This is a genomic window from Actinomycetospora sp. CA-084318, assembly GCF_050955885.1.
In the GTDB taxonomy this organism is placed as follows: Bacteria; Actinomycetota; Actinomycetes; order Mycobacteriales; family Pseudonocardiaceae; genus Actinomycetospora.
Genome location: NZ_CP192098.1, coordinates 1,572,911 through 1,630,581, shown reverse-complemented (window position 1 = coordinate 1,630,581; position 57,671 = coordinate 1,572,911). Strand labels below are relative to the sequence as shown.

The 57,671-nt window shown below is 71.7% G+C and carries 38 protein-coding genes and 6 rRNA genes (2 of these 44 running past the window's edge); 13 read left to right on the top strand and 31 right to left on the bottom strand.

From position 1 onward, the window contains the following. The 3 genes from ACQPYX_RS07995 to ACQPYX_RS07985 form a co-directional block, all read right to left on the bottom strand. On the bottom strand, nucleotides 1–366 hold the 5' portion of the coding sequence (locus ACQPYX_RS07995; RefSeq protein WP_433802362.1) for a TetR/AcrR family transcriptional regulator. 291 nt of this gene lie to the left of the window's left edge; only the first 366 of its 657 coding nucleotides appear in the window; its start codon is at nucleotides 364–366; the stop codon falls past the left edge of the window. 104 nt (nucleotides 367–470) lie between these two features. Further along, nucleotides 471–665, bottom strand: coding sequence for a ferredoxin (locus tag ACQPYX_RS07990; RefSeq protein ID WP_179791960.1), 195 nt, complete (start codon nucleotides 663–665; stop codon nucleotides 471–473). Nucleotides 666–702: 37 nt separating this feature from the next. Continuing rightward, on the bottom strand, nucleotides 703–1,869 hold the full coding sequence (locus ACQPYX_RS07985; RefSeq protein WP_433802361.1) for a cytochrome P450: 1,167 nt from the start codon (nucleotides 1,867–1,869) through the stop codon (nucleotides 703–705). A 72-nt stretch (nucleotides 1,870–1,941) separates the two neighbouring features. On the opposite strand from ACQPYX_RS07985, the gene ACQPYX_RS07980 reads away from it, so the two are divergent. Continuing rightward, the gene (locus tag ACQPYX_RS07980; RefSeq protein WP_433802360.1) at nucleotides 1,942–2,616 is read left to right on the top strand and encodes an SDR family NAD(P)-dependent oxidoreductase; all 675 of its coding nucleotides are present in this window, start codon (nucleotides 1,942–1,944) and stop codon (nucleotides 2,614–2,616) included. A 1-nt stretch (nucleotide 2,617) separates the two neighbouring features. Here ACQPYX_RS07980 and ACQPYX_RS07975 read toward each other — a convergent pair whose 3' ends face one another. Further along, nucleotides 2,618–3,511, bottom strand: coding sequence for a LysR substrate-binding domain-containing protein (locus tag ACQPYX_RS07975; RefSeq protein ID WP_433802359.1), 894 nt, complete (start codon nucleotides 3,509–3,511; stop codon nucleotides 2,618–2,620). A gap of 177 nt (nucleotides 3,512–3,688) precedes the next feature. Between ACQPYX_RS07975 and ACQPYX_RS07970 the strand changes: the two genes are divergently transcribed. Then, nucleotides 3,689–4,843 (top strand): FAD-dependent oxidoreductase, encoded by a 1,155-nt coding sequence (locus tag ACQPYX_RS07970; protein ID WP_433802358.1) that lies wholly within the window; start codon nucleotides 3,689–3,691, stop codon nucleotides 4,841–4,843. Here ACQPYX_RS07970 and ACQPYX_RS07965 read toward each other — a convergent pair. Further along, on the bottom strand, nucleotides 4,840–5,529 hold the full coding sequence (locus ACQPYX_RS07965; protein WP_433802357.1) for a PIG-L deacetylase family protein: 690 nt from the start codon (nucleotides 5,527–5,529) through the stop codon (nucleotides 4,840–4,842). The two genes, ACQPYX_RS07970 and ACQPYX_RS07965, sit on opposite strands and share 4 nt — an antisense overlap. A 98-nt stretch (nucleotides 5,530–5,627) precedes the next feature. On the opposite strand from ACQPYX_RS07965, the gene ACQPYX_RS07960 reads away from it, so the two are divergent. Beyond that, the gene (locus ACQPYX_RS07960) at nucleotides 5,628–7,265 is read left to right on the top strand and encodes an APC family permease (RefSeq protein WP_433802356.1); all 1,638 of its coding nucleotides are present in this window, start codon (nucleotides 5,628–5,630) and stop codon (nucleotides 7,263–7,265) included. A 50-nt stretch (nucleotides 7,266–7,315) separates the two neighbouring features. Here the strand turns inward: ACQPYX_RS07960 and ACQPYX_RS07955 are convergent, their stop codons facing one another. The 5 genes from ACQPYX_RS07955 to ACQPYX_RS07935 form a co-directional block, all read right to left on the bottom strand. Further along, nucleotides 7,316–7,681, bottom strand: coding sequence for an MmcQ/YjbR family DNA-binding protein (locus tag ACQPYX_RS07955; RefSeq protein WP_433802355.1), 366 nt, complete (start codon nucleotides 7,679–7,681; stop codon nucleotides 7,316–7,318). 5 nt (nucleotides 7,682–7,686) lie between these two features. Further along, nucleotides 7,687–7,809 (bottom strand): hypothetical protein, encoded by a 123-nt coding sequence (locus ACQPYX_RS07950; protein ID WP_433802354.1) that lies wholly within the window; start codon nucleotides 7,807–7,809, stop codon nucleotides 7,687–7,689. Between the two features lie 68 nt (nucleotides 7,810–7,877). Then, nucleotides 7,878–9,341: a hypothetical protein gene (locus tag ACQPYX_RS07945; RefSeq protein ID WP_433802353.1), complete on the bottom strand. Its 1,464-nt coding sequence runs from the start codon at nucleotides 9,339–9,341 to the stop codon at nucleotides 7,878–7,880. A 99-nt stretch (nucleotides 9,342–9,440) separates the two neighbouring features. Next, nucleotides 9,441–10,235 carry an Fpg/Nei family DNA glycosylase gene (locus ACQPYX_RS07940; protein WP_433802352.1) on the bottom strand — a complete coding sequence of 265 codons (795 nt, stop codon included), beginning with the start codon at nucleotides 10,233–10,235 and terminating at the stop codon, nucleotides 9,441–9,443. Next, nucleotides 10,228–10,689, bottom strand: coding sequence for a ribose-5-phosphate isomerase (locus ACQPYX_RS07935; RefSeq protein ID WP_433802351.1), 462 nt, complete (start codon nucleotides 10,687–10,689; stop codon nucleotides 10,228–10,230). Before ACQPYX_RS07935 ends, ACQPYX_RS07940 begins: the two co-directional genes overlap by 8 nt. Before the next feature lie 119 nt (nucleotides 10,690–10,808). Between ACQPYX_RS07935 and ACQPYX_RS07930 the strand changes: the two genes are divergently transcribed. From ACQPYX_RS07930 to ACQPYX_RS07920, 3 genes are all read left to right on the top strand, one after another. Continuing rightward, entirely contained in the window at nucleotides 10,809–13,379 is a 2,571-nt protein-coding gene (locus ACQPYX_RS07930; RefSeq protein ID WP_433802350.1) for a glutamate--cysteine ligase, read from the top strand. Between the two features lie 42 nt (nucleotides 13,380–13,421). After that, on the top strand, nucleotides 13,422–15,200 hold the full coding sequence (locus ACQPYX_RS07925; protein ID WP_433802349.1) for an N-acetylglutaminylglutamine amidotransferase: 1,779 nt from the start codon (nucleotides 13,422–13,424) through the stop codon (nucleotides 15,198–15,200). Between the two features lie 114 nt (nucleotides 15,201–15,314). Then, nucleotides 15,315–17,165 carry a prolyl oligopeptidase family serine peptidase gene (locus tag ACQPYX_RS07920; RefSeq protein WP_433802348.1) on the top strand — a complete coding sequence of 617 codons (1,851 nt, stop codon included), beginning with the start codon at nucleotides 15,315–15,317 and terminating at the stop codon, nucleotides 17,163–17,165. 45 nt (nucleotides 17,166–17,210) lie between these two features. Here the strand turns inward: ACQPYX_RS07920 and ACQPYX_RS07915 are convergent, their stop codons facing one another. After that, nucleotides 17,211–18,251: a hypothetical protein gene (locus ACQPYX_RS07915; RefSeq protein ID WP_433802347.1), complete on the bottom strand. Its 1,041-nt coding sequence runs from the start codon at nucleotides 18,249–18,251 to the stop codon at nucleotides 17,211–17,213. Then, entirely contained in the window at nucleotides 18,248–19,684 is a 1,437-nt protein-coding gene (locus ACQPYX_RS07910) for a DUF1996 domain-containing protein (protein ID WP_433802346.1), read from the bottom strand. Before ACQPYX_RS07910 ends, ACQPYX_RS07915 begins: the two co-directional genes overlap by 4 nt. A 355-nt stretch (nucleotides 19,685–20,039) precedes the next feature. Between ACQPYX_RS07910 and ACQPYX_RS07905 the strand changes: the two genes are divergently transcribed. Continuing rightward, entirely contained in the window at nucleotides 20,040–21,683 is a 1,644-nt protein-coding gene (locus ACQPYX_RS07905) for a M20/M25/M40 family metallo-hydrolase (RefSeq protein WP_433802345.1), read from the top strand. Here the strand turns inward: ACQPYX_RS07905 and ACQPYX_RS07900 are convergent. Next, nucleotides 21,680–23,107, bottom strand: coding sequence for an aldehyde dehydrogenase family protein (locus ACQPYX_RS07900; protein WP_433802344.1), 1,428 nt, complete (start codon nucleotides 23,105–23,107; stop codon nucleotides 21,680–21,682). The two genes, ACQPYX_RS07905 and ACQPYX_RS07900, sit on opposite strands and share 4 nt — an antisense overlap. 116 nt (nucleotides 23,108–23,223) lie before the next feature. Here ACQPYX_RS07900 and ACQPYX_RS07895 point away from each other — a divergent pair, with 116 nt between their 5' ends. Both ACQPYX_RS07895 and ACQPYX_RS07890 read left to right on the top strand, forming a co-directional pair. Next, nucleotides 23,224–24,351, top strand: coding sequence for a nitronate monooxygenase (locus tag ACQPYX_RS07895; protein WP_433802343.1), 1,128 nt, complete (start codon nucleotides 23,224–23,226; stop codon nucleotides 24,349–24,351). Beyond that, nucleotides 24,348–25,904: an acetyl-CoA acetyltransferase gene (locus ACQPYX_RS07890; RefSeq protein ID WP_433802342.1), complete on the top strand. Its 1,557-nt coding sequence runs from the start codon at nucleotides 24,348–24,350 to the stop codon at nucleotides 25,902–25,904. Before ACQPYX_RS07895 ends, ACQPYX_RS07890 begins: the two co-directional genes overlap by 4 nt. A 34-nt stretch (nucleotides 25,905–25,938) precedes the next feature. On the opposite strand, the gene ACQPYX_RS07885 is transcribed toward ACQPYX_RS07890, so the two are convergent. After that, a complete protein-coding gene (locus tag ACQPYX_RS07885) occupies nucleotides 25,939–26,547 on the bottom strand; it encodes a mycothiol-dependent nitroreductase Rv2466c family protein (RefSeq protein ID WP_433802341.1) in 609 nt (202 codons plus the stop codon). Nucleotides 26,548–26,649: 102 nt separating this feature from the next. On the opposite strand from ACQPYX_RS07885, the gene pepN reads away from it, so the two are divergent. After that, entirely contained in the window at nucleotides 26,650–29,214 is a 2,565-nt protein-coding gene (gene pepN, locus ACQPYX_RS07880) for an aminopeptidase N (protein WP_433802340.1), read from the top strand. Between the two features lie 32 nt (nucleotides 29,215–29,246). Here pepN and ACQPYX_RS07875 read toward each other — a convergent pair whose 3' ends face one another. The 5 genes from ACQPYX_RS07875 to ACQPYX_RS07855 form a co-directional block, all read right to left on the bottom strand. Then, on the bottom strand, nucleotides 29,247–30,323 hold the full coding sequence (locus ACQPYX_RS07875) for an IS110 family transposase (RefSeq protein ID WP_433799434.1): 1,077 nt from the start codon (nucleotides 30,321–30,323) through the stop codon (nucleotides 29,247–29,249). Between the two features lie 299 nt (nucleotides 30,324–30,622). Continuing rightward, the gene (locus tag ACQPYX_RS07870) at nucleotides 30,623–31,144 is read right to left on the bottom strand and encodes a DUF5130 family protein (RefSeq protein WP_433802339.1); all 522 of its coding nucleotides are present in this window, start codon (nucleotides 31,142–31,144) and stop codon (nucleotides 30,623–30,625) included. Further along, entirely contained in the window at nucleotides 31,131–31,379 is a 249-nt protein-coding gene (ctaJ, locus tag ACQPYX_RS07865; RefSeq protein WP_433802338.1) for an aa3-type cytochrome oxidase subunit CtaJ, read from the bottom strand. The genes ACQPYX_RS07870 and ctaJ overlap by 14 nt, the downstream gene beginning before the upstream one ends. Nucleotides 31,380–31,428: 49 nt before the next feature. Continuing rightward, nucleotides 31,429–32,886, bottom strand: a complete 1,458-nt coding sequence (locus ACQPYX_RS07860) for an amidase (protein WP_433802337.1) — start codon at nucleotides 32,884–32,886, stop codon at nucleotides 31,429–31,431. A 26-nt stretch (nucleotides 32,887–32,912) separates the two neighbouring features. Beyond that, the gene (locus ACQPYX_RS07855) at nucleotides 32,913–33,557 is read right to left on the bottom strand and encodes an HNH endonuclease (protein WP_433802335.1); all 645 of its coding nucleotides are present in this window, start codon (nucleotides 33,555–33,557) and stop codon (nucleotides 32,913–32,915) included. A gap of 156 nt (nucleotides 33,558–33,713) precedes the next feature. Between ACQPYX_RS07855 and ACQPYX_RS07850 the strand changes: the two genes are divergently transcribed. Genes ACQPYX_RS07850 through ACQPYX_RS07840 form a run of 3 tightly spaced genes read left to right on the top strand, consistent with a single transcriptional unit; the run spans nucleotide 33,714 to nucleotide 35,916 of the window. Beyond that, nucleotides 33,714–34,787: a mechanosensitive ion channel family protein gene (locus ACQPYX_RS07850; protein ID WP_433802333.1), complete on the top strand. Its 1,074-nt coding sequence runs from the start codon at nucleotides 33,714–33,716 to the stop codon at nucleotides 34,785–34,787. A 25-nt stretch (nucleotides 34,788–34,812) separates the two neighbouring features. Next, nucleotides 34,813–35,196 (top strand): globin, encoded by a 384-nt coding sequence (locus ACQPYX_RS07845; protein ID WP_433802332.1) that lies wholly within the window; start codon nucleotides 34,813–34,815, stop codon nucleotides 35,194–35,196. A 15-nt stretch (nucleotides 35,197–35,211) separates the two neighbouring features. After that, nucleotides 35,212–35,916: a dienelactone hydrolase family protein gene (locus ACQPYX_RS07840; RefSeq protein ID WP_433802331.1), complete on the top strand. Its 705-nt coding sequence runs from the start codon at nucleotides 35,212–35,214 to the stop codon at nucleotides 35,914–35,916. Here the strand turns inward: ACQPYX_RS07840 and ACQPYX_RS07835 are convergent. From ACQPYX_RS07835 to ACQPYX_RS07780, 12 genes are all read right to left on the bottom strand, one after another. Then, nucleotides 35,913–36,578, bottom strand: a complete 666-nt coding sequence (locus ACQPYX_RS07835; protein ID WP_433802330.1) for a hypothetical protein — start codon at nucleotides 36,576–36,578, stop codon at nucleotides 35,913–35,915. The two genes, ACQPYX_RS07840 and ACQPYX_RS07835, sit on opposite strands and share 4 nt — an antisense overlap. Further along, nucleotides 36,575–37,015, bottom strand: coding sequence for an acyl-CoA thioesterase (locus ACQPYX_RS07830; protein ID WP_433802329.1), 441 nt, complete (start codon nucleotides 37,013–37,015; stop codon nucleotides 36,575–36,577). The genes ACQPYX_RS07835 and ACQPYX_RS07830 overlap by 4 nt, the downstream gene beginning before the upstream one ends. Then, nucleotides 37,012–41,889 carry an NAD-glutamate dehydrogenase gene (locus ACQPYX_RS07825; RefSeq protein WP_433802328.1) on the bottom strand — a complete coding sequence of 1,626 codons (4,878 nt, stop codon included), beginning with the start codon at nucleotides 41,887–41,889 and terminating at the stop codon, nucleotides 37,012–37,014. Before ACQPYX_RS07825 ends, ACQPYX_RS07830 begins: the two co-directional genes overlap by 4 nt. A 305-nt stretch (nucleotides 41,890–42,194) precedes the next feature. Beyond that, a 5S ribosomal RNA gene (gene rrf, locus ACQPYX_RS07820) occupies nucleotides 42,195–42,311 on the bottom strand. A 130-nt stretch (nucleotides 42,312–42,441) separates the two neighbouring features. Then, nucleotides 42,442–45,530, bottom strand: a 23S ribosomal RNA gene (locus tag ACQPYX_RS07815). Between the two features lie 524 nt (nucleotides 45,531–46,054). Beyond that, a 16S ribosomal RNA gene (locus ACQPYX_RS07810) occupies nucleotides 46,055–47,583 on the bottom strand. The 16S, 23S and 5S rRNA genes sit together here, the layout of an rRNA operon. 320 nt (nucleotides 47,584–47,903) lie before the next feature. Then, a complete protein-coding gene (locus ACQPYX_RS07805; protein WP_433802327.1) occupies nucleotides 47,904–50,837 on the bottom strand; it encodes a hypothetical protein in 2,934 nt (977 codons plus the stop codon). Between the two features lie 52 nt (nucleotides 50,838–50,889). Then, a complete protein-coding gene (gene ettA, locus ACQPYX_RS07800; protein WP_230761137.1) occupies nucleotides 50,890–52,566 on the bottom strand; it encodes an energy-dependent translational throttle protein EttA in 1,677 nt (558 codons plus the stop codon). 51 nt (nucleotides 52,567–52,617) lie between these two features. Further along, the gene (locus ACQPYX_RS07795; protein ID WP_433802326.1) at nucleotides 52,618–53,139 is read right to left on the bottom strand and encodes a single-stranded DNA-binding protein; all 522 of its coding nucleotides are present in this window, start codon (nucleotides 53,137–53,139) and stop codon (nucleotides 52,618–52,620) included. 475 nt (nucleotides 53,140–53,614) lie between these two features. Further along, nucleotides 53,615–53,731, bottom strand: a 5S ribosomal RNA gene (rrf, locus tag ACQPYX_RS07790). A gap of 134 nt (nucleotides 53,732–53,865) precedes the next feature. Next, nucleotides 53,866–56,954 (bottom strand): 23S ribosomal RNA (locus ACQPYX_RS07785). Between the two features lie 524 nt (nucleotides 56,955–57,478). Continuing rightward, nucleotides 57,479–57,671: ribosomal RNA gene (locus tag ACQPYX_RS07780) — 16S ribosomal RNA — on the bottom strand (it continues 1,336 nt past the right edge of the window).

The window sequence follows — 57,671 nt, the reverse complement described above, 5'->3', positions numbered from 1 at the left end:
GATCTCCGGGGTGAACGCGCCCGCGTCCTTGGCCGCCCGCAGGATCCCGCGGCGGTGCACGAACGCGCGGGCGATGCCCTCGACGAGCAGGGCGATCGCCTGCGCCGGGTCGGTCTCGGCCTCCACCCGGGCGAACAGCGGCTCGACGGCCTCGGTGAAGTACTCCGCGAACACCGCGGTGACCAGCTCGTCGCGGCCGCCGAAGCGCCGGTAGAGCGTCGAGGGACCGACCCCCGCGCGCCGCGCGACCTCCTCGAGCGGGACGTCCGGGCCGACCTCCTCGAACGCCTCCCGCGCCGCGGCCACGATGGCGCGGTGGTTGCGGGCGGCGTCCGCGCGCAACGGTCGGGAGGACAGCTCGGTCACGGGCGGGACGCTAGCAGCGGGACGCCGCGATCCGGACGTGTCGCACGCGACCGGACCGCAGGCGACCCACGGTCATTCCTCACCGATGGTCGAGCTCCGCTGCGCTACGTCTCCTCGATCGACAACGCCCCCGACGGGCACGACCCCACCGCGTTGCGCGCGGCCTCGGCGTCGGCGCCCTCCGGGGTCTCCTGCAGCACGACGACGATCGCGTCGTCGTCCTGGTCGAACACGTTCTCGGCGGCGAGCACGCAGTTGCCCGCCCCGATGCAGACGTCGCGGTCGGCTCGGATCTTCATGGTTCCCCTCCGGTGGTGGACGAAAGGACGGTTGATCTCACCAGGAGACCGGCAGGTGCCGCAGCCCGTAGACCACGGCGGCCGACCGGAACTCCGGCTCCCCGGCCACGGCCAGCGACGGGAACCGCCGCAGCAGGGCCGGGAAGGCGGTGGCCATCTCCATGCGGGCGAGCGGCGCCCCGAGGCAGTGGTGCACCCCGTGCCCGAACGCCACGTGCGGCGCGGCGGCGCGCCCGACGTCGAGGCGCTCGGGGTCCTCCACGAGCGCCCGGTCCCGGTCCGCCGCCGGCAGCGAGACGACGACGAAGTCGCCCTCGGCCAGCGCGGTCCCGCCGACCTCGGTGTCCCGCGTCACCCGTCGTGGCATGCCCGAGTGCACCACCGACAGGTAGCGCATCAGCTCCTCGACGGCGGGCGCGGTGACCGCCGGGTCCTCGCGGATCGCGGCGGCCTGCCCGGGGTGCTCGAGCAGGGCGAGGGCGCCGAGGGCGAGCATGTTCGCCGTGGTCTCGTGGCCTGCGATGAGCAGCAGGGACGCGACGCCGACCAGTTCCGCGCGGCTGAACTCCGTGCCGTGCTCGCGCACGAGCATGCCGAGCATGTCCTCGCCCGGGTCGGCCGTCGCCCGGTCGACCAGCGTGCCCATGTAGGCCCGCGACTCGGCCGCCACCGCACCGCGCTCGGCGAGCGGGCGGGTGAGGTCGAGCTGGATCGCGGCACGGCGGTGGAACTCGCCGCGGTCGGCGTAGGGCACGCCCAGCAGCTCGCAGATCACCAGGCTCGGGATCGGGAGCGCGAACGCGTCGACGAGGTCGACGAGCGGCCCGGCCTGCTCCATCGCGTCCAGGTGCTCGGCGACGATCTGCTCGATCCGCGGCTGCAGCCGGCGGATGCGCCGCACCGTGAACTCGCCGGTGAGCATCCGGCGCAGGCGGGTGTGGTCCGGCGGGTCGAGGGCGAGCAGGTTGCCCGCGCGCTGGTCCTCGTCGGAGCCCGGCAGGGCCGGCATCCCGGCGCTGGAGAACCGCGTCGCGTCGCCGAGGACCTCCCGGACGTCCTCGTAGCGCGTCACGAGCCAGGCCTGCAGACCCAGCGGCGTGGTGATGTGCTCGAGCCCGGGCTGCTCCCGCAGCTCCGCCATGCGGGCCGGTGGGTCGTACCGGTCGCGCTGCATGTGGAGCGGGAGGGTGATCGCACCGGCCATGTGACCGACGTTAGCACCGGAAACGGTAGCCGCCTGTCAGATAGGAGGCGGCCCGGACGGGCACCCCGACGTATGAGCCGCACCGTCCTCGTCACCGGCGCCTCCCGGGGCCTCGGCACCGAGATCGTCCGCCAGCTGGCCGCCGCCGGCTGCACCGTCGTCGCCGGGACCCGCGACCCCGCCGACGGCGACCGGGTCGCCACCGAGCTCGGGGTGCGCTCCGTGCCGCTCGACGTCACCGACCCGACCTCGGTGACCGCCGCCGTCGACTGGATCCGCGAGCACCTCGGCCGGCTCGACGCCCTCGTGAACAACGCCGCCGTCAACTTCGACTCCGGCGCCGACCCGCTCACCGAGGACCTCGACGTCGTCGACGAGGCGTGGCGGACCAACGTGCTCGCCGTCTGGCGGCTGATCCGGACGGCGGCGCCGCTGCTGCGGGAGGGGATCGAACCCGTCGTCGTGAACGTGACGAGCGAGCTGGGGTCGCTGGCCCGGATGCGGGCGCACTCGCCCGCGTACTCGGTGTCCAAGGCGGCGCTGAACGCGACGACGCGGGTGTTCGCGGACGCGCTCGCGCCCGTCGTCGTGCAGTCGGTCTCCCCCGGCTGGACGGCGACCGACATGGGCGGCCGCGGCGGTCGCCCGGTCGCGGACGGCGCGGCCGGGATCGTCTCCGCCGTGCTCCGCCCGACCGTGCACCCGAGCGGCTCGTTCCTCGCCGACGGGCGGACCGTGCCCTGGTGAGTCACCCGGCGACGGCGCACTCCTTCGCGGCCGTGACGAAGTGCGCGACGGCGGGTGAGTGGTCGCTGCGGCGGTAGGCCACCTGCAGCGCGACCTGCGGGACCTCGCCGTCGAGCGGCAGGAACACCACCCCCGGCGGGCGCAGGTTCGCGTAGTACGAGGGCTGCAGCGACACCCCGAGGCCCGCGGCGACGAGCCCGAGCTGGGTCTCGATGTCGGCGCCCTCGGCGACGATGCGCGGGCTGAAGCCGTGCCCCAGGCAGTAGCTGACGATGATGTCGAAGAACGCCCGGCCCAGCGGGCGCGGCCAGAGCACGAAGTCCTCGTCGGCGAGCTGGGCGGGGTCGACGGTCGGACCGCCCGCGAGCCGGTGGTCCGAGGGCACCGCGCAGAGCAGCGGCTCGGAGACCAGGTGCTCCACCGCCACCGCCTCGGTCGGTTGCGCGGCCCGCACGAGGCCGACGTCGATGCGGCCGTCGGCGATCGCCACGAGCTGCGGGGAGGTGTCGTACTGGCTGACCTCGAGCTGCAGGTCGGGGAACCGCGCCCGCACCGACCGCAGGATCCGCGGCGCGATCGACGCGAGCGCCGTGCCCACCGATCCCACCGTCAGCAGGCCCACCGCCCCCTGCGCCGCCTGCGTCACCAGCGCCTGTGCCCGCTCGGCCTCGTAGAGCACCCGGGGCGCCGCCTCGAACAGCACCCGCCCGGCCGCGGTCAGCTCGGTGGCGCGGCTGGACCGGTCGAACAGCGCCGCCCCGAGGCTCTTCTCCAGCGCGCGGATCTGCTGCGACAACGCGGGCTGACTCACGTGCAGTCGCCGCGCCGCCCGGCTGAAGTGCAGCTCCGAGGCCACCGCGAGGAAGGCCCGCAGCTGTCGGAGCTCGAGGTCCATGGGTTCGATGGTGCACGAGGAGGTGACGACACACCGGCGACGACGCGGCCGGGCGGAACTCATAAGTCGCGCCTTCTGACACCAGTCGGGTTGCCGATCGGACGAGGCCACCACGACCTCCGGCGGGCTTGCAGGGTGGAGGCCGACCCGTTGCACCCGACCCCGGGAGCGCCCGCCATGAGCTCCGAGTACCGCGTGATCGTCGTCGGGTGCGGCGGACCGGGCAGCGCCGCGCTCTACTGGGCGGCCCGCGCCACGGGCGGCCGCGCCGGGGCGGTGCTCGGGCTGGAGGCCGGTCGCGCCGGCGGACCCGACCGCAGCCTCGTCCTCGGCCGCACCCAGGCGCTCGACGTGCACGCCGCGCTCGCGCCCGCGGCCCTCGACACCTGGCACGACGTGGAACGGGTGTCCGGCCAGCAGCTCGTGGCCGGCACCGGCGAGCTCGTCGTGGCCGATCCCGGCACCCGCTCGGACGCCACGGACGTGCTCGACGGCTACCGCTCCGTCGCCGCCCGGAACGGCACCGTGCTCGAGGAGCTCGACGCGCGCGCCGTGCACGCCCGGTGGCCGCAGATCCGGCTCGCCGACGGCGGACGCGCGATCCACCACCGCGACGCCGGTGTGCTCGACGCCCGCCGCGCCGCCGCGGTACACCTGGCGCTCGCGCGCGGCCAGGGCGCGGTCTACAGGGAAGACACCCCGGTGCGGGCGATCCGGCCCGCCGGCGACCACGTCGAGGTCGTCACCGACGACGCGGTCCACCGCGCCGAGCAGGTCGTCGTCACTCCCGACGCCCTCGCGGCCGAGCTGCTCGCGGAGTTCGGCCGTCCGCTCCCGCTCGTCACCCGCCACGAACAGGTCACCCGCTACGCCACGGCCGACCTGCTCGACCACTCCCCCGGCCCGTTCCCGGTGGTGCGCTGGCACGGCGCCGAGGACCTCGTCGCGTACCCCGTGCACGGTGCGATCGCGACGACGCTCGACCAGGAGCTGGACGGGGCGCCCTCGTTCGAGGCCGACGCGCTGCACCGCAAGCACCGCGAGGAGTTCCTCGCCGAGCACCTGCCGCGCTTCGGCGGTCCGGAGCTCTCCAGCACCCCCGGCGCCACCACGCTCGCGCCGGACGGGCACCTCGTCGTCGACACCGTGCCCGAGGCCCCCGCCGTGCACGTGGCGGTGGGCACGGGGAACGCCGGGGCCTACGCCTCGCTGCTCGGGCGGGTCCTGGCCGAGTTCGCGACGGCTGGCCGCTCCCGGTACCCGGTCGACGCCTTCACCCTCGACCGGCCGGCCCTGCTCGACGCCGACTTCGAGCGCCGCTTCGGCTTCTAGGACAGCAGCTCGAACCGCACCCGCGGCGCGGCCGGGTCGCCCACCATCGCCTGCACCACCGCCCGCGCCTGCTCCTCGACCGGCGCGTCGGAGAGCGCCTCCAGGTAGCGCCGGTGGCACACCAGCGACGCCACCGCGGTCTCCACCTGCCCGGTCACGTCGACCTCGTGGCTCGGATACGGCGACGACGCGACCGCGACGTGCCGCGGCGCGTGCGCCGGGCCGTCGTCGGGAAAGATCCACCGGGTCCCGGCGTCGGAGACCGCGTCGATCGCCGCCCGCCCGACGGCCCGGTGGTCGGCGGAGTTCCAGCCGACGCCCCCGGGCCAGCGCTCGTGGTGGTTCATCGTGACGACGAGGTCGGGCCGCACCTCCCGGATCACGCGGGCGATGTCGCGACGCAGCGCGACCGACTCCACGACCGTGCCGTCGGCGTGGTCGAGGAACCGCACGTCCTGCACGCCGACCACCGCCGCCGACGCCCGCTCCTCGGCCTCCCGGGCGGGGCCGGACTCGGCGGGCGGCAGGGTCGCGATGCCCGCCTCCCCGCGCGTCACGAGCAGGTAGCTGACAGTGCGCCCGGCCGCGGTCCAGGCGGCGACCGCGGCGGAGACGCCGTACTCGAGGTCGTCGGGGTGGGCGGCGACGGCGAGGGCGTGCGACCAGTCGTCGGGGAAGCTCTCCATACCCGGGAGCCTGCACCCCGAACCCCGGTCGAGGTCCAGGACCGGACGTATCGGACACGCTGCGTAACGATCTCCTGTGCCCGGGTAGTGGCTCCTCCATGACCGGGACACGCGAGTCGACCCGCGCGGACACGGGCCTGCGCAAGGACCTCGGGTTCTGGTCGCTGCTCGCAGCCGGCCTCGGGAGCGTCATCGGGTCCGGCTGGCTGTTCTCCTCGCTGTACGCGGCCCAGGACGCGGGGCCCGCGGCGATGCTCGCGTGGGTCATCGGTGGCGCGCTGATGCTCTGCGTGGCGCTCGTGTTCGCCGAACTGGGGATGGCCAAGCCGGAGTCCGGCGGGCTGGTGCGCTACCCGATGTACAGCCACGGCGGACTCGCCGCGGGCATCGTCGGGTGGGCGAACTGGATCAGCTACGTCGGCAACCCGCCCACCGAGGCGGCGGGTGTCGTGCAGTACGCCGCCGCGTACCTGCCCGGGGTCTACGAGGGCGACCAGCTGACCGGCCCCGGGATCGCGCTGGCCGTGGTGCTCATGGCGGGGTTCGTGGCCCTCAACTGGTTCGGCGTGCGGCTCTTCGCCCGCTCCAACACCGCCATCACCGCGATCAAGATCCTGATCCCCGTCACGACGGTCGTCCTGCTCGTCGCGAGCGGGTTCGACTCCTCGAACCTCACCGACCACGGCGGCCTCGCGCCCTACGGCTGGTCCGCGGCACTGGGCTCCATCGCGACGGCGGGCATGGTGTTCGCGTACACCGGCTTCCGCAACGTCGTCGAGCTCTCCGGCGAGGCCCGCGACCCGCGTCGTACCGTCCCCCGCGCGCTCATCACGACGATCCTCGTGACGATCGTGCTCTACCTCGGCCTCCAGCTCGCCTTCCTCGGCGCGGTCCCCTCGTCGGCACTGCTCGGGGGCTGGCAGGGCGTCAACTTCGACTCGCCCTTCGCCGACCTCGCGATGGTGCTCGGTCTGACCTGGCTGTCGTGGACGCTCATCGCCGACTCGATGCTCTCGCCGTCCGGGTCCGGGATCGTGTTCACCGCCGCGAACGCCCGCAACGTCTTCGGCCTGGCGAAGAACGGGTTCTTCCCGTCCGCGCTGACCGGGCTGAACGCGCGCGGCGTGCCCGCCCGGGCGCTCGCGCTGAACTTCGTCATCGGCCTGGCCTACCTGCTGCCGCTGCCGAGCTGGCACTCGATCATCTCGGTGACCGGGTCGATCGCGGCGTTCACCTTCCAGATCGGGTCGGTGTCGCTGATCGCCTTCCGACGCTCGGGGCTGACGCGGCGGGACACGCGGCTGCGCGGCATGACCGTCGTCGCCCCGATCGCCTTCGTCGTCTCCTCGCTGGTGATCTTCTGGGTGGCCTGGCCCAAGCTGCGCATCGCCATGGCCATCACGGTGATCGGCGTGATCGTCTACGTCGTGGTGTGGTTGCGCTCGGGCCGACCCGCCGGCCAGCTCGCGGGCGGGTGGTGGCTGGTGGTCTACCTGGCCGGGATCTCGGTGCTCTCCGCGCTGGGGAGCTTCGACGGCGCCGAGCTGGTCCCGGCGCCGTGGGACAGCGTGGTGGTCGCGGTGTTCGCGCTCGGGATCTACGCGTGGGGCGTGCGCAGCGGGGTGGCGCACATGCTCGCCCGGCCCGAGATGGTGCGGGAGCTGCGCGCGGAGGCCGACGCCGACCGCGGCGACGCCCCGGAGGAGGAGGCCGGCGACCGGGTGCCTGCCCGCTAGACAGATGATCATGCCGAGCGCGACACGTCGCGCTCGGCATGATCATCTGCCTAGCCCAGGAGCTTCACCAGCGTCGCCGGCGCCACGTGCCGGTAGGCGTCGGTGACCAGCCCGCGCAGCTCGTCGTCGTCCAGCGCGTCGTCGCCGGTCAGGTCGAGGCGCAGGCCGACCCAGCCGCGATGCCCGACGTAGGGCGGCCGGAAGAAACGGGTCGGCTCGTCGTCGATCAGCTGCTGGGCGACCCCGGGCGGAGCGGCGGCCCAGAGCGCGACGTGCGGGTCGCCGTGGTGGTGGTCGGCGAACATCACGAACGTCTTCTTCCCGCGCACGAACCAGCAGGGCGTGCCGTGGCTGACCCGCTCCACCACCTCCGGCAGCGCGAGGCAGGCGGCTCGGACACGCTCCAGCAGCTCCATGCCCGCTAGAACAGCAGAGCCCCCACCAGGAGCGACAGGATGAAGACGCCGAGCACCACCATGGTGACGATCTTCGTCCACGGCGCGTGCGTCGTGGTGGTGGCGCCCTCGCGCTCGTCGTCCTGCACGGCCCGCTCCTCGCCTCGCCCGTTTCGTCCGGTTCCGAGGCTACCGGGCGATCGTTCCGGCGCGGGGTCTAGCTCGCTCGGCGGCGTCCCGGCTCGGCCACGGCGTGCCGCGCCGCCGCCCCGCGCGGCACCTCCACCGCCGGTCCGCCGGCCACCGCCGCGTGCCGGCCCGACACGGGGTCCCGGGGAGCGGGCGCCCAGGCCTCGGGCGCGGAGTCGACCGCGGAGCCGGCCGCGGGGGCGCGGCCGCCGCCGAAGGTCAGGCCGCCCCCGAACGGGGCGGTCGTCTCGGTCGCCCCGGGCTCACCGTCCCGACGACGGGTCGGTGCGGGTGCGGCCGGCCGGCCACGTTCGGAGTCCGACCGGGCGCGCCTCCCGTGCGCGGCCCGCTCGCCGTCGGCGACCGGGCGAGGGCCTTCCTCCCGGACCTCCGCCGCCGTCCGCCGGGCGTGCGCGGACCGACCGGGGGCAGTGGCGCCCGGGGACGCGGTGCGCCGTGCCGGGGTGGGGCGCGGGGCGCTCGTGGCACGTTCGGCCGACTGCGGACGCTCCTCGCGGGGCACGGGCCGCGGTGCGGGCACCGCGTCGACAGGCGCGGCGGGACCCGGGGCAGCAGCAGCCGCCGGAGCAGCAGCAGCCGCGGGAGCAGCGGCACCCGGAGCAGCCGCACCCGGGGCAGCGGTCCGGGGCGGGGCGACCGCCCGGGACTCGTCCGCGAGCCGGCGGCGCCCGCCGGTGCGGCGCCCCGCGGGCGAGGCGGTCGTGGACGGTGACGGCGAGGACCCGGCCGCGGTGCGGTCGCGCGGCGCGGACCGGGGGCCGGGGTCGGCACTCGGGCGGGGACGGACCCGCCCGTCGCGGGTCGCGACGGTCTCCGCGGTCAGCGCTGCGGCGCGGCGCCCGGCTGCGCCCGCGGACACGGCCGTGGGCCGGGAGGCGGAGTCGGCCAGGGCCACCGCGCGGACGGCGTGGCGGGCGGTGACGGCGACCGTCGTGGTGCGCTCCTCGGCGGCGCGCGACGGGCGCCAGGCCGACGCCGGCCGCGGGGCGGAGGCGATGCGCTCGCGCGCGACGGTGGTCGTCCGCTCCTCGCCGGGCGCGGGCGCGCGACGCGGGGAGGGGACGGGACGGGCGACCGTCGAGGTCCGCTCCCCCGCGATGCGCGGGGCGGGCGTCGGTCGGGCCGGGGCGGCGGTCGGGGTGGCCACGGGATCGGTCGGCTCGCCCACCTCGATACCGGCGTCGGGCGCGTCGCGACGGCGCGGGCGGGCGGGCCGCACGGGCACCGGCACGAACGGCATCGGGTCGACCGGGGGACGTGCGGCCGCGGCCGCCGCCTGGCGGCGGGCCCGCGAGCGGGCCCCGACCGCGGAGGCCGCGAAGGCGAGGCCGACGACGGTCCAGAACGCGACGACCGCGACCTGGTACCAGGGCGTCGGGGAGGAGAACAGCGCGACCTGCACGCCGGCGGCGGCCAGCGAGACGAGCGCGAGGACCGCCGCGGTCGAGGGACGGGTCGTCAGCTGCCACACGGGCCGTCCAGGACGGGTCCGCAGACGAACTACGGAACGCACAGGGCGACCTCCTCGGATGTCACCCGGTCGAGTGACCCCGCCGTTATAGCACCTCGATCAGCCCGTGTTCTGACAGGACGGGCACCAGAACAGGTTCCGGGCGACGTGCGTACTCCGGACGATCTCGGTCCCGCAGAGCAGGCAGGGCCGTCCGTCCCGCCGGTAGACGTAGACGGGTCGGTCCTGCGCGAGGTCCGCGTGCTCCGGACGGAGGGTGCGGATGGAGCCGCGCTTCACCCCGTCGCGCAGGAGTTCCCCCAGGTCGTCCCACACGGCGAGGAAGCGGTGGCGGCCCAGCGCGCGCCCCTCGAGGAACGGGTCGAGCCCGTGCCGGAACAGCACCTCGGCGCGGTAGACGTTGCCCACACCGGCGATCACGGCCTGGTCCATGAGCAGCGTGGCGATCGGCGACCGACTCTTCGAGACCCGCGCCCAGGCCCGCTCGGGGTCGGCGTCGGCCCGTAGCGGGTCCGCACCGAGGCGCGCGTGCAGCGCGTCGACCTCACTCTCGGTGAGCACCTCGCAGGCCGTGGCGCCCCGGAGGTCGGCGAAGTGGGTCGGCCCGACCATCCGCATCCGGACCTGCCCGCGCGGCTCGGGCACCCCGTCGTCGGGAACGGGGCTCATCGAGAACTTCCCGTACAGCCCGAGGTGCACGTGGACGACGAGGTCGGCCTCGTAGACGTGGAAGAGGTGCTTGCCGTGCGCGTCGACGTCGCGCAGCACCCGCCCGTCGACCAGCTCGGCACCGGCGGTGAACCGGCCCTGGGGGGACCGGATCTCCAGCGGCTTCCCGCGGAAGCGGCGGCGGTGGACGTTCGCCAGCCGCCGGATCGTGTGGCCCTCAGGCACCCGTGATGTGCCCGGTCTTCTCGTACTCGGCGAGCATGTCGATGCGGCGCTGGTGCCGGCCGCCCTCGAACTCCGTCGCCAGGAAGGTCGACACGATCGTCGTCGCCTCCTCGGGCGTGTGCATGCGCGCGCCGACCGCGACCACCTGGGCGTCGTTGTGCCGCCGGGCCAGCGCCGCGGTCTCCGTGTCGTACGCCAGCGCCGCGCGGATCCCGGTGACCTTGTTCGCGGCGATCTGCTCGCCGTTGCCGGAGCCGCCGATGACGATGCCCAGCGAGCCCGGGTCGGCGAGCACGCGCTCACCGGTGGCGGTGCAGTAGGGCGGGTAGTCGTCCGCGGCGTCGTACTCGGCCGGCCCGACGTCGACCACCTCGTGCCCGGCGTCGGTCAACGCCGACCGCAGGTGGGCCTTGAGCTCGAAGCCGGCGTGGTCGGACCCGATGTAGACGCGCACGCCGGAAGTCTCGCAGCCCCCTACCCGTTCCCGACGACGGGTGCGCTCCGTCCGGGGGAACGTCACGACCGCGCCCCGTGAAACATCCCCGTGACACGGCCGATCTAGCGTGCTCACCCATGGCGGACGAGCGGGCGGGCGCGAGCGGCGTCGTTCTCGGTGTCGAGGAGGAGTTCCACCTCGTCGACCTCGACTCGCGCCACGCGGTCCCGCGGGTGCCCGAGATGCTCGACGAGCTCGCGGCGCTCGACGCGGACGCGTTCGCGGCCGAGCTGAAGCCGTCGATCATCGAGACCAACTCGGACCCGACGTCGAGCCTGACCGACCTGCGGGCCGACCTGGTGCGCCTGCGCCGGATGCTGTCGTCGCTGGCCGAGACCCGCGGGCTGGGCGTCGTCGGGGCCGGCAGCGTGCCGCTGGTGGGCGGCTCGCCCGCGGAGATCACCCCGAACCCGCGCTACGAGCGGATGCGCGACGAGTACCAGATGCTGGTCTTCGAGCAGCAGATCTGCGGCACGCAGGTGCACGTCGACGTGCCCGACCGCGACGCGGCCGTCGCCGTCATGCAGCACTCCGCGCCGTGGCTGCCGGTCCTGCTCGCGCTGTCCGCCTCGAGCCCGTTCTGGGACGGCGAGGACACTGGCTACGCCAGCTCGCGCACCCTCGCCTGGCACCGCTGGCCGACGGCGGGCCCGCCCGCCCCGCTGCGCGACGCCGCGGAGTACGACGCCCTGATCGACGACCTCGTGCGCTCCGGGACGATGTCCGACCCCGGCATGGTCTATTTCGACATGCGCCCCTCGGCGCACCAGAAGACCGTCGAGCTGCGCATCTGCGACGCCTCCCCGACCGTCGACGGCGTCGTCCTGATCGCCGGGCTGGCCCGGGCGCTGACCACCCACGGCGTGCGTGCGCACCTGGAGGGACGCCCGCAGCCGCGCTACCGCCCCGAGCTGCTGCGGGCCGCGTCGTGGCGCGCGGCCCGGTCCGGCGTCGAGGGCGACCTCGTCGACGTGACCGGCCGCGAGCTCGTTCCGCCGTCGCGGGCGGTGCGGCTGCTGCTCGACCACCTGCGCGACGACCTCGAGGACGCGGGCGACTGGGACGTCGTCTCGGAGCTCGCGCTCGAGGCCCTCGCCCGCGGGTCGAGCGCGGCCCGGCAGCGCCAGCGCTTCGCCCGGACCGGGACCTTCGAGGGCGTCGTCGACATGCTCGTCGGCGAGACCAGGGGCGTGCCGCAGGTCGAGATCGAGCTGCCCGTCCCGGAGGCGGCGGCGCCGGTGCTGCTCGGCGCTTACCACCCGCCCTCGTACGACGAGGCCGTGGACACCGACGGGCACGTCCGCCCGACCTACGCGTGGATGGTCTCCGCGCTGGAGCGGATCGGGCCCGGCGGCCTGCTCGCCCACGAGAAGAGCCGGGACGCCGAGCAGCGGGCGCGGTCGATGTTCTTCCCGCAGCCCGACGACCCCGAGCGGCTCTTCCCGCTCGACCTCATCCCGCGGTTGATCACCCGCCCGGACTGGGAGTCACTTTCCGCGGGGCTCGTGCAGCGGGCGCGCACCCTGGAGGCACTGCTGCAGGACCTGCACGGCGAGCGTGCTGCGCTGGCCGACGGGGTCCTGCCGCGTGCGGCGCTGCGCTGGCTGCCCGAGCCCGGCGACGCGTCGTCGCTGATCCCCGCGGGCGCCACGCGCGCGCTGATCAGCGGGCTCGACGTGGTCTGCGACGGCGAGGGCCGGTGGAAGGTCCTCGAGGACAACCTGCGCATCCCGTCGGGGATCGCCTACGCGATGGCCGACCGGCGCGTGGTGCGCTCCGTGCTGCCCGAGCTGCAGGCCCCCGAGGGCGTGGTGGACTCCGACGCGGGGCCCGCGATGCTGCGGGAGGCGCTGCTGTCCTGCGCGCCGGCGGCCGCGGGCGACGACCCGGCGCTCGTGGTGCTCACCGAGGGCCCGCACGACTCGGCGTACTTCGAGCACGCGATGCTCGCCGAGGAGATGGGCGTGCCGCTGCTCGAGCCGTCCGGGATCCGGGTGACCGACGACGGGACGCTCACCGTCGCGGTGACGGGCCGGCGGATCGACGTGGCGTACCGCCGGATCGACGAGGAGAAGCTGTACGCCGCGTCCGACGCGGACGGGCGCACGCTGCGCGACCCGCTCCAGGCCGCCGTGCACGAGAACCGGTTCGCGCTGCTCAACACCCCTGGCAACGGGCTGGTGGACGACAAGGCCGTCTACCCGTACGTCCGCGCGCTGACCGAGTTCTACCTCGGCGAGAAGGCGCTGCTCGACGACGTGACGACGTACTCCTGCGCGGAGCCCGACCAGCTCGAGCACGTGCTCGCCCACCTCGACACGCTGGTGCTCAAGCCCGTCGACGGCTACGGCGGGGCGGGCATCGTCATCGGGCGGGACGCCTCCGAGCGGGAGCTCGCCGAGGCCGCGGCGGACCTGCGGGCGAACCCGGCCAGCTACGTCGCGCAGGAGACGATCGAGATCTCCACGCACCCGACGTTCACCGGGGTCGACCTCGCGCCCCGCGTGGTCGACCTGCGCGCCTTCGTCGTGCTCGGCGCGTCCCCGGCAGTGCTCCCGACCCCCCTGACACGAGTCGCGCCGGCCGGGAGCCTCGTGGTCAACTCGTCGCGCGGCGGCGGGTCGAAGGACACCTGGATCCTGCGCTGATCCTCCCGTGGTCCGGGGTCGGTACGCGATTGGAGTCGACGCATGTGCGGCATCGCCGGTGAGTTCCGGTTCGACGGGAGCGCGGCGCAGGTCGGGGCCGTGCTGGCGATGGCGCAGGTCCTCGAGCCGCGCGGACCCGACGGCTGGGGCGTCGTCGGCCACGGCCCGCTCGCGCTGGCGCACCAGCGGCTGAAGATCATCGACCTGACCGAGACCGGCGCCCAGCCGATGGTCGACGCCGAGCTCGGGCTGACCGCCGTCTTCAACGGCTGCATCTACAACTACCCGCAGCTGCGCGAGGAGCTCGGCCGCGAGGGGTACCGGTTCTTCTCCACCTCGGACACCGAGGTGATCATCAAGGCGTTCCACCGCTGGGGGCAGCGGTGCGTCGAGCACTTCAAGGGCATGTTCGCGTTCGCGATCGCCGACCGCGCCACGGGACGCCTGACCCTGGGCCGCGACCGGCTCGGGATCAAGCCGCTCTACGTCGCCCCGGTGTCGGGGGCACTGCGTTTCGCGTCGTCGCTGCCGGCCCTGCTCGCGCCCGGAGGCGTCGACACGTCGATCGACACCGTGGCGCTGCACCACTACATGAGCTTCCACGCCGTGGTGCCCGCCCCGCGGACGATCCTCTCCGGGGTCCGCAAGCTCCCACCCGCCGTCGTGCGGACCGTGGAGCCCGACGGCTCGTCGAGCGACTGGACGTACTGGGAGCCCGAGTTCGTGCGCGGCACCACGGAGCACTCGGAGGCCGAGTGGGCCGAGGTCGCGCTGGAGTCGCTGCGCACCGCCGTGCGGCGGCGGATGGTCGCCGACGTCCCGGTCGGCGTCCTGCTCTCCGGCGGCATCGACTCCTCGATCGTCGTCGCGCTCCTGGCCGAGGAGGGCCAGAAGGACCTCAAGACCTACTCCATCGGCTTCGAGTCCGAGGGCGGCCAGAGCGGGGACGAGTTCGACTACTCGGACCTCGTCGCGAAGACCTACGGCACCGACCACACCCGGATCGAGGTCCCGAAGGTCGAGACCGACGAGGCGCTGCCCGGCGCGGTCGCTGCGATGTCCGAGCCGATGACGAGCCACGACGTCGTCGCGTTCTACCTGCTCTCCCGCGAGGTCTCGCGCTCGATCAAGGTGGTGCAGTCCGGGCAGGGCGCCGACGAGGTGCTCGGCGGCTACGACTGGTACCCCCCGATCGCCCGCGTCGGCCGCGACGGCGCCGTCGACGCCTACCACCGGGCCTTCTTCGACCGCCCCTCCGCCGAGATCGCCGACCTCGTCGCCCCGGAGTTCCTCACGACGGGTGACCCGTCGCTGGACCTCGTCCGGGACCACTTCGCGCGCCGCGGCGCCGACGAGGCCGTGGACGCCGCGCTGCGGCTGGACACCACGGTGATGCTCGTCGACGACCCGGTGAAGCGCGTCGACAACATGACGATGGCGTGGGGACTCGAGGCGCGCGTGCCGTTCCTCGACCACGACTTCGTCGACACCATGGGCGCCTGCCCGCCGGCGTACAAGATGGCCGACGGCGGGAAGGGCGTGCTCAAGGCCGCCGCCCGCGGGGTGCTGCCCGACGAGATCATCGACCGGAAGAAGGGCTACTTCCCGGTCCCCGCGATCCGGCAGCTCTCCGGTCCGGTGCTCGAGCGGGTCACGGCGGCCCTCACCGACCCGGCGGCGAAGCGTCGTGGCCTCTTCCGGTCCGACGCGGTGGCCACGATGCTCGACGACCCGAACTCCGGGCGCACCAACCTCGGCGCGAACGCACTGTGGCAGGTCGCACTCCTGGAGATGTGGCTGCAGGCCCACGAGATCGACTGACGTAGGTTCGTCTCCCAGCCCAGGTGCACCTGCCGTGCAAGCAATGCGTCACTGCTTGCACCCAGTGCCAGGAAAGGCCACATCGTCGAGGACGGATCCGGGAGGTCGGCAGCGGTGGAGGAGTGGATCGGCGCCACCCGATGCTGGTCGCCCAGCCCGTCGCCCGACGGCACGACGATCGCGTTCGTGTGGGACGGGGACGGGCGGCCCGCCGTCCGGATGCACGAGCGCCGCACCGGCCGGGAGTGGTCGCTGGACACCGGCGACGACCTGGTCTCGACGGTGCGCTGGTCCCCCGACGGGCAGTGGCTCGGGGTCGAGGCGGCCGCCGACGGCGGCGAGCGCACCAACGTCTTCGTCGTGCGTCCCGACGGCAGCGGGATGCGCGCCGTCCGCGGGGTCGGCGACGACGACCGCGGCGCGGTCTCGCTCGACCGCTGGACCCACACCGGCGCGGTCCTCGCGATCACCGAGTCCGACTACGACACGACGACCGCGTGGCTCGTCGACGTCGACACCGACCTGCGGCAGCGCCTCGGCTCCGGCCACGCCCTGCAGATCCTCGACGTCTCCCGCGACCGCCGCCGGGTCCTGCTGCGCCGGGGGCGGCGCGGGTCGCGCCACGTCGGGATCGTCGACCTCGACGGCACCGAGGGCTGGCACGAGATCGACAGCGGGCGCGGCCCCGGTGGCCCGCCCGGCGCCGTGGAGCACCCCGTCGCGATCACCCGCGACTCGTCGGTCGTGGCGGCGCGCTTCACCCCCGACGGCACGCGCATGCTCATCCTCACCGACGGCGGTCGCGAGCGGGCCGCGCTGGTGAGCGTGGACGTCGCCACCGACGCCCGGCCGATGTTCCCCGAGGTCCTCGCCGAGCGGGAGGACGCCGAGCTCGAGCGGTTCGCGCTCACCGAGGACGCCGGCACCGCCGCCCTGGTGTGGAACGTGACGGGGCGCAGCGAGGTCGACCTGCTCGACCTCACGACCGGCAAGCCCGCGCACTACGCCCCGCCCGGCGACGTCGTCACCTCCGCGGTCTTCAGCCACGACGACGACTCGCTCGTGCTCGGCATCCAGTCGCCCTCGGTCCCGGCCGCGGTGTGGTGCCACGAGCTGTCGTCGCAGACCACCGCGCTGATCTGTCCGCCGGAGGAACCGCGCGCGGCCGTCGTCCACCCGACCCTGGAGACCGTGACGACGCCGGACGGCCTCGCCCTGCCCGGCTGGCTCTACCGCCCGCCCGGCACGGTCGGCCCGATGCCGACGTTGATCTACCTGCACGGCGGGCCGGAGGCCCAGGAACGGCCGGTGTTCACCCCGCTCTACCAGGTGCTGCTGCAGCACGGGATCGCCGTGTACGCCGCGAACGTCCGCGGCTCGTCCGGCTTCGGCCGGTCGTTCGTCAACGCCGACAACGGCGCCGGCCGGTTCGCCGCGATCCGCGACGTCGCGTCGTGCGTCGAGCACCTCGTCGGCGCCGGCGTCGCCGACCCGGCCCGCGTCGGGGTGATGGGCCGCTCCTACGGCGGCTACCTGACCCTCGCGGCGCTGGTGAACCACCCGGAGCTCTTCGCGGTCGGCGTGGACGTGTGCGGGATGGCCGACTTCGAGACCTTCTTCGCCCGCACCGAGCCCTGGATCGCCGACGCCGCCGTCGGCGAGTACGGGCACCCGATCCACGACCGCAACCTGCTCCGCGAGCTCTCCCCCGTGCACCGCATGTCCCGGCTCGCCGCGCCGTTGCTCGTGGTCCACGGTCGTTACGACACCAACGTCCCCGTCCACGAGGCCGAGCTCGCCGTTCACGGCGCGAAGGCGGCGGGCGTGGACGTGCGCTACCTGCTCTTCGAGGACGAGGGCCACGAGATCCAGCGCCTCGACAACCGGCGCACCTTCGTGCACGCGGTCACCGACTGGCTGACCAGCCACTTCGGCCTCACCACCCCCGCCACTCCCACCCCCTGAGCGTGAGGGGAACCCTCACATCGTTAGAGCGCTCGGACCCTCCCCTCACGCCCCGCGGCGGCTGCCCAGACCGAACACGTCCGGTGTTCTTCCCGACGACGACTCGCTCCCCCAGGGCCGCGGGGTCACCTCGCCCGTCGGGGTCGGGTCCTCGAACGGCTCGGGCAGCCACGGCTCGAGCGGCAACGGGTCGGCGGCGTAGGGGTCCCACGACCGGTCCGGCACGGAGCGCAGGGGTCGCACGGGAGCGAACGGCGGGAACGGGGCGTGCCCACCCGCGGGCACCGGCGCCGCACCCCGCGGGACCCCTCCCCGTGGCGCCTCTCCCCATGGCAGCGAAGCGTCGTTGCTGTCATCGGATGACAGCGACGACGCTTCGCTGCCACGGCGGGTGCGCCGGTCGACGAGCCCGGCGAGGTCCACGAGGAGCGGCCCGGACCAATGCTCCTCGAGTGCGCGGAGCCGCCACGTGCCCAGGCCGAGGACGAGACCGAACACGACGTGGCCGAGGAACGAGAGCGTCACCGTCACCGGAGTCAGCGGGAACATCAGCTGCTGTCCGCGCGGGAGGAGCACGGTGGCCATGAGTCCGCCCCAGGTCGGGCCGATGGCGTACAGCACCGCGGCGCCGACCGTCCAGCGTGGCCCGAGGCGGCGCAGTCCGGTGGCGGCGGCGAGGGTCACGAAGACCACGCCGAGCCCGCCGCCGTCGCCCGCGTACCGCCAGACGTAACCGGCGACGCCGCCGAGGACCTGCCGGGAGCGGTCGACGTCGAGCAGCCAGGTGCCCATGGTCGGGATGAAGTCGTCCCACCAGCCGAGCAGCGCGACCGTGTCGAGCCGGAACACGTCGTACACGAACGTCGCGACGAGCCCCCACCGCAGCCCGTCGAGCACGAGGCGGTCCTCCGGCGCGGGACGGAACACCGCGAGGAGCACCAGCACCGCGGCCGCCGGGACGATGACGATCCCCGCCGACACGTGCATCGGCACCAGTCCGCCGACGTGGGCGGTGATCGCCAGCAGCGGCAGCGCGGCGAGCACGAGGTGGACGGCGACGCGGGGCGGGAGGGCGCGCAGGTTCACCGGTGGCCTCCCCCGTGCGCGACCCCGGCGTTCTTGTGCCCGGCCATCGCGGTCGCGAAGTTCTTCGTGACGGCGAGCTCGTCGCTGCGGCCGCGGGGTCCGGAGCTCGCGGTGTCGTCGTCGGCGCCCTGCTCGCAGCGCTGGGCGTCGTTGATGCAGTCGGCCCCCGCCTGGGCGCGCGCCTCGGTCGACAGGTACTCGAGCAGGGCGTGGTCGGTCACCGGGTCGTGCTGCTGCTCGGGGAAGCTGTCGATCGCGAACGACCGCCCCGGCGGCTGGTCGTAGGACACCGTGATCCGCAGGGCCGGGACCGGGATCAGGTCCTGGTCGCACTCCCCGCTCTCGTCGGGGTACTGCAGATGGCTCACGAAGTCCGCCGACGACAGGTCCTCGCCGTTCCAGCAGCTCGGGAAGTCGTACACCCGCTGCAGCTGCGAGCCCGACGGACAGATCGGGTAGAGCTCGGTGAGGCGGTCGGCGAACCCGGAGCACGTGAACTTCGAGTTCGACCCCTCGCCCGTGCTGCCCGCCTTCGCCGACCCGGTGATCAGCTGCATGTTCAGCGGCATCGGCTCGGTGCGCTGCGTGCCGTGCCCGTGGAACGTGTAGTCCACCGACGCCGGCACCACGAACGACCCGATGTTCCCGTCGAGGCTCCCGCCGTCCATCCCGACGTCGGGTCCGACCCCCTCCAGGTCGCGCAGCACCGGCCAGAAGATCGGCGACCGGTCACCGTTCGTGCACGTCGTCTCCGCCTGCTCGAGCGCGTCCTGGTTCTCCGAGGAGGCCGCGTTCGTGGACTCGTTGCCCGCGTAGTCGTGCGTGTGCTGGGCGCCGTTGCGCTTCCCGGGAGCGACGATGAAGTTGTCCGAATTGTGGTGGTCGGAGAGCGGGCAGGAGAACGAGTAGCTGCCGCCCGAGAAGTCGCCGCCGCTCTTGATGTTGCCGTTCGGCTCGACGTCCTCGATCGACACGTACTCCTGCGCCGACGCACGCCCGATCTGGTCGCGGCCCTCGAACGCGCCGTCGCCGGCCGCAGCGCCGGACTCCTTCTCGGCACCGGACTCCTCGCCGCCGGAGCCCTCGTCGCTCGACTTCCCGTCCCCGCCGGACCCCCCGTCACCGGACTTCTCGCCGTCGGACCCCTTGTCGCCGGACTTCTCGTCGTCGGACTCCTTGCCGCCGGACTTCTCGTCGTCGGAGCCCTCGTCGCCGGACTTCTCGTCGCCAGAGCCCTCGTCGCCGGACTCCTCGTCGCCGTTGTCGGAGTCCGCCACCAGCACGACCCCGACCGCGGCCGCCGCCTGCCGGGCCGCCGACCCGATGGCGCCCGCCAGCCCCAGGGGCACCCCGACCCCGAGGATCAGTACGAGCGCGACGAACACGACGACGAGCTCCGCACGCCGCCGGGTCCCGGGCGTCATCCGACGCATCAGCCACCTCCGCGAGCGGACGCTAGAGAAGCGCGTCCACCCGTGGGTGCGCTTTGGAGAAACTCGCGGCCCCGAGATGCACACCACGCAGGCCGGGCGGCCCCGGAACCTGCCCCACGTCACCCTCGCGAACGGACCACCGCCCCGCCCCGCGCATCCGCGAAGGGCACACCACGCAGGTCGGGCGGCCTCAGAACCTGCCCCACGTCACCCTCGCGAACGGACCACACCTCAGAACCGGTGCCGTCGGCACCGGTTCCACGCCACGTCCTGCCAACCCGAGTCACCATCCGTGACCACTGCTCCGTCAGTGAGCCCGCTCGCGCGGAGACCCCGCCCTCACCACACTGACCCGGTGCGATCCGGAGTCACGGCCCGCCTCGTCGCCCTCGTCGTCCTCTCGGCCACCGCGGCGATCACCCTCATCAGCCAGCGCCCACCCGCACCGGTCCCGGCCGACGCCCCACCCACCGCGTTCAGCGCCGAGCGGGCCCTCCCCGTCGTCGCCGACATCGCGCGCGAACCCCGCCCGCTCGGCAGCGCCGCGAACGCACGGGTCCGCGACGACCTCGCCGCCCGGCTCACCGCGCTGGGCCTGACGACCACCGTGCGCGACGGCACCGTCGTCGCCACCCTCCCCGGCGCCGCGCCGACCGGGCAGGTCGTCCTCTCCGCCCACCACGACTCCGTCCCCACCGGACCCGGTGCCGCCGACGACGCCGCCGGGGTGGCCGCGATCGTCGAGACGGTCCGCGCGCTGCGGGCCGGACCGCCGCTGCGCAACGACCTCACCGTCCTGCTCACCGACGGCGAGGAGGTCGGCCTGCTCGGCATGCGGCAGTGGGTGCGCACCGACCTGCCGCGCACGCCGATCGTCGTGCTCAACCAGGAGGCCCGCGGGGTCTCGGGCCCGGCTCTGCTGTTCCGCACCTCCCCCGGCAACGCCGGGCTCGTCCAGGCAATGCGGACGGTGCCGCACCCGGCGGGTGACTCCAGCCTCGTGGCGATCTTCCGCCTGCTGCCCAACGACACCGACCTGTCCGTGGTCATCGCCGCCGGTCGCCCGGGCATCGACTCGGCGTTCGTCGAGGAGCCGGAGAAGTACCACACGGCCGCCGACACCCCCGCGAACCTCGACCCGCGCAGCGTCCAGAGCCAGGGCGGCACGCTGCTGGCCCTGGCCCGCGAGCTGGGCGGCACCGACCTCGCCCCGCTGGACCCGACGGCGAGCGGCCTGCCCCCGCAGCCGGACGCCGTGTACTTCCCCCTCCGCGACCTCCTCGTCACCTACCCGGTCGCGTGGGAGTGGCCGCTCGCGCTGCTGGCCGTCGCCGGCCTCGTCGTCGTGACGTCCGCCGCCCGAGGCCGCGACCTCACGACCGCCCGCGGCGCGCTCCTCGCCGTCGTGACGAGCCCGCTGCCGCTCGTCGTCGCGGGTGCACTCGCGGTCGGCCTCTGGCAGGTCCTGCTCACGCTCCGGCCCGCCTACGCCGACACCCCGTTCCTCGACCGCCCCGGCCCCTACCAGGTGGCGACCGGCGCCCTCGCCGTGCTCGCGGTCCTCGCCTGGTACCTCCCGGTCCGCCGGCGGGTCGGGCGGACGGCCACGACGATCGGCGTCGCCGGGCTGCTCGCCGCCCTCGGCGTGCTCGGCGCCGCGGCCGTGCCGGGCGCCTCGTTCCTGGTCACGTGGCCCGCGCTCGGGCTCGTCGCCGGCCTCGCCGTCGCGGCCGCGGTCCGCGGCCGGGCGTTCCCGACGACAACAGCGGCTGCGGTCGCCGCCGTCCCCGCGGTCGTGTTCCTCGCCCCGTTCGCGATCGCCTCGTTCGGCATCGGCGGAGTCGCGACGCCGGTCCCGGCCGTCGCGTTCGCCCTGCTCGGCCTGCCGGTCGCGGCGGTCCTGGACCCGTCGACCCGGGACCGTCGCGACGCCGTCCTGCCGACAGCAGCGCTCGTGACAGCGCTGGTGGCGGCGGCGACCGGACTGCTGACCGGCTAGAGCTGGATCGACTTCACCTCGAGGAACTCCTCGAGCCCGTAGCGCCCGAGCTCCCGACCGGTGCCCGACTGCTTGTAGCCGCCGAACGGCGCGAGCGGGTTGAACGCCCCGCCGTTGACGTCGACCTGGCCGGTCCGCATGCGCCGCGCCACCTCGACGCCCCGCTCCTGCGTGCCGGCGAACACCGCACCGGCCAGCCCGTAGATCGTGTTGTTCGCGATGGACACGGCCTCGTCGACGTCGGAGTAGGGCAGCACCGAGAGCACCGGGCCGAAGATCTCCTCCTGCGCGATCGTCATGTCCGGACGCACCCCGGAGAAGATCGTCGGGCGGACGTAGGCGCCCGTCTCCAGGCCGTCGGGACGACCCGTGCCGCCCACGGCGAGCTCCGCGCCCTCCTCGACACCGCGGGCGATGTACCGCTCGACCCGCGCGCGCTGCGTCTCCGAGGACATCGGTCCGATCCGGGTCGCCTCGTCGGTCGGGTCGCCCACCGTGTACTTCGCCGAGGCCGCGACCAACTGCTCGACGACCTCGTCGTGCAACGACGCGGGCACCAGGAGCCGCGTCCACGCCGTGCAGGTCTGGCCGCCGTTGATGAAGCAGTTGCCGAGCCCGACCTTCACCGCCTTCGTCAGGTCGGCGTCGTCGAGCACGATGTTGGCCGACTTCCCGCCGAGCTCGAGCGCGACCCGCTTGATCGTCCCGGCGGCGACCTCCTGCACGCGGCGCCCGGCCCCGACCGACCCGGTGAACGACACCATGTCCACGCCCGGGTGCGCCGCCAGCGCCTCGCCGGCCTCGGGCCCGGTGCCGTGCACGACGTTGAACACGCCGGCCGGGAGCCCGGCCTCGGCGGTGATCTCGGCGAGCACCCCCGCCGTCAGGGGCGCGACCTCCGAGGGCTTGAGCACCACCGTGCAGCCGGCGACCAGCGCCGGCGCCACCTTCGCGACGACCTGGTGCAGCGGGTAGTTCCACGGCGTGATCGCGCCGACCACGCCGGCCGGCTCGCGCACCACGAGCGAGTTGCCGATCTCCTCGGTCCACGCGAAGTCCTCGGCGAGCGCCGCGACGCCCTTCGAGGTCGCCATCGGCATCCCGAGCTGCACGGAGCGAGCGAACGAGATCGGCGACCCCATCTCGGCCGTGATCGAGCGGGCCAGCTCCTCGTGCCGGTTCTTGATGCCCTCGCGGATGCGCAGCACCATCGCGGCTCGGTCGGCCGCCGGCACGCGCGACCAGGACACGAAGGCCTGCCGCGCCGCGAGCACCGCCGCGTCGATCTCGGCCGCCCCGCCGCGCGGCACCTCGGCCAGCACGGACCCGTCGGCCGGGTTCACCACCTCGATGCTCCCGGCGCCGCCGCCGGTCCGCGCCCCGTCGATCCAGTGGTCGGTCAGCGTCCCGATGCTCGCGCTCATGGCACCGATTCTTCCCGACGACGGTCGGCGCTGCCGGTCACGACTGACGGTTTCCGTCGGCGGTATGTGATACACCCAGTCCGGCACACCGTCGCCGACCTCCGAGGAACCGCCGCATGCGCACCGCCCTGACCGAGCTCCTGGGCGTCGAGCACCCGCTCGTCGGCTTCAACCGCTCCCCCGGGGTGGTCGCCGCGGTCACCAACGCCGGCGGCTTCGGCGTGCTGGCCGCCAGCATGTACACCCCGGCCGAGCTGGACGCACAGCTGCGGTGGATCGAGGAGCAGGTCGACGGCCGCCCCTACGGCGTCGACCTCCTCGTCCCCGAGAAGTTCGCGGTCGGTGACCCGGACCAGCTGGTCGCGAGCCTGCGCGCCCAGATCCCGGACGCCCACCGCGCCTTCGTCGACGCGCTGCTCGAGGAGCACGGCGTGCCGGCCGCCGCGCACGACCCGCTCGACGACACGAGCGACGAGATCGCGGCCGCGATCAACCCGGCGGGCGCCGAGGCGCTGCTCGACGTCGCGTTCGCGCACCGCATCGGGATGGTGGCCAACGCGCTCGGCCCGCCCCCGGCCGACCTCGTCGAGCGCGCGCACGCCGCGGGGGTCGTGGTCGCCTCGCTGGTCGGGCAGCGCAAGCACGCCGAGCGGCAGCTCGCGGCGGGCGTCGACGTCCTGGTCGCCCAGGGCACCGAGGCCGGCGGCCACACCGGGACCGTCGCGACGACGGTGCTCACGCCCGAGGTCGTCGAGGTCGCGGGCGGGCGCCCGGTGCTCGCGGCGGGCGGCATCGCCTCCGGCGACCAGATGGCCGCGGCCCTCGCGCTCGGCGCCTCCGGCGTGTGGTGCGGGTCGGTGTGGCTCGGCAGCCACGAGGACATCACGCCGCTCCCGGTGAAGGAGAAGTTCCTCGCCGCGGGCAGCAGCGACACGCTGCGTTCCCGGACGATCACCGGCAAGCCCGCCCGCCAGCTGCGCTCGGCCTGGCACGACGCGTGGGACCGGCCCGACGCCCCCGAGCCGCTCCCGCTGCCCCTGCAGCCGATGCTCGTCGGCCGCGTGTGGGACCGGGTGCACGACGCGGCCGCGGCGGGCCACCCCGGCGCGATCGCGCTGGACACCTACTTCATCGGGCAGGTCGTCGGCGGGTTCACCGAGCTCCGCGGCGCCGGCGAGATCACCCGCGAGATGGTCGAGGGCTGCCGGGCCCGGCTCCGTGCCCTCGGCGAGCTGGCCCGATGAGCGACCGGACCCCCGTCGTCGTCGGGACCGGGCAGTCCTCGGAGCGCCTGGACGAGCCGGGCTACCGCGGACTCTCCCCCGTCGAGCTGGGCGCCGAGGCCGCCCACCGGGCCCTCGCCGACACCGGTGCCGACCCCGCCGCCGTCGCGGCCCGCGTCGACCTCGTCGCCGCCGTGCGCCAGTTCGAGGCCTCCGCGCCCGGCGCCGTGGCCCCGCTCGGCGCCTCCGACAACGTCCCGCGCTCCGTGGCCGCCCGGGTGGGCGCCGACCCGCGGGTCGCGGTCCTCGGCGTCGTCGGCGGCCAGACCCCGCAGTCGCTGGTCACGGAGGCGGCCGGCCGGATCGCCGCCGGGGAGGTCGACGTCGCCCTGGTCGTCGGGGCCGAGGCGATGTCGACGGCGAAGCGCCTGCTGACCTCGGTCGCCGAGGAGGACCGCCCGGACTGGACCGAGCACGTCGGCGGGCAGCTCGACGACCGCGGGCTCGGCCTGGAGTCGTTCATCGTCCCGGAGCAGGTCGAGCACGAGATCCTGGCGCCGGTGGTGCAGTACGCGCTGTTCGAGCACGCCCGCCGCGGCCGGCTGGGGCTCGACCGCGAGGCCTACCGGCGTGACATGGCCGAGCTGTTCAGCCCGTTCTCGGCGGTCGCGGCGACGAACCCGCACGCGGCCGCCCCGACGGCACGGTCCGTCGACGACCTCGCCGCCGCGACCGACGAGAACCGCCCGATCACCGACCCGTACCTGCGCTACCTGGTGTCCCGCGACGCGGTCAACCAGGGGGCGGCGGTGCTCCTCGCCGCCGCGGACACGGCGCGCGAGCTGGGCGTCGCCGAGGACCGGTGGGTGTACCTGCACGGGCACGCGGACCTCGTCGAGCCGCCGCTGCTCGAGCGCGCCGACCTCGGGGCGAGCCCGGCGGCCGCGACGGCCGTGCGACGCGCGCTGGAGCGCACCGGCATCACGGTCGACGACCTCGCGACGATCGACCTCTACAGCTGCTTCCCGATCGCCGTCCGGGTCGTCACCGACGTTCTCGGCCTCGCTCCGGACGACCCGCGCGGTCTCACCGTCACCGGCGGCCTGCCGTTCTTCGGCGGCCCGGGCAACGACTACTCGCTGCACGCGATCGCCGACACGGTCACGGCGCTGCGGGCGCGGCCGGGGGCGTACGGGCTGGTCGGCGCGAACGGCGGGGCGATCCACAAGTACTCGGCCGGCATCTACTCGACCCGGCCCGCCGCGTGGCAGCCCGCCGACGACGCGGCCGCCCAGGCCGACGTCGACGCGATCCACACCCGGGACGCACCGGGGAAGGTCGCCCGGGCCGACGGTGCGGCCACCGTGGAGACCTACACCGTCGAGTACCACCGCGACGGCCGACCGCGCGGCGCCGCGGTGGTGGGGCGTCGGCACGACGACGGCCGCCGGTTCCTCGCCCGCGTCGCCCCGGACGACACGGCCGCCCTCGAGGCGTTCGCGACGACGGACCCGCTCGGCCGGAGCGTGCAGGTCGCCTCGTCCGAGGGCGGCAACCGCGTGACCCTCACCTGACGGCGGGTGGCGCGCCACCCGCCGTCGTGCAGGATCAGTCGAAGGAGAGCTCGGTGTCGCGGGTGCGCTTGAGCTCGTAGAAGTACTCGTAGCCCGCGAGGAGCTTCGCGCCGTCCCAGACCTGACCGGCCCGCTCGCCCTTGGGGATGCGGGTCAGGACCGGGCCGAAGAAGGCCGAGCCCTCGACGTGGATGACGGGCGTGCCGACGTCCATGCCGACGGGGTCCATGCCCTCGTGGTGGGACGTCTTGAGGGCCTCGTCGTACTGGTCGGTGTGGGCGGCCTCGGCGAGCTCCGCCTCGAGACCGACCTCGGCCAGGGACTTCGCGATGACGTCGTCGAAGTCCTTGTTGCCCTCGTTGTGGATCTTGGTGCCCATCGCCGTGTACAGCGGGGCGAGGATCTCGTCGCCGTGCTTCTGGGCGGCCGCGATGGCCACGCGCACCGGGCCCCAGGCCTTCTTCATCATCTCCTGGTACTCCTCGGGCAGGTCCCGACCCTCGTTGAGCACCGCCAGGCTCATCACGTGCCAGGCGATCTCGATGTCGCGGACCTTCTCGACCTCGAGCACCCAGCGCGAGGTGATCCACGCGAAGGGGCAGAGCGGGTCGAACCAGAAATCGACGCGTGCCTTCTCACTCATGACAGCAGGCTTCCCTCGATCGACGGCAGGTATCCAGGCGCAACGGTCGAAGCATCAAGTGTGTTCCGCGCCTCGCCCGACGACCGCGGATAGGGTGCGGGGGTGGCTGCTCCGAACCTGACCAGGGACGACGCGCGGGCCCGCGCCGAGGCCCTCGAGGTCGACTCGTACTCGATCGCCCTCGACCTGACCGACGGCACCGACGAGCCCGGGGAGTCGACGTTCCGCTCGACGACCACGGTGCGGTTCTCCTCGACGAGGCCGGGCGTGGCGAGCTGGATCGACATCGTCGCGGCGGGCGTGCGCAGCGCCACGCTGAACGGGGTCGCCCTCGACGTCTCCGGCTACGACGAGGAGAAGGGCATCGAGCTGCCCGACCTCGCGGCCGACAACGAGCTCGTCGTCGACGCCGACTGCCGCTACATGAACACCGGCGAGGGCCTGCACCGCTTCGTCGACCCGGTGGACGGCGCGGTCTACCTCTACAGCCAGTTCGAGACGGCGGACGCGAAGCGGATGTTCGCCTGCTTCGACCAGCCCGACCTCAAGGCGACGATCACGCTCACCGCGCTCGTCGCGCCGGACTGGCACGTGATCTCCAACGGCGCGCTCTCCACGACGACGACGCTGGACACCGGCGCCGTCCACCACGCCTTTGACACCACCGCGCGGATCTCGACCTACCTGGTCGCCCTGATCGCCGGGCCGTACGCCCGCTGGACCGACACCTACGCCGACGAGCACGGTGAGATCCCGCTGGGCATCTACTGCCGCGCCTCGCTCGCCGAGCACATGGACGCCGACCGGCTGTTCACCGAGACCAAGCAGGGCTTCGGCTTCTACCACCGCAACTTCGGGGTGCCCTACCCCTTCGCGAAGTACGACCAGCTGTTCGTGCCCGAGTTCAACGCGGGCGCCATGGAGAACGTCGGCGCCGTGACGTTCCTCGAGGACTACGTCTTCCGCAGCCGCGTCACCCGCTACCTCTACGAGCGCCGCGCCGAGACCGTGCTGCACGAGATGGCGCACATGTGGTTCGGCGACCTCGTCACCATGCGCTGGTGGGACGACCTGTGGCTCAACGAGTCCTTCGCGACCTGGGCGTCCGTGGTCAGCCAGGCCGAGGCCACCGAGTACCGCAACGCGTGGACCACGTTCGCCAACGTCGAGAAGTCGTGGGCCTACCGGCAGGACCAGCTGCCCTCGACCCACCCGATCGCCGCCGACATCCCCGACCTGCAGGCCGTCGAGGTCAACTTCGACGGCATCACCTACGCCAAGGGCGCGTCGGTGCTCAAGCAGCTCGTGGCCTACGTCGGGCAGGACGAGTTCCTCGCCGGGCTGCGGCTCTACTTCTCGCGCCACGCCTACGGCAACGCCACGTTCGACGACCTGCTCGGCGCCCTGACCGAGTCCAGCGGCCGCGACCTCTCGGGCTGGTCCGCGGAGTGGCTCCGGACGACGGGCCTCAACTCGCTCTCGCCCTCGTTCACCGTGGGGGCCGACGGCGCGTACTCCGCGTTCGCGGTGCTCCAGGGCGGCGCGAAGCCCGGCGCCGGCGAGACCCGCACGCACCGCATCGCGGTCGGGATCTACTCTCCCGACGACGCCGGCCGGCTCGTCCGGGTGCACCGCACCGAACTCGACGTCACCGGCGAGCGCACCGAGGTGCCGGAGCTGGTCGGCGTGCCGGCGGGCGCGCTCGTGCTGGTCAACGACGACGACCTGACCTACTGCACGATGCGCCTCGACGAGCGCTCGCTGACCACGCTGATCTCGAGCATCGGCGACGTCGCCGAGCCGCTGCCCCGCACGCTGTGCTGGTCGGCGGCGTGGGAGATGACCCGCGAGGCCGAGCTCCGCGCCCGCGACTTCGTCGCGCTCGTGGTCGGCGGGATCGCCGCCGAGACCGAGGTGGGCGTCGTCCAGCGGCTCCTGCTGCAGGCCCAGACCGCGCTGGCGTCCTACGCCGACCCGCAGTGGGCGGTGGAGGAGGGCTGGCCGTCGTTCGTGGCGACGCTGCTCGACCTCGCGCGCACCGCCGAGGCCGGCTCGGACCACCAGCTCGCGATCGTCAACGCGCTCTCCGGCTCCGTGCTCACCCCGGAGGCGCTGACGGCCCTGGCCGGGTGGCGCGACGGGTCGGCGCCGCTCGAGGGGCTCACGGTCGACACCGACCTGCGCTGGCGGCTGCTGCACGCCCTGGTGGCGCACGGGACGGCGGGTGAGGCCGAGATCGAGGCGGAGCTGGCGCGGGACAACACCGCGACCGGGCTGCGGATGGCCGAGCGGGCCCGCGCGCTGGTGCCGACGCCCGAGGCCAAGGCCCGGGCGTGGGAGCGCGCGGTCTACGACGACACGCTGCCCAACGCCATCAACATGGCGATCATCATGGGCTTCTCGCACCCGGCGCAGGGCGCCCTGCTCACCGACTACCGCGAGAAGTACTTCGCGTCCGTCGACGAGGTGTGGGGGCGGCGCTCGAGCGAGCAGGCGCAGCCGATGGTGCAGGGCCTGTTCCCGTCCTGGGCCGTGGAGCAGGCGACCGTCGAGGCGGCCGACCGCTGGCTCGCCGACGAGCACCCGGCGGCGCTGCGGCGCCTCGTCACCGAGGGGCGGGCCGGGATCGTTCGGGCGCTCGCGGCCCGGCAGGCCGACGCCGGGTAGACGCCCCGGAACGAGCGAACGTTGCTCCTATGTCAAGCGGCGGCTCGTTCGTGATCGTGGACTGTGGGTTGTAGGAGGTTGTAGACGACTCGGGCAAGGCGCCGTTTGAGGGCTCGGATGGCGTCCTTGTCCTGGTCGGAGCCGGCGATGCGTCGTTGGTAGTAGGCATGGCCGAGGCTGTCGGGCATGCGGGCTTGGGTGCGGGCGATGCGGTGGAGTGCGGCGTTGAGTTGCCGGTTCCCGCCGCGGGCCAGGCGGTGACGGTCGCTGCGACCGGACGAGGCCGGGACGGGGGCGACGCCGGCGTGCATGGCGTAGCAGGCCTCGGAGCGGAACCGGGTGATGTTCGCGGTCTCCCCGAGAATCTTCGCGGCGGTCAGCGCGGCGCAGCCGTCGAGGTCGAGCAGCTGCGGCGCCAGCGCCTGCGTGCGCGCGGTGATCTCGCGTTCCAGGGCCCGGATCCGGACGGTGACCCGGCGGATGTCGCCGATCAGTTCGGCGGCGAGCTCGGCGGCCAGCCCGGTGTGGGCCTCGGCGAGGTGAGCGGTGAGCCAGTCCAGCCGGCGCAGGCTGCCCAAGCCGCGGGCGGGCAGGTGCAGTTCGGGGTCGAGTCCGTGCAGGTGCCAGCGCAGCCGGTTGACCTTGGCGGTGCGCTCACCGAGCAGGCTCTCCCGATGGTCGACCAGCAGCTTGAGCTCCCGGGACTCCGGGTCGTGCTCGGCGACGGGCAGGTCGGGCTCGCGGAGCGCCGCGCGGGCCACCGCCAGCGCGTCGATCGGGTCGGACTTGCCGCGGGTGCGCGCCGAGGCCCGGGTGCCGGCCATCAACTTCGGGGGCACCCGCACCACCCGCGCCCCGGTCGCGAGCAGCGCCCGCTCCAGGCGGGTGGAGACATGCCGACAGTCCTCCACCGCCCAACACACCCCGCCGGTCTCGCCGGGCTTGCTGCCGGTGAGCTGGGTGGCCTGGGCGCGAGCCCAGACGGTCAGCTCGAGATGACCGGCGTCGGTGGCCTTGACGGTCTTGCTGGCCTGCCGGGCGCCGACCTGGTCGACCATGACCGCGGTGTGCGACCCCTTGTGGACATCGACTCCGACTGTGAGGACCATCGAACGGTCTCCCTTTCGCCTGGGTGACAAACAGGCTGGGGCCGGTCGGCGGACACACCTCAGTGGGGGCGATGCCACGCTCCTATCAAGTCACGCCGGCCGGTCCTGGCCGCTGGTGCTCGGCACAACGTTCGAGTTGCCACCACGAAGGGGGCAGGCACTCTCCGAGCCAGAACACCAGCGACCAGGATCCCAGCACCGCCATCAGCGGCACCACCGACACTGACACTGAGGCACTCTCGCGCACATAGATGCTGCGAGAGTGCCGTTCGTTCGAGACGGGGGCTGGGCCGACCGGGCTAGTGCTTGCTGCCCGCGTGGTCGCCCAGCACGCGCAGACCTTCGACGATGCCGCCGGTCAGGTCGGACTCGGTGAACGACGAGACCATCGCCATCACGCCGAGCTTCGCGCCACGGTCGTCGACGCGGCGGACGGACTCCTCGCCGGTCACGACCTCGACGACCCGCTCACCGGGCGACACGCAGATCAGCACGGCCTCGTCGGCCTGCTCGCCCAGGGCGGCGTGCAGTTCCTCGGCCCGCTCGCGGGAACGGGGGCCGAGCTCGCCGACCCACACGCTGAACAGCAGGCCGGTCTCGGCCGAGGTGCGGGTGAGCGCCTCGTCGATCCGGGAGAGCTGCGAGGACGAGAACGGGACGCGCTGGTCGTCCGCGAGGATCTCGGTGGCCTCGGAGATGCGGCCGGAGGCGGTCGGCACGCGGGCGTGCCCGTAGACCGGGTCCTCGATCAGCCCGGTCTCGTTGATCATCGGGGTCTCGCCGGGGCGCGCCTGCGGGCGCGCGACTTCACCAGGTGCCACGTGCGCCTCCTCGGGCGGTGCGGGTCGCGGTGGCGCCGACGGCCTCCACGGTCGGCTCCGGCAGGCCGGTCCCCTTCGGGTTGCCGATCCACCACAGCGGCTCGTGCGGCCAGTCCTCGCCCGAGCGGTACGACGACGCCTGGCCCTTCCGGCGGATCATCGTCACGGCGAAGATCAACAGCAGCGCGACGACCGGGATCACCGCATAGATCAGGATCGTCTCGATCGGTCTCACGCGCCGAACCGTAGTGGAAAGCCGCTCCGACGTCGTGTCGTAGGTGCCCTCACCACACCGGGGGCCGACGGTGCGCCCACGGTGTCGCCGCCTCGAGCTCCGCCCCGAGGGCCAGCAGCACGTCCTCCCCGCCGCGACGTCCGCGCAGCGTCACGCCCACGGGCAGCGTCGTGCCGTCGACCTCCGGCCAGCCCAGCGGGAGGCCGAGCGCGGGCTCACCGGTCATGTTGGCGATCGCGGTCCACGGCGTGAATGCCACCTGCCGGGCGAAGTCGACCTCCGGCCCGTCGGCGCGGAACCACCCGACCGGGCGGGGCGGGAGTGCCACCGAGGGCGTGAGGACGGCGTCGAACCCGGCGCGTGCGGCGACGATCCGTCGCGTCGCCACCTGCACCGTCTGCAGCGCACCGAGCGCGACGATCCCGGGCACCTCCCGGCCCCGCGCCCGCAGCAACCGCGTCAGCGGCTCCAGCCGCGGCTCGTCCGCCGGGTCGACGGGGTCGCCGAGCGCGAGCGTCGCCCACAGCGTGAGGAAGGCACCGACGACCTCGTCGGGCAGCCGCACGTCGACCGGCTCGACGACGTGTCCGAGCGACTCCAGCGTCCGCGCCGTGTCCTCGGCCGCCGCCGCGCAGACGGGATCGACCGTCGCGCCCGCCCACCCCGGGACGAGCGGACCGAGGTCTCCGTAGGGCACCGTCGTGCACAGCCCGATCCGCCGCCGCGGACCGGGACCCCGGCGCACCGCCGCCAGGTACCCGCCGTCGGGACGGTTCCCGGGGACGAACGGCTCCCCCGGCCACGCCCGCCCCCCGCACAGCACGTCGAGCAGCGCCGCGGCGTCCGCGACCGTCCGTGCGAGCGGGCCCGCCACCGACAGCCCCGCCGGGTCGCCGCCGGCCGGGCCGGCCGGGACCCGGCCGCGGGTCGTCTTCAGGCCCACCAGCCCGCACACCGACGCCGGGATGCGGATCGACCCGCCCCCGTCGGAGCCCTGCGCGACCGGCACGATCCCGGCCGCGACCGCCGCGGCCGCCCCACCGGACGAGCCGCCCGCCGAGCGCGTCACGTCCCAGGGGGTCACGGCGGGCGCCGCGTCCGCCGGCTCGGTGTAGCAGGGCAGCCCGAACTCGGGCACCGCGGTCTTGCCGAGGCTGACGGTGCCGGCGGCGCGCAGCAGCCCGACGGGGTCGTCGTCGACCTCCGGAATCCAGTCCCGGTAGATCACCGACCCGCGTCCGGTGCGCACGCCCGCCGTCGCCGTGAGGTCCTTGATCGCGGTCGGCACGCCGTGCAGCGGACCTCCCGACGCCGGGTCGGTGCCGGTGTCCAGGGCCCGCGCGGCCTCCCGGGCCCGCTCCGGCGTGAGGAGCGCGAACGCGCCCAGGCGCGCGCCGAGGGTCTCGGCGCGCGCGAGGGCGTGGTCGACGACGTCGAGGACGGAGACCTCCCCGCGCCGGACGGCGTCCGCGGTCTCCAGTGCGCCCAGCTCGTGCAGATCGCTCACGTCACCCGATCATGCACGGTCCGGGCCTACGCCGCGCTCTCCCCCAGGTAGGGCAGCCACTGCGGGTCCGCGTCGACCAGGCCCGCGAGGAGCCGCCAGTGGCGGCCGCGTGGGGCGGTCGGCATCGTGCGCAGCGGCCAGCCGAGCTCGGCGAGCAGCTTGTCGGCCTTCTTGTGGTTGCACCGGGCGCAGCAGGCTACGCAGTTCTCCCACGTGTGCGTACCGCCGCGACTGCGGGGCACCACGTGGTCGATGGTCTCCGCCTTGCCCGAGCAGTAGGCGCAGCGGAACCGGTCGCGGTGCATGAGCGCCGCCCGCGTCAGCGGGACCCGTGCCCGGTAGGGCACCCGCACGAACACCCGGAGCCGGATCACCGAGGGGACCTCGACGGCGCCCGTCGCGGAGTGCAGGACGAGCCCGGAGGAGTCGCCGTGCACGACGTCCGCCTTGCCGCACACCAGCAGGACGATCGCGCGGCGCAGCGGGAGGGCCGTCAGCGGTTCGTAGGTGGCGTTGAGGAGCAGGACCCGGCGGCGACCCAGGAAGGGAGCGGGGGCGACCGGGACCGGGGCGAGGGCCGTGACGGGGGAGACCGGGGCCCCGGGGGGCTCGGCGTCGGGAGGGTCGGTCCGCAGGCTCGGTCCGCCGACCCCGCTGACCAGCGGCGTCACGGTCCTGGGTTGTCGTTCGGCCACACGACCACCTCCCACCGGGATGTGGGCACAGTCGACCACATCCGACCGCGTCGTGCACGTGTGATAACGGGACGTTCACCTCCGCCGAGGCGTCGCGATCGAGATCCACTGCGGTCCGTATCGTGCCGGGGCGTGCTGTTCTCCTCCGGCATGGTCGACCAGACACCCACCCCGACGCCGTCGCCCGGCTCCACCACCTCGGTGGTCCCCGACGTCCCGATCGACGCACCGTCGTGCGCCGCCGACGCCGGCTCGCTGTGCGCGCGGGTGTTCCAGTACACGCACGCGTCCTGGCTCTCCCGGTCCGCCGACGCGATCGTCTCCCACGCGGTGACGACGATCGTGATCATCGTGGTGGCCGTGGTCCTGCGGTCGGTCCTGCACCGCGCCATCCGCCGGATCGTCGACGGCGCCAGCACCGGACGCGTGCCGCGGCTGCTGCGCCCGCTGCGCGACCGGGCGGCGGCGAGCCTGCGCGAGTCCGCGCCGCAGATGATCGAGCGGCGCTCGCAGCGCGCACAGGCGATCGGCTCGGTGCTGCGCTCGTTCGTGACGCTGCTGATCTACGGCGTCGCCTTCACGCTGATCCTGGGCGAGTTCGGCGTCAACCTCGCGCCGATCATCGCCTCCGCCGGCATCCTCGGCGTCGCGATCGGGTTCGGCGCCCAGAACCTCGTCCGGGACTTCCTCTCCGGGATCTTCATGATGTTGGAGGACCAGTACGGCGTCGGCGACGTCGTCGACCTCGGCGAGGCCACCGGCACGGTCGAGGCGGTGGGCCTGCGGGTCACGACGCTGCGCGACATCGCGGGGACCGTCTGGTACGTCCGCAACGGCGAGGTGCTGCGCGTCGGCAACTCCAGCCAGGGCTACTCGGTGGCCGTCGTGGACATCCCGGTCGGGCACTCCGCCGACGTCGACGACACCTCCGAGCTCGCCCAGCGCGCCGCCACCGAGGAGTGCACCGAGCCCGCGATCGCCTCGAAGGTGCTCGCGCCGCCGGAGATGCTCGGGGTGCAGTCGGTGACCGCCGAGGGCATCCTCCTGCGGCTCACCGTCCGGACCCGGCCGGGCGAGCAGTGGGCCGTGCAGCGCGCGGTGGCCGGCGCGGTCAAGTCCGCCTTCGACGACGCCGGGGTCCCGGCCCCGACCCCCTTCGGCGCCGGCCGGACGGCGGCGACGCCCCACGGGTCCGCCCGCCCGTGACCGGCGCTCGTGAGACGGTGGGACCGTGAGCAGTCCCCAGACCTTCTACGACGCGGTCGGCGGCCACGAGACCTTCCGCCGGATCGTGCACCGCTTCTACGAGCAGGTGGCCGACGACCCGGTGCTGCGCCCGTTGTACCCCGAGGAGGACCTCGGCCCCGCCGAGGACCGGCTCCGCCTCTTCCTCGAGCAGTACTGGGGCGGCCCGCAGACCTACTCCCAGCAGCGCGGCCACCCGCGACTGCGGATGCGCCACGCCCCGTTCCCGATCGGCCCGCTGGAGCGCGACGCCTGGTTGCGCTGCATGAAGGTGGCCGTCGACGAGGAGAACCTCGAGCCCGAGCGGCACCGCCAGATCTGGGAGTACATGGAGATGGCGGCGATGAGCATGATGAACAAGGCCTTTTAGGGGAACACCGCCCTCGTGGCTGACAACCCCCTCCAGAACGTCTCCTTCCCCTCCAACGGCGGCACGGCGCACGGATACCTCGCGCTCCCGGAGTCCGGGAGCGGGCCCGGCGTCGTCGTGATCCAGGAGTGGTGGGGGCTCACCTCCCACATCGCGGACGTGACCAACCGCCTCGCGGCGGAGGGCTTCGTCGCGCTCGCCCCGGACCTCTACGGCGGCACCACCACCCACGACTCCGACGAGGCCGGGAAGCTCATGCAGGAGCTCCCCGTGCAGCAGGCCGCCACCGACCTCGCGGGCGCCGTGGACTTCCTGCTCGAGCACGAGGCGGTCGTCGGCGACACGGTCGGCGCCGTCGGGTTCTGCATGGGCGGCGGCTTCGTGCTCGTCCTGGCCGCACAGCAGGGTGACAAGATCGGTGCGGCGGTGCCGTTCTACGGCGTGCTCGGGGAGGACTACCCGAGCTTCACCAAACTCTCCGCGCCGCTGCTCGGCCACTTCGGCGAGCAGGACCAGATGGCGGACCCCGACGCGGTGAAGGCCCTCGCCGACCGGATCGAGGCCGAGTCGGGCCGCCGCCCCGACTTCCGGATCTACCCGGCCGGGCACGCCTTCTTCAACGACGAGAACCACATGGGGACCTACGACCCCACGCAGGCCGCCATCGCCTGGGACGCGACCCTGGGCTTCCTGCGCGCCAACCTCGCCACGACCGACTAGAGCAGCGGCAGCTGCGCGCGGCGGCGTCGGACCACGGCGCCGCCGTGCGCGTCGAGCCGCAGCCACCCGCCGTCGGTCGACACGCGCACCACGTCGTCCCCGCCGGCCCCCGGCCCGACGAAGCCCATGCCCGACAGCGCGAACACGCACCGCATCGGCACCCGCACCTCGAGTCCCGACGCGTCGTCGGTCACCGTGAGCACGACCTGGTCGAGCAGCGCCGCCGACGGCCGCCCGGACGGGTCCGCGGCCCGCGCCGCGGCGACGCCCTTCTCCGCGAGCCCGTCCACCACCTCCGACGGCACCTCGCCCACCACCTGCCACCGCGCGTCCGGCCGCAGCGGCGGCAGCGGGCCGCGCCACCGCTCGTCCACCGCCGTCCCCGGCTCCACCGACGGCCCACCCGCGACGGCGAGGGCCGCCAGCAGGTCCGAGCCCACGACGGTCACGTCGGCCGGCTCCAGCGTCCCCGGGGCACTGCGCGTGACGAGCGCGTCGAACGGCGTCGGCGCGTAGGCCTCGACCGCGGCGCGCTCCCCCGGCCGCGCCCGCAGCCGGACCACCACGGCCGCGTCCAGCCGCACCGCGCGCCCGACGAAACCGGCGAGGTCCTCGCGCTGCGCGGCGTCCGGGACCGACAGCTCCGCCCTGGTCCCGATCACGCGACGTACCGCTCGAGGAAGGCGCGCTCGTCCCCGGTGAGCCGACGGGGCCGGGCGGCGGCGAGGTCGTAGGGGACGAGCTGGGTGTCCGCGGTGACCGCGGGCTTCGGGTCCCACTCGACGTCGCCGGCTGCGTCGTTGCTGGGAAGGAGCAGCTCGTAGCCGACGGTGAACGACGCGGCCCGCACCGAGTGCGCCCACATCCGCGCCCGCACCCCGCGCCGCGTCCACGGGATCGGACGCCGGTAGCGGACGTCGACGTGGGCCACCAGCAGCCCGGCCTCGAACGCGGCGACGCCCTCCCGGGCGGCGGCGTCGAAGAGCAGCGCGGTCCGCGCGTCCTCGAGCAACGTGACGACCTTGGCGTGGTTGACGTGCTGGTACGGGTCCTGGTCGGACCAGCGCAGGGGGACGTCGACGTCGTAGGTCGAGTTCATCGCACCATGCTCCGGATCTGGCGGGCGGCCACGGACACCGTGGTCAGGTCGGTTCGTCCGGAGCGGGCGATCTCGGCCAGGGACGTGCGCGCGCGCATCAGCCGCGAGGCGTTCGCCTGCTCCCAGTGGGCGATCTTCTCATCCGCCGACTCGGTGTTGTCGGTGTCGGCCAGCACGTCCAGGGTCACCGCGCGCAGCGACGAGTACAGCTCGTCGCGCAGCGAGAGCCGCGCCAGGGCGTCCCAGCGGTCGCGGCGCGACAGGGACGCCACCACCGTGAGGAGCCGGTCGATGCCGAGGTGGTCGGAGATCGCGTAGTAGAGCTCCGCGACGGCCCGCAGGTCGTCCGGGTCGTCGTCGTGGTCGGCCTCGGCGATCTCGGTGATCTCGGTGACGTCGAGCAGCCCGAACCCGTAGAGCCCGCCCACCACGCGCGCGGCCAGCTCCGCCGGCGCCCCCAGCGCGACGACCGCGTCCACGCGCTCGGTGAGCCCCTTGGCCTCGGTGCCGCGCAGCAGCGACGCGACCTGCGGGCCCAGGCTCCCGACGACGGGTGAGAACCGGTGGATCTCCGCGCCCATCGCCAGCGGCTGCGGCCGGTGCGTGAGCAGCCACCGCGACGCCCGGTCCAGGATGCGCCGGGAGGCGAGGGTCAGCCGGTCGGCCGCCGCCGTCGGCAGCCCCGCCGCGGTCGCGTCCGCGACGTCCGCGGCGAGGGTGTCGAGCCCGAACACGCGCGTCGCGATCTGGTAGGCGCGCACCGCGTCCGCCGGCGTCGCCGACACCTCGGCGACCAGCCGGTGGACGTAGGACAGCCCGCCGCCGTCGACGACCTCGTTGGCCACCATGGTCGTCACGATGCGCCGCCGCAGCGGGTGCGCGGCGATCGCGGCCGGGTAGGTCGACGCCAGCACCGGCGGGAAGTAGGACGGCAGACGCCGCGTGAAGATCTCCGCGTCCGGCAGGTCGTCCTCGGCGAGCGCCTCGGTCAGGTCGAGCTTGACGTGCGCCATGAGCTGCGCGAGCTCGGGGCCCGTGAGCCCCTCCCCCGCCTGCCGTCGGGCCTCGAAGCCGTCGGCGTCGGGCAGCACGTCGAGCTCGCGGTCGATCCGGCCCCGCGCCTCCAGGTCGGTCACCTGGGCCTCGTGGACGTTGATCATGTCCGGCGCGTGGGCACGGGCGACGCCGAGCACGTCGTTCTGCGCCACGTTGTCGGCGAGGACGAGAGCGGCGACGTCGTCGGTCGTCGCGGCGATCTGCTCGTCGCGGCGTTCCTCGGCCAGGTCCCCGCGCTCGACGAGCGAGTCGAGCAGGATCTTGATGTTGACCTCGTGGTCGGAGCAGTCGACGCCCGCGGAGTTGTCGATGGCGTCGGTGTTGACCCGGCCGCCGGCGCGGGCGTACTCGATGCGCCCGCGCTGGGTCAGCCCGAGGTTGCCGCCCTCGCCGACGACCTTCACGCGCAGCTCGGCGCCGTTCACCCGGACCGCGTCGTTGCCCTTGTCGCCGGCGTCGGCGTGGGTCTCCTCGGTGGCCTTGACGTAGGTGCCGATGCCGCCGTTCCACAGCAGGTCGACCGGGGCGCGCAGGATGGCCCGCATCAACGACGGCGGGTCGAGCGGCTCGGTGCTCTCCAGCCCGAGCGCGGCGGCGACCTGCTCGGAGACCGGGATCCGCTTCTGGGTGCGCGGGTACACGCCACCGCCGGCACTGATCAGCGAGGGGTCGTAGTCCGCCCAGGACGACCGCGGCAGCTCGAAGAGCCGGCGGCGCTCGGCGAACGACGCCGCCGGGTCGGGATCGGGGTCGAGGAAGACGTGGCGGTGGTCGAACGCCGCGACGATGCGCAGGTGCGGCGAGAGCAGCATGCCGTTGCCGAACACGTCGCCGGACATGTCGCCGACCCCGACGACGGTGACCTCGTCGGTCGCGATGTCGCGGCCGAGTTCGCGGAAGTGGCGGCGGACCGACTCCCAGGCGCCGCGCGCGGTGATGCCCATGGCCTTGTGGTCGTAGCCCACCGAGCCGCCGGAGGCGAACGCGTCGCCCAGCCAGAAGCCGCGCGAGGTCGCGACCTCGTTGGCGATGTCGGAGAACGTCGCCGTGCCCTTGTCCGCCGCGACGACGAGGTAGGTGTCGTCCCCGTCGTAGCGCACCATCCGGTCACGGACGACGACCGCGGCGTCGGCGCCGTGGCCGGCGCGGTCGTCGACGAGGTCGAGGAGGGCACCGATGAACAGCTGGTAGCAGGCCACGCCCTCGCCGCGCTGCGCGTCACGGTCGGCCGCGGCGTCGCCGGTCGGCGCCGGTGGACGCTTGACGACGAACCCGCCCTTGGCCCCGACCGGGACGATGACGGCGTTCTTCACCGCCTGCGCCTTGACCAGCCCGAGGATCTCGGTGCGGTAGTCCTGCAGGCGGTCCGACCAGCGCAGGCCGCCGCGCGCGATGGGCCCGAAGCGCAGGTGGACACCCTCGAGCCGGTTGGAGTGCACGAAGGTCTCGATCGCGGGGCGCGGCTCGGGCACACCGGGCACGCGGGCCGGGTCGAGCTTGAACGCCAGGACCTCGCGCGGGGCACCGTCGGCGTCGCGGAGGAAGTAGTTGGAGCGCAGCGTGCCGCGGACCAGGCCGAGCAGGGCGCGCAGGATGCGGTCGGCGTCGAGGCTCGTGACGGCGTCGATCGCGCTCTCGACCTGCGCGTCGAGCTCGGCGACCCGGGCCTCGCGGTCGGTCGCCTGCTCGGGGTCGAACCTCGCCTCGAACAGCCGGACGAGGCCGACCGCCACGTCGGTGTGCGTGGCGACGACGTCGGTGATGTAGCTCTGCCCGTAGGTGCTCGCGATCTGTCGCTGGTACCGGGCGAGGGCGCGCAGCAGTCCGGCCTGCCGCCAGCTCAGCCCGGCGGTGAGCACGAGGGCGTTGAACCCGTCGGTGCCGACGCGGCCACGCCAGATCTCGGTGAACGCCTCGGCCGCGCGCCGGGTGAGGTCCTCGTCCTGCGCGGCTGCGGCGTCGAGCCCCATGCGCAGGCCGAAGTCGTTGATCCACGCGGGGCGCCCGTCGCTGCGGCGGACCTCGTAGGGACGTTCGTCGACGACCTCCACGCCCAGCGACTGCAGCACCGGCAGCACGGTCGAGAGCGTGATCCGGCGGTCGACGAGGTACAGCTTCAGCCGCCGGTCGCCGCTCTCCGGGTCGGTCCCGTCCACCCCGTGGTCGCTGGGCCGGTAGAGCCGGACCGCGAGGTCGTCGGGACCGCGCAGGCCGTCGAGCACCAGGAGGTCCGCCACGCCGCGCTCGGGCGGGAAGTCCTCCTGGTAGGCCTGGCTGAACGGCTCGCCCACGGAGGCGATCGCGGCCCGCTCGCGGGGGCCGGCGGCGGCTCGGAGGCGGTCGTCCCAGGTGCGGGCGGCCTCGGCGAGCTCGTCGGTGAGGGCGGCGACGTCGGGCCGGACGGGCTCGCGCTGCCCGGTGTGGACGGTGACGTGCAGCAGCGCGAGCTGGTCCTCGGTGACCCGCGCGGTGTACTCGATGTCGGCGCCCTCGAGGCGGTCCAGGAGCAGCTGCTGCATCCGCAGTCGCGCGTCGGTCGTGTAGCGGTCCCGCGGCAGGTACACCATCGCCGAGAAGTAGCGGCCCCAGCGGTCGCGGCGCAGGAAGAGCCGCACCCGTCGTCGTTCGGCGAGGGCGAGCACGCCGGTGACCGTCTCGTGCAGCGACGCCCGGTCGGTGCACAGCAGCTCCGCGCGCGGGTAGGTCTGGAGCACCTCGAGCATCTGCCGGCCCGACCACGACTCGACGGGCAGCTCGCTGCGGCTGAGGACGTCGGTGACGCGGCGGGAGACGACCGGGATGCGCGTGACGTCGGCACTGCGCGCGGCGACCGAGAGCACACCGAGGAACCGGTGTTCGCCGACCACCCGCCCGTCCGCGTAGACCTTCAGCCCGACGTAGAGCGGGTGCACGGGCGCGTGGACCGTGGAACGCGCGCCGGCGCGGGTGAGGACGAGCAGGACGCCCTCGTCGCTCTCCTCCCCCTCGGCGAGGTCGGGACCGGCGGTGAGGGTGCGCGTGTACTCGGTGTCGCGGCGCAGGATCCCGAGCCCGTCGGTGTCCGGCCCACCGCCCGCGGGGCGGTAGCGGTGGCCGAGGAAGGTGAGGTTGCCGTCCGCGAGCCACCGCAGCAGCGCCACCGTCTCCGAGACGCGGTACTCCGCGACGGGCGGCCGGGACTTCTCGAGATCGTCGGCCAGCCGGAGCGCGCGCTCGACCATCCGGTCGCCGTCCTCGACGACGTCGCGGACGTCGCCGAGCACGGCGGAGAGACGTTCGTGCAGGTCGCGGGCCAGCTCACGGACGGACTCCGAACTCGCGTCCGCCTCGAGCTCGAGGTTCATCCACGACTCGGCGACGGTGCCGGCCGGCGGGTGGCTCGGGTCCGCCTCCGGGCAGACCTCGACGAGGCTGCCGTCGGCGTCGCGGCGGACGACCACGACGGGGTGCACCACGCGGTGCACCGTCGCGCCGGTGCGCGACAGCTCGGCGACGACGGAGTCGATCAGGAACGGCATGTCCTCGGTGACGACGAGGACGGACACCCGGTCGGGGTCCGGTGCCGGCAGACCCGGTGTCGCCTCGGCACCGGCGCCGAGCACCGCGGTGACCGGGCGGCCGGGGATGCGCAGGCGCGCGAGGCTGCGGTGCGCACGGACGACCCCGAGCGCCTCCTGCGCGTCCTCCCCGAGCTCACCGGGCCCGACGCGGGCGAAGTAGAGGGCAGCGAGGTCCCCGAGAGGGGCGTCGTCGAGGGCTCGCGCGGCAGCGCGGAGACCGTCCGGGTCGAGCGCCGGCGGCGTCGTCGTGTCAGTCATCGTCGGGTCACCGCCGACGCCGGAGGAACGGGTCCACACCACGGCGTGAGCACGTCGGCCACTGTAACGGCGACGTGACGGCGTAGGGCCATCCGCCGAGTGGCGGGCGGCGGCGTCCGTCCGTGGGTGGAGCCGCCCGGAGCGGGGTCGTCGCGGTGTTCGGGTGCCGCGAGTGGTGCATGAGGCAGGAATGGGGGCGTCGATTCCTGCGCAGTGCGCCACCTGCGCAACGCATGGCGGCAGACACACGAAAGCCCCCCGGGCGGGGTGCCTGGGGGGCTTGGGTGTGTGGGGGTGGTTGGGTGTTCCGGCGGTGTCCTACTCTCCCACGACCTGGCGGTCGCAGTACCATCGGCGCTGGAGGGCTTAGCTTCCGGGTTCGGGATGGGACCGGGCGTTTCCCCTCCGCTGTGGCCACCGGAACACCGAACCACCCCCACGTGGGGGGTTGGGGTGTGAAGTGGTGTGGACGCGAGCAGCAGTTCTGCTTGTGGTGTGTGTGCCCGTGCGGTGTCACCGGCTGGTCACCCGGGTGTGGGTGTTGGTGGTGTGTCGGGCAAGTCCTCGGCCTATTAGTACCAGTCCACTGCATACCTTGCGGTACTTCCATGTCTGGCCTATCAACCCACTGGTCTGGTGGGGGCCTTAACCCTCTTAGGGGTGGGAGACCTCATCTTGGAACGGGCTTCCCGCTTAGATGCCTTCAGCGGTTATCCCTTCCGAACGTAGCCAACCAGCCGTGCCCCTGGCGGGACAACTGGCACACCAGAGGTTCGTCCGTCCCGGTCCTCTCGTACTAGGGACAGCCTTCCTCAAGTCTCCTGCGCGCGCGGCGGATAGGGACCGAACTGTCTCACGACGTTCTAAACCCAGCTCGCGTACCGCTTTAATGGGCGAACAGCCCAACCCTTGGGACCTACTCCAGCCCCAGGATGCGACGAGCCGACATCGAGGTGCCAAACCATGCCGTCGATATGGACTCTTGGGCAAGATCAGCCTGTTATCCCCGGGGTACCTTTTATCCGTTGAGCGACACCCCTTCCACCAGGAGGTGCCGGATCACTAGTCCCGACTTTCGTCCCTGCTCGACCCGTCGGTCTCACAGTCAAGCTCCCTTGTGCACTTGCACTCAACACCTGGTTGCCGACCAGGCTGAGGGAACCTTTGGGCGCCTCCGTTACCCTTTGGGAGGCAACCGCCCCAGTTAAACTACCCACCAGGCACTGTCCCTGGACCAGATCATGGCCCGAAGTTAGATGCCCAATTCGACCAGAGTGGTATTTCAACGGCGACTCCACCGCCACTGGCGTGGCCGCTTCACAGTCTCCCACCTATCCTACACAAGCCGAACCGAGCACCAATACCAAGCTGTAGTGAAGGTCCCGGGGTCTTTCCGTCCTGCCGCGCGTAACGAGCATCTTTACTCGTAGTGCAATTTCGCCGAGTCTGTGGTCGAGACAGCGGGGAAGTCGTTACTCCATTCGTGCAGGTCGGAACTTACCCGACAAGGAATTTCGCTACCTTAGGATGGTTATAGTTACCACCGCCGTTTACTGGCGCTTAAGTTCTCAGCTTCGGCCGTGAGGCCTAACCGGTCCCCTTAACGTTCCAGCACCGGGCAGGAGTCAGTCCGTATACATCGTCTTGCGACTTCGCACGGACCTGTGTTTTTAGTAAACAGTCGCTTCCCCCTGGTCTCTGCGACCCCACCGCCCTAGCCCGCAAGAGGCTTCAGGCACCAGGGTCCCCCTTCTCCCGAAGTTACGGGGGGATTTTGCCGAATTCCTTGACCACAGTTCGCTCGAACGCCTCGGTATTCTCTACCTGACCACCTGTGTTGGTTTGGGGTACGGGTCGCGTAGGAACTCGCTAGAGGCTTTTCTCGGCAGCATGGGATCACTCTGCTTCGCCTCAACGGCTATGCGTCACGTCTCAACCCTCATGGTGTACGGATTTGCCTATACACCGGCCTACACGCTTGCACCAGTACAACCACTCACTGGCGGAGCTGCCCTCCTGCGTCACCCCATCGCTTGGCTACTACCAGGCAGGATCCCGCGCTCCCCCGTTCGACTCCCGAAGGAGTCTTAGGGTTCGGGCGGTTAGCACACCTGGGCTCGCCATGGACGCGCCTACACGAGCACGGGAATATCAACCCGTTGTCCATCGACTACGCCTGTCGGCCTCGCCTTAGGTCCCGGCTCACCCTGGGCGGAAAAACCTGGCCCAGGAACCCTTGGTCATCCGGCGGCAGAGTTTCTCACTCTGCTGTCGCTACTCATGCCTGCATTCTCACTCACACGGGTTCCACAGCTGGATCACTCCGCCGCTTCACCACCCGCATGACGCTCCCCTACCCAGCACCACCACCGTTAGGTGTCCGTGGCGCTGCCGCGGCTTCGGCGGTGCGCTTGAGCCCCGCTACATTGTCGGCGCAGGACCACTTGACCAGTGAGCTATTACGCACTCTTTCAAGGGTGGCTGCTTCTAAGCCAACCTCCTGGTTGTCTGGGCGATCCCACATCCTTTCCCACTTAGCGCACGCTTAGGGGCCTTAGCCGGCGATCTGGGCTGTTTCCCTCTCGACTACGAAGCTTATCCCCCGCAGTCTCACTGCCGCGCTCGAGCTCACCGGCATTCGGAGTTTGGCTGACTTCAGTAAGCTTGTAGGCCCCCTAGGCCAACCAGTGCTCTACCTCCGGTGAGTAACACGCGACGCTGCACCTAAATGCATTTCGGGGAGAACCAGCTATCACGGAGTTTGATTGGCCTTTCACCCCTACCCACAGCTCATCCCCCAGGTTTTCAACCCTGGTGGGTTCGGGCCTCCACACCGTCTTACCGGCGCTTCACCCTGGCCATGGGTAGATCACCCCGCTTCGGGTCTAGAGCACGCGACTACAACGCCCTGTTCGGACTCGCTTTCGCTACGGCTTCCCCACACGGGTTAACCTCGCCACGTACCGCTAACTCGCAGGCTCATTCTTCAAAAGGCACGCCATCACCGGACGAATCCAGGCTCTGACGGCTTGTAGGCACACGGTTTCAGGTACTATTTCACTCCCCTCCCGGGGTACTTTTCACCTTTCCCTCACGGTACTTGTCCGCTATCGGTCATCAGGAAGTATTTAGGCTTACCGGGTGGTCCCGGCAGATTCACAGCGAATTCCACGGGCTCGCTGCTACTCGGGCACGCCACCACGCGATGATGAACAGTTTTCGTCTACGGGGGTCTCACCCTCTACGCCGACGCGTCCCAACGCCTTCGACTAACCATCCACCACCACGCCCAGGGTCAGCAGCCCCCGGACATGACGCCCCACAACACCCCACCAGCAACACCTGCCAGCTATCACACAAGCGGGGTTTAGCCTCTTCCGCTTTCGCTCGCCACTACTCACGGAATCACTTTTGTTTTCTCTTCCTGCGGGTACTGAGATGTTTCACTTCCCCGCGTTCCCTCCACCCGCCCTATACATTCAGGCGGGGGTGACAGCCCATGACGGCTGCCGGGTTACCCCATTCGGACACCCTCGGATCACAGCTCGGTTGACAACTCCCCGAGGACTATCGCGGCCTCCCACGTCCTTCATCGGCTCCTGATGCCCAGGCATCCACCGTGCGCCCTTGACAACTTGACCAACACACCAACAACAACCACACCCGACGAGAACGTCAGGCATGACCGTCATCAGCAAACCAACACGGTCACAACACAGTCATCAAGCAAACTAAGATCAACCACAACACAACCACCCCAGGACCAAAGCCCGGAACAATCATGCCGCGGCGACCAGGAAAAAAAGATGCTCGCGTCCACTGTCCACTTGACAAACCAACCCACAGACCACCACCACACCACCCCGCAACCGCAGGGAGCCGGCGATGACTGTCCAGAGAAAACACCAACCCCCACACCCAACTGGTGTGAGGGCCGGCCGTCCTCTCAGGACCCAACAGTGTGCCGACGCCGCCACAACCTCCCGGACCGAAACCCAGGACACTGCGACACTCATGTTCTGTTCCACATCAGTCCAGTAAGCAACCACCCACCCCCTGGAGCGGGGATGCGATGGCCCTCCGCCGGAACCCCGGTTCAGCCGCCACCCGAGAATGAGTGACCGTCACCGACCAGAACCCGACGTCCGAGGCAAATGCTCCTTAGAAAGGAGGTGATCCAGCCGCACCTTCCGGTACGGCTACCTTGTTACGACTTCGTCCCAATCGCCAGTCCCACCTTCGACCGCTCCCCCCACAAGGGTTGGGCCACGGGCTTCGGGTGTTACCGACTTTCGTGACGTGACGGGCGGTGTGTACAAGGCCCGGGAACGTATTCACCGCAGCGTTGCTGATCTGCGATTACTAGCGACTCCGACTTCACGGGGTCGAGTTGCAGACCCCGATCCGAACTGAGACCGGCTTTACGAGATTCGCTCCACCTCACGGCTTCGCAGCCCTCTGTACCGGCCATTGTAGCATGTGTGAAGCCCTGGACATAAGGGGCATGATGACTTGACGTCATCCCCACCTTCCTCCGAGTTGACCCCGGCAGTCTCCCATGAGTCCCCGGCATAACCCGCTGGCAACATGGGACAAGGGTTGCGCTCGTTGCGGGACTTAACCCAACATCTCACGACACGAGCTGACGACAGCCATGCACCACCTGCACACCAACCACAAGGGAGGACGTATCTCTACGCCTGTCTGGTGCATGTCAAACCCAGGTAAGGTTCTTCGCGTTGCATCGAATTAATCCACATGCTCCGCCGCTTGTGCGGGCCCCCGTCAATTCCTTTGAGTTTTAGCCTTGCGGCCGTACTCCCCAGGCGGGGCGCTTAATGCGTTAGCTGCGGCACGGAACCCGTGGAATGGACCCCACACCTAGCGCCCAACGTTTACGGCATGGACTACCAGGGTATCTAATCCTGTTCGCTACCCATGCTTTCGCTCCTCAGCGTCAGTATCGGCCCAGAGACCCGCCTTCGCCACCGGTGTTCCTCCTGATATCTGCGCATTTCACCGCTACACCAGGAATTCCAGTCTCCCCTGCCGAACTCAAGTGATGCCCGTATCGACCGCACGCCCAGAGTTAAGCCCCAGGTTTTCACGGCCGACGCGACACACCGCCTACGAGCTCTTTACGCCCAATAATTCCGGACAACGCTCGCACCCTACGTATTACCGCGGCTGCTGGCACGTAGTTGGCCGGTGCTTCTTCTCGACCTACCGTCAACCCACAGAAAGTGGGCCTTCGTCGATCGCGAAAGAGGTTTACAACCCGAAGGCCGTCATCCCCCACGCGGCGTTGCTGCGTCAGGCTTCCGCCCATTGCGCAAGATTCCCCACTGCTGCCTCCCGTAGGAGTCTGGGCCGTGTCTCAGTCCCAGTGTGGCCGATCACCCTCTCAGGCCGGCTATCCGTCGTCGCCTTGGTAGGCCATCACCCCACCAACAAGCTGATAGACCGCGGGCCCATCCCCCACCGACAAAACTTTCCACCACAAGACATGCATCCTGAGGTCATATCCGGTATTAGACCCAGTTTCCCAGGCTTATCCCAGAGTGGAGGGCAGGTCACCCACGTGTTACTCACCCGTTCGCCGCTCGTGTACCCCGAAGGGCCTTACCGCTCGACTTGCATGTGTTAAGCACGCCGCCAGCGTTCGTCCTGAGCCAGGATCAAACTCTCCAACAAAAAACGTTAGAGACCAATCAAGACCTCTGACAAAACTAGCTACTCAAAGAAACCCCAAAAAATTGGGGCCAGAACACAAAACGTCAGCACACTGTTGAGTTCTCAAAGGACGACCACACGAACCCGCAACCCCCGCAGCATGCGGGGCGCCGAGCCCGATGGCATCGAGTTTCACCCTACCAGACCGGCTGAAGGGCAACCTCTCGAACCTATCCCGCCTCCAGGCCCCGGGGCAACCCCCTCGTCCTGGCGACATGGAGAACAGTACACGCCCCTGATCGAGTCGTTTCAGGGGGGTCTGTTTTGGTCATCTGCGCAGCTCAGGCGCGGCGAGAGCCCACTCCGGGCCCGCGCGACCCCTCCTGCGGCTCGGGCCCCACGTGCCGGAAGGCGTCCATCGCCTCCGCCAGGAGGTCGGCCAGCTTCGCCCCCGACTCCGGCGGGCGACCGCGACCGTTCGCACCGGCACCGGCACCGGCACCGTCGCGGCGCGCGTCGTCGGGTGCCCCGCCACCGGGCCGGCCCGTCGAGCCCTCGGGCCGGGGGGCCCAGCGCTGATCGGCGGGCACGGGCATCGAGCCCGACGTGTGCCGGCGGGCCGAGGGCACGGCCACGTCGCCGACCGGCGCGGCCCCGTCCGGCGGTCGAGGGGACTGCGCCGGCCGCACGCCGTCCCGGCGCGGGGGCATCGGCACGTCGGGGAGGTGGTACTCGCCGAGCACCGTCGCGAGGGTGAGCGCGAGGTCCTCCTCGTACTCGTCGGTCGGACGGGTCGGGGTGCTGCCGACGCTCGACGACGGGCTCTGCGGTGCGTCGCGACGGTCCCGGGGCTCCGGCGACGGAGACGGGCTGCGCGACGGGGTCCCCCGACCTGCGTCCCGGGTCGGCGTCTCGTCCCGCCGTCGTCCCGTGGATCGCGCGGACCCGGAGCTCGTTCCGGCGGATGTCCGCTCCCCGATCTCGGCGGCCCGGTCGACGCGACCCCGCGGGATCGCAGCTCCCGTCTCTCGCGACTCGTCCGCGTCGCCGGTGCGCCGTCCGGACGAGTCGTGCGGGCCGGACGGGTCGTCGCTCCCGGACGGCACGGCCCGAGCCGGCTCGGACCCGGACCCGGAGTCGGCCCCGGAGGCGAACGGCGACCTCGACGGCTCGGCGGAACGCTCCTCGGGGAGCCCGTCCCGGACCGCCTCCGGGGCGGCCACCCCACTGTCCCCGGCGCCGTCCCGACCCGGCTCGGTCGGCTCCTTCCGTGACTCGTCCCCCCGTGCGGCGTCGGGTGACGCCGACCCGTCGAATCCCACCCAACCGCTCAGGAGCGGGAGGTCCTGCTCTACACCGTTGGTCGTCGCCCGGGGGGCTGCGGCGTCCTCGGTCCGCGCCGTTCCGGACGAGCGCTCCGGCGACTCCCTCGAGGTGTCCCCCAGCGGATCCGCGAACGGATCGAGAAGGCTGCTCACCGACGCGGGAGCCGCACTGTCCGCCGTCCGGGTCCAGGCGCGATCCGCCGTCGCACCGACCTCGGCCGGGGCGAAGCGGTCGTCCGGGAGGGGCGCGACCGGCACGGTGGACTCGTGCCCGTCGGCGGCACCCGGCTGGTTCCGCGGGGCCGTCGAGAAGGCGTCGAACGTCGGACGTGATGCGGACGGCTCGGACACCGTCGATCCCAGTGCACCGGGCGGCGGCAGGGCGAGGGCCGAGTGCCGGGAGTGCTGCACCGGGTCCGGCTCCGGCACCGGGGTGCCGGTGTCCCCGACGGGCTCGGCGCCCAGGGCCGGCGCGGGCTCGAGGCCCATCGCCGACGCCGAGGCCCGCGTCGAGTCCATCGACCGTGTCAGCGACGCGAGCAGCTCCGCCAACTCGTCACGCGTCGACCGCGACGGTTCTCCGTCCGTGGCTCCGGTGGTCCCGTTCCCGGCGGAGCCGTCGACGGGGTGCCCGTGATCCGGGCCGACCGGCCCGACGGCATCCGGGACCGGCGTCCCGGCCGACCGGGGTGAGGTACCGGTCCGAGCCCAGGTGTCGTCGACGGAGGTCCCGACGACGGCTGTGGTGCCGTTCCGGACCGCACGCCCCTCCTCAGCCGCGGGGGCGATGCCCGACGGAGCAGGGCTCGTCGTCGGGAACGGCTGGGCGTCGGTCGGATCGGGACGGCGTCGGCGGCCGCCCCGGACGCCGTTCCCGCGGGTCGGGACGGCGTCGCTCCCGTTGTCGGCGGTGGGACCGCCCACCGCCAGCAGGTCGGCTCCGTCGGCGACGCCGGCCAGGGCGCGCAGAGCGCGACCGTTCGCGTCCCGTGCCGTCGAGGCCAGCCCGTGCCCGCGCCGCAGTGCGGCCAGTGCACGCCCCAGGTCGCCGTCGGCCTCGGCCAGGCCGGCCACGAGCTCCCAGGCCCGCGCCGCGCCCGCGGTGCGCCCCGCGGCCTCGAGCTCCTCGGCGATCGAGGTCGCCTGCTGCACACCCCCGCCGGATGCGGCGAGCGACGCGAGGCGGATCCGGCCGACCGCGTGCGCGACGTGCGGCCCGGGCGACCCGTCGGGGAGGACCCGACGCGCCCGTTCCCGGGCCTCGTCGTGCCGGCCGGTCTCGACGAGCAGTTCGGTCTCCTCCGCCGCCGCCGCCATCGACCGGCGACCACCGTCGGCGTCGCCGGCCGGGTCCGCGGAGACCGCCGCGGCCAACGTCGCGAGGGCGCCGTCGACGTCCCCGGCCCGACGACGGGCGATGCCGCGAGCGAGCGCGACCCGCGCCCGCAGGACGGCCGCCTCCGGCTGGGGGACGCGGAACAGCACGGGGGTCGCGTCGTCGGCGGCGGCGTCCGTGGCGGCGACGTCCCCCTCCGCCGCGCACGCCTCCGCCCGCGCGGCGCAGGCGGCGGCGCCGACCCGCGCCGGGAGCTCGTCGAGCGGGCCCAGACGATCGAGGAGACGCCGGGCGAGTCCGGGGTCCCCCAGTTCCGTGGCGGCGACGGCGAGGTCGACGAGGACGGCTGCGCCGTCGTCCCGGTCCCCGCGGTCCCGGGCCTCGGCCAGCAGGGGGACGCCGCGCTCGACGACCTCCTCGTGCCGGTCGGACTCGACCAGGGACCGCAGGACCGAGCGGTCGGCCGCGGCCCGGACGGCGGGGTCGTCACCGGCGACGCGCCGCACGTGTTCGGCCAGCGACGCGCCGAGAGCGGGGGCGGTCCAGCGCAGTCCCTCGGCGACCTCGAGGACCGTGAGCGCGGACGGCGCGCCGTGCTCGTTACGTGCAGCCACGACCGCTCCCTTCTCGACCCGGCCGCGGGACCCTCCCGCGACCCCGCGGGACTCAGTCCCGGGTGAGCTTGCGGTGCGTCACCCGGTGCGGACGCGCGGCCTCCTGGCCGAGACGGGCGATCTTGTTCTGCTCGTAGTCGGCGAAGTTGCCCTCGAACCAGAACCACGACGCCGGGTCGTCGTCGGTCCCCTCCCACGCGAGGATGTGCGTGCACACGCGGTCGAGGAACCAGCGGTCGTGGGACACGACCACGGCGCAGCCCGGGAAGTTCTCGAGGGCGTTCTCGAGCGAGGACAACGTCTCGACGTCGAGGTCGTTCGTCGGCTCGTCGAGGAGCAACAGGTTGCCGCCCTGCTTGAGGGTGAGCGCCAGGTTCAGTCGGTTGCGCTCCCCGCCGGAGAGCACGTTGACCGGCTTCTGCTGGTCCGGTCCCTTGAAACCGAAGGCCGAGACGTAGGCACGGGACGGCATCTCGACGTTCCCGACCTGGATGTAGTCGAGGCCGTCGGAGACGACCTGCCACACGTTCTCGGTGCCGGACAGCCCCTGACGGTTCTGGTCGACGTAGGACAGCTTGACCGTCTCGCCGACCTTCACGGTCCCGCTGTCGGGCTGCTCGAGCCCGACGATCGTCTTGAACAGCGTCGTCTTGCCGACACCGTTCGGTCCGATGACCCCGATGATGCCGTTCGGCGGCAGGGAGAACGAGAGGTCCTTGATCAGCACCCGCCCGTCGAAACCCTTGTCGAGGTGGGACACCTCGACCACGACGTTGCCGAGGCGCGGCCCCGGCGGAATCTGGATCTCCTCGAAGTCGAGCTTCCGGGTCTTCTCGGCCTCGGCCGCCATCTCCTCGTACCGGGCGAGCCGGGACCGGCTCTTCGCCTGGCGGGCCTTCGCCCCGGAGCGGACCCATGCGAGCTCGTCGGCGAGCCGCTTGCGCAGCTTCGCGTCCTTGCGGCCCTGGACGGCGACGCGCTCCGCCTTCTTCTCCAGGTAGGTCGAGTAGTTGCCCTCGTAGGGGTAGGCCCGACCGCGGTCGAGCTCGAGGATCCACTGGGCGACGTTGTCGAGGAAGTACCGGTCGTGCGTGACGGCGAGGACGGCACCCGCGTAGGACGCGAGGTGGCCCTCGAGCCACTGCACGCTCTCGGCGTCGAGGTGGTTGGTCGGCTCGTCGAGCAGGAGCAGGTCGGGCTTGCTCAGGAGGAGCTTGCAGAGCGCGACCCGCCGCCGCTCGCCACCGGACAGGTGCGTCACCGGGGAGTCGCCGGGCGGGCAGCGCAGCGCGTCCATCGCCTGGCGGAGCTGGGACTCGAGGTCCCACGCGTCGGCGTTGTCGAGGTCCTCCTGGAGCGCGCCCATCTCCTCCATGAGCTCGTCGGAGTAGTCGGTGGCCATCAGCTCGGCGATCTCGTTGTAGCGCGCGAGCTTGACCGCGACGTCCCCGGCGCCCTCCTGGACGTTGCCGAGGACCGTCTTCTCCTCGTTGAGCGGGGGCTCCTGCTGCAGGATCCCGACCGTGGCCTCGGGAGCGGCGAACGCGTCGCCGTTGTTCGGCTGGTCGAGTCCCGCCATGATCTTGAGAACGCTCGACTTGCCCGCGCCGTTCGGACCGACCACGCCGATCTTCGCTCCCGGGAGGAAGCTGAGCGTGACGTCGTCGAGAACCACCTTGTCGCCGTGGGCCTTGCGAACCTTCTTCATGGTGTAGATGAACTCAGCCACGCACCCGATGGTAGTTGGCGAGGTACACCGCTCCCCGGGCCCGGTGGTCGGTCAGCTCGCGAGGGCCTCACGCTCCGGGAACTCGTCGTCCTCGGCTGCCGGTAGACCGTCCGTTGATGGGGCGACGAGGCCGTCGTACCCCGGTGCCGTCAGCTCGTCCGGGACCACCACGAGGTCGGAGACGTCGAGGGGGCCACGCCCCTCGTCCGGTCCGCTGTCCTGGATCACGACCACCCGGGTGCACACCTTCCGCAGGTCGAGGCCGACGCTCTTCGCGTCGATCTGGGTCGACGTACGGCGGGCACCCTCCTGCTCGTACTCGCTGGTGTAGAGCCGGCCGTGGACCACCACCGGGTCCCCCTTGGTCACCGACATCCGCACGTTCTCGGCCAGCCCCCGCCAGCACGTGACGCGGATGCCCAGCCGGTCGCCGTCGCGCCACGCCCGGGTCTGTCCGTCGAACCGGCGCTCGTTGCTCATCAGGAAGAAGTTCGCGACGCTGCCGGTGGCGGTCCGCCGCCACGTCACATCGGTGGCCACGTTCCCGGTCACCGTCACCCAGGTCTCGTTCATCGTTGTCGTCCCCTCGGTCGGCCGGCGGTGTGGCCGGCTCGTGGGAACGAGCGTGCCCGTCGGGAGATCGACGACGGAAATGTCGAGCTCGCGCCTGTGGACAGGTGGGTGCCGCCCTGCCGGTGGGGACAGAACCGTGGGCCGTGCGGAGCAGTCGACGGCGACGTCCGACCGCCGGGTCCGGTCGCAGTGCGCCGTGGCTCGACGACCGGCGGCACAACGCGAGTGGTGCGTGAGCCAGGTCTTGCGCCGCTGATTCGTGCGTGGTGCGCCGCTCGCGATTCGCGTGGCGGCACAACCGGCGGCCGTCCTGGCGCGAGTGGTGCATCGAGCAGGTCCGAGGTCGATCGGAGACGCATGGTCCGTCACTCGCGGACGACAGCGCCGGACGACCGATGCCGAACGCAGAACTGTCCTGGAAACACGAAAGCCCCCCGGGCGGGGTGGGGCTTGGGTGTGTGGGGGTGGTTGGGTGTTCCGGCGGTGTCCTACTCTCCCACGACCTGGCGGTCGCAGTACCATCGGCGCTGGAGGGCTTAGCTTCCGGGTTCGGGATGGGACCGGGCGTTTCCCCTCCGCTGTGGCCACCGGAACACCGAACCACCCCCACGAGTGTGGGGGGTTGGGGTGTGAAGTGGTGTGGACGCGAGCAGCAGTTCTGCTTGTGGTGTGTGTGCCCGTGCGGTGTCACCGGCTGGTCACCCGGGTGTGGGTGTTGGTGGTGTGTCGGGCAAGTCCTCGGCCTATTAGTACCAGTCCACTGCATACCTTGCGGTACTTCCATGTCTGGCCTATCAACCCACTGGTCTGGTGGGGGCCTTAACCCTCTTAGGGGTGGGAGACCTCATCTTGGAACGGGCTTCCCGCTTAGATGCCTTCAGCGGTTATCCCTTCCGAACGTAGCCAACCAGCCGTGCCCCTGGCGGGACAACTGGCACACCAGAGGTTCGTCCGTCCCGGTCCTCTCGTACTAGGGACAGCCTTCCTCAAGTCTCCTGCGCGCGCGGCGGATAGGGACCGAACTGTCTCACGACGTTCTAAACCCAGCTCGCGTACCGCTTTAATGGGCGAACAGCCCAACCCTTGGGACCTACTCCAGCCCCAGGATGCGACGAGCCGACATCGAGGTGCCAAACCATGCCGTCGATATGGACTCTTGGGCAAGATCAGCCTGTTATCCCCGGGGTACCTTTTATCCGTTGAGCGACACCCCTTCCACCAGGAGGTGCCGGATCACTAGTCCCGACTTTCGTCCCTGCTCGACCCGTCGGTCTCACAGTCAAGCTCCCTTGTGCACTTGCACTCAACACCTGGTTGCCGACCAGGCTGAGGGAACCTTTGGGCGCCTCCGTTACCCTTTGGGAGGCAACCGCCCCAGTTAAACTACCCACCAGGCACTGTCCCTGGACCAGATCATGGCCCGAAGTTAGATGCCCAATTCGACCAGAGTGGTATTTCAACGGCGACTCCACCGCCACTGGCGTGGCCGCTTCACAGTCTCCCACCTATCCTACACAAGCCGAACCGAGCACCAATACCAAGCTGTAGTGAAGGTCCCGGGGTCTTTCCGTCCTGCCGCGCGTAACGAGCATCTTTACTCGTAGTGCAATTTCGCCGAGTCTGTGGTCGAGACAGCGGGGAAGTCGTTACTCCATTCGTGCAGGTCGGAACTTACCCGACAAGGAATTTCGCTACCTTAGGATGGTTATAGTTACCACCGCCGTTTACTGGCGCTTAAGTTCTCAGCTTCGGCCGTGAGGCCTAACCGGTCCCCTTAACGTTCCAGCACCGGGCAGGAGTCAGTCCGTATACATCGTCTTGCGACTTCGCACGGACCTGTGTTTTTAGTAAACAGTCGCTTCCCCCTGGTCTCTGCGACCCCACCGCCCTAGCCCGCAAGAGGCTTCAGGCACCAGGGTCCCCCTTCTCCCGAAGTTACGGGGGGATTTTGCCGAATTCCTTGACCACAGTTCGCTCGAACGCCTCGGTATTCTCTACCTGACCACCTGTGTTGGTTTGGGGTACGGGTCGCGTAGGAACTCGCTAGAGGCTTTTCTCGGCAGCATGGGATCACTCTGCTTCGCCTCAACGGCTATGCGTCACGTCTCAACCCTCATGGTGTACGGATTTGCCTATACACCGGCCTACACGCTTGCACCAGTACAACCACTCACTGGCGGAGCTGCCCTCCTGCGTCACCCCATCGCTTGGCTACTACCAGGCAGGATCCCGCGCTCCCCCGTTCGACTCCCGAAGGAGTCTTAGGGTTCGGGCGGTTAGCACACCTGGGCTCGCCATGGACGCGCCTACACGAGCACGGGAATATCAACCCGTTGTCCATCGACTACGCCTGTCGGCCTCGCCTTAGGTCCCGGCTCACCCTGGGCGGAAAAACCTGGCCCAGGAACCCTTGGTCATCCGGCGGCAGAGTTTCTCACTCTGCTGTCGCTACTCATGCCTGCATTCTCACTCACACGGGTTCCACAGCTGGATCACTCCGCCGCTTCACCACCCGCATGACGCTCCCCTACCCAGCACCACCACCGTTAGGTGTCCGTGGCGCTGCCGCGGCTTCGGCGGTGCGCTTGAGCCCCGCTACATTGTCGGCGCAGGACCACTTGACCAGTGAGCTATTACGCACTCTTTCAAGGGTGGCTGCTTCTAAGCCAACCTCCTGGTTGTCTGGGCGATCCCACATCCTTTCCCACTTAGCGCACGCTTAGGGGCCTTAGCCGGCGATCTGGGCTGTTTCCCTCTCGACTACGAAGCTTATCCCCCGCAGTCTCACTGCCGCGCTCGAGCTCACCGGCATTCGGAGTTTGGCTGACTTCAGTAAGCTTGTAGGCCCCCTAGGCCAACCAGTGCTCTACCTCCGGTGAGTAACACGCGACGCTGCACCTAAATGCATTTCGGGGAGAACCAGCTATCACGGAGTTTGATTGGCCTTTCACCCCTACCCACAGCTCATCCCCCAGGTTTTCAACCCTGGTGGGTTCGGGCCTCCACACCGTCTTACCGGCGCTTCACCCTGGCCATGGGTAGATCACCCCGCTTCGGGTCTAGAGCACGCGACTACAACGCCCTGTTCGGACTCGCTTTCGCTACGGCTTCCCCACACGGGTTAACCTCGCCACGTACCGCTAACTCGCAGGCTCATTCTTCAAAAGGCACGCCATCACCGGACGAATCCAGGCTCTGACGGCTTGTAGGCACACGGTTTCAGGTACTATTTCACTCCCCTCCCGGGGTACTTTTCACCTTTCCCTCACGGTACTTGTCCGCTATCGGTCATCAGGAAGTATTTAGGCTTACCGGGTGGTCCCGGCAGATTCACAGCGAATTCCACGGGCTCGCTGCTACTCGGGCACGCCACCACGCGATGATGAACAGTTTTCGTCTACGGGGGTCTCACCCTCTACGCCGACGCGTCCCAACGCCTTCGACTAACCATCCACCACCACGCCCAGGGTCAGCAGCCCCCGGACATGACGCCCCACAACACCCCACCAGCAACACCTGCCAGCTATCACACAAGCGGGGTTTAGCCTCTTCCGCTTTCGCTCGCCACTACTCACGGAATCACTTTTGTTTTCTCTTCCTGCGGGTACTGAGATGTTTCACTTCCCCGCGTTCCCTCCACCCGCCCTATACATTCAGGCGGGGGTGACAGCCCATGACGGCTGCCGGGTTACCCCATTCGGACACCCTCGGATCACAGCTCGGTTGACAACTCCCCGAGGACTATCGCGGCCTCCCACGTCCTTCATCGGCTCCTGATGCCCAGGCATCCACCGTGCGCCCTTGACAACTTGACCAACACACCAACAACAACCACACCCGACGAGAACGTCAGGCATGACCGTCATCAGCAAACCAACACGGTCACAACACAGTCATCAAGCAAACTAAGATCAACCACAACACAACCACCCCAGGACCAAAGCCCGGAACAATCATGCCGCGGCGACCAGGAAAAAAAGATGCTCGCGTCCACTGTCCACTTGACAAACCAACCCACAGACCACCACCACACCACCCCGCAACCGCAGGGAGCCGGCGATGACTGTCCAGAGAAAACACCAACCCCCACACCCAACTGGTGTGAGGGCCGGCCGTCCTCTCAGGACCCAACAGTGTGCCGACGCCGCCACAACCTCCCGGACCGAAACCCAGGACACTGCGACACTCATGTTCTGTTCCACATCAGTCCAGTAAGCAACCACCCACCCCCTGGAGCGGGGATGCGATGGCCCTCCGCCGGAACCCCGGTTCAGCCGCCACCCGAGAATGAGTGACCGTCACCGACCAGAACCCGACGTCCGAGGCAAATGCTCCTTAGAAAGGAGGTGATCCAGCCGCACCTTCCGGTACGGCTACCTTGTTACGACTTCGTCCCAATCGCCAGTCCCACCTTCGACCGCTCCCCCCACAAGGGTTGGGCCACGGGCTTCGGGTGTTACCGACTTTCGTGACGTGACGGGCGGTGTGTACAAGGCCCGGGAACGTATTCACCGCAGCGTTGCTGATCTGCG

What these genes read in the sequence shown, in the direction of transcription:
- ACQPYX_RS07910 (WP_433802346.1), bottom strand. Translation starts at nt 19,684, where the DNA reads ATGCGTCGGATGACGCCCGGGACCCGGCGGCGTGCGGAGCTCGTCGTC.
- ACQPYX_RS07875 (WP_433799434.1), bottom strand. Translation starts at nt 30,323, where the DNA reads ATGGTCCTCACAGTCGGAGTCGATGTCCACAAGGGGTCGCACACCGCG.
- ACQPYX_RS07990 (WP_179791960.1), bottom strand. Translation starts at nt 665, where the DNA reads ATGAAGATCCGAGCCGACCGCGACGTCTGCATCGGGGCGGGCAACTGC.
- ACQPYX_RS07925 (WP_433802349.1), top strand. Translation starts at nt 13,422, where the DNA reads ATGTGCGGCATCGCCGGTGAGTTCCGGTTCGACGGGAGCGCGGCGCAG.
- ACQPYX_RS07980 (WP_433802360.1), top strand. Translation starts at nt 1,942, where the DNA reads ATGAGCCGCACCGTCCTCGTCACCGGCGCCTCCCGGGGCCTCGGCACC.
- ACQPYX_RS07985 (WP_433802361.1), bottom strand. Translation starts at nt 1,869, where the DNA reads ATGGCCGGTGCGATCACCCTCCCGCTCCACATGCAGCGCGACCGGTAC.
- ACQPYX_RS07960 (WP_433802356.1), top strand. Translation starts at nt 5,628, where the DNA reads ATGACCGGGACACGCGAGTCGACCCGCGCGGACACGGGCCTGCGCAAG.
- ACQPYX_RS07965 (WP_433802357.1), bottom strand. Translation starts at nt 5,529, where the DNA reads ATGGAGAGCTTCCCCGACGACTGGTCGCACGCCCTCGCCGTCGCCGCC.
- ACQPYX_RS07825 (WP_433802328.1), bottom strand. Translation starts at nt 41,889, where the DNA reads ATGACTGACACGACGACGCCGCCGGCGCTCGACCCGGACGGTCTCCGC.
- ACQPYX_RS07955 (WP_433802355.1), bottom strand. Translation starts at nt 7,681, where the DNA reads ATGGAGCTGCTGGAGCGTGTCCGAGCCGCCTGCCTCGCGCTGCCGGAG.
- ACQPYX_RS07895 (WP_433802343.1), top strand. Translation starts at nt 23,224, where the DNA reads ATGCGCACCGCCCTGACCGAGCTCCTGGGCGTCGAGCACCCGCTCGTC.
- ACQPYX_RS07930 (WP_433802350.1), top strand. Translation starts at nt 10,809, where the DNA reads ATGGCGGACGAGCGGGCGGGCGCGAGCGGCGTCGTTCTCGGTGTCGAG.
- ACQPYX_RS07885 (WP_433802341.1), bottom strand. Translation starts at nt 26,547, where the DNA reads ATGAGTGAGAAGGCACGCGTCGATTTCTGGTTCGACCCGCTCTGCCCC.
- ACQPYX_RS07970 (WP_433802358.1), top strand. Translation starts at nt 3,689, where the DNA reads ATGAGCTCCGAGTACCGCGTGATCGTCGTCGGGTGCGGCGGACCGGGC.
- ACQPYX_RS07830 (WP_433802329.1), bottom strand. Translation starts at nt 37,015, where the DNA reads ATGAACTCGACCTACGACGTCGACGTCCCCCTGCGCTGGTCCGACCAG.
- ACQPYX_RS07900 (WP_433802344.1), bottom strand. Translation starts at nt 23,107, where the DNA reads ATGAGCGCGAGCATCGGGACGCTGACCGACCACTGGATCGACGGGGCG.
- ACQPYX_RS07890 (WP_433802342.1), top strand. Translation starts at nt 24,348, where the DNA reads ATGAGCGACCGGACCCCCGTCGTCGTCGGGACCGGGCAGTCCTCGGAG.
- ACQPYX_RS07975 (WP_433802359.1), bottom strand. Translation starts at nt 3,511, where the DNA reads ATGGACCTCGAGCTCCGACAGCTGCGGGCCTTCCTCGCGGTGGCCTCG.
- ACQPYX_RS07795 (WP_433802326.1), bottom strand. Translation starts at nt 53,139, where the DNA reads ATGAACGAGACCTGGGTGACGGTGACCGGGAACGTGGCCACCGATGTG.